Source organism: Methylocapsa aurea (assembly GCF_000746085.1).
Taxonomy (GTDB): domain Bacteria; phylum Pseudomonadota; class Alphaproteobacteria; order Rhizobiales; family Beijerinckiaceae; genus Methylocapsa; species Methylocapsa aurea.
This window is the reverse complement of the sequence record NZ_JQKO01000008.1, coordinates 113,882-169,988: the sequence shown is the minus strand read 5'-3', so window position 1 is coordinate 169,988 and position 56,107 is coordinate 113,882. Positions and strand designations below refer to the sequence as shown.

The 56,107-nt window shown below is 61.6% G+C and carries 55 protein-coding genes and 1 tRNA gene (1 of these 56 only partly in view); 21 read left to right on the top strand and 35 right to left on the bottom strand.

What is annotated here, in order from left to right; genetic code table 11:
• Window positions 1-335: 335 nt before the first annotated feature.
• Window positions 336-1,466 carry a trypsin-like serine peptidase gene (locus tag DL86_RS06405; RefSeq protein ID WP_051952862.1) on the bottom strand — a complete coding sequence of 377 codons (1,131 nt, stop codon included), beginning with the start codon at window positions 1,464-1,466 and terminating at the stop codon, window positions 336-338.
• Window positions 1,467-1,843: 377 nt separating this feature from the next.
• Here DL86_RS06405 and rimO point away from each other — a divergent pair, with 377 nt between their 5' ends.
• On the top strand, window positions 1,844-3,208 hold the full coding sequence (gene rimO, locus DL86_RS06400; RefSeq protein ID WP_036259614.1) for a 30S ribosomal protein S12 methylthiotransferase RimO: 1,365 nt from the start codon (window positions 1,844-1,846) through the stop codon (window positions 3,206-3,208).
• An 89-nt stretch (window positions 3,209-3,297) separates the two neighbouring features.
• Here rimO and mltG read toward each other — a convergent pair whose 3' ends face one another.
• From mltG to DL86_RS06370, 6 genes are all read right to left on the bottom strand, one after another.
• A complete protein-coding gene (gene mltG, locus DL86_RS06395) occupies window positions 3,298-5,121 on the bottom strand; it encodes an endolytic transglycosylase MltG (RefSeq protein ID WP_245276273.1) in 1,824 nt (607 codons plus the stop codon).
• 167 nt (window positions 5,122-5,288) lie between these two features.
• On the bottom strand, window positions 5,289-6,551 hold the full coding sequence (gene fabF, locus DL86_RS06390; protein ID WP_036259439.1) for a beta-ketoacyl-ACP synthase II: 1,263 nt from the start codon (window positions 6,549-6,551) through the stop codon (window positions 5,289-5,291).
• 119 nt (window positions 6,552-6,670) lie between these two features.
• Window positions 6,671-6,910 (bottom strand): acyl carrier protein, encoded by a 240-nt coding sequence (locus DL86_RS19165; protein ID WP_036259436.1) that lies wholly within the window; start codon window positions 6,908-6,910, stop codon window positions 6,671-6,673.
• 258 nt (window positions 6,911-7,168) lie between these two features.
• Complete coding sequence (gene fabG / locus DL86_RS06380) at window positions 7,169-7,906, bottom strand: 3-oxoacyl-[acyl-carrier-protein] reductase (RefSeq protein ID WP_036259611.1); 738 nt, start codon at window positions 7,904-7,906, stop codon at window positions 7,169-7,171.
• Between the two features lie 129 nt (window positions 7,907-8,035).
• The gene (gene fabD / locus DL86_RS06375; RefSeq protein ID WP_036259431.1) at window positions 8,036-9,010 is read right to left on the bottom strand and encodes an ACP S-malonyltransferase; all 975 of its coding nucleotides are present in this window, start codon (window positions 9,008-9,010) and stop codon (window positions 8,036-8,038) included.
• Between the two features lie 205 nt (window positions 9,011-9,215).
• The gene (locus tag DL86_RS06370; RefSeq protein WP_156964502.1) at window positions 9,216-9,479 is read right to left on the bottom strand and encodes a hypothetical protein; all 264 of its coding nucleotides are present in this window, start codon (window positions 9,477-9,479) and stop codon (window positions 9,216-9,218) included.
• Between DL86_RS06370 and DL86_RS06365 the strand changes: the two genes are divergently transcribed.
• From DL86_RS06365 to rplI, 6 genes are all read left to right on the top strand, one after another.
• Window positions 9,467-10,237 carry an outer membrane protein gene (locus DL86_RS06365; RefSeq protein WP_036259425.1) on the top strand — a complete coding sequence of 257 codons (771 nt, stop codon included), beginning with the start codon at window positions 9,467-9,469 and terminating at the stop codon, window positions 10,235-10,237. The genes DL86_RS06370 and DL86_RS06365 overlap by 13 nt on opposite strands.
• Before the next feature lie 344 nt (window positions 10,238-10,581).
• A complete protein-coding gene (locus DL86_RS06360; RefSeq protein ID WP_036259609.1) occupies window positions 10,582-10,998 on the top strand; it encodes a hypothetical protein in 417 nt (138 codons plus the stop codon).
• 384 nt (window positions 10,999-11,382) lie between these two features.
• Window positions 11,383-11,832, top strand: a complete 450-nt coding sequence (rpsF, locus tag DL86_RS06355; RefSeq protein ID WP_036259422.1) for a 30S ribosomal protein S6 — start codon at window positions 11,383-11,385, stop codon at window positions 11,830-11,832.
• Complete coding sequence (gene rpsR / locus DL86_RS06350) at window positions 11,832-12,074, top strand: 30S ribosomal protein S18 (protein ID WP_036259419.1); 243 nt, start codon at window positions 11,832-11,834, stop codon at window positions 12,072-12,074. Before rpsF ends, rpsR begins: the two co-directional genes overlap by 1 nt.
• Before the next feature lie 296 nt (window positions 12,075-12,370).
• Complete coding sequence (locus DL86_RS18640; protein WP_051952823.1) at window positions 12,371-13,438, top strand: hypothetical protein; 1,068 nt, start codon at window positions 12,371-12,373, stop codon at window positions 13,436-13,438.
• Between the two features lie 24 nt (window positions 13,439-13,462).
• Window positions 13,463-14,032, top strand: coding sequence for a 50S ribosomal protein L9 (gene rplI / locus DL86_RS06335; RefSeq protein WP_036259412.1), 570 nt, complete (start codon window positions 13,463-13,465; stop codon window positions 14,030-14,032).
• A gap of 334 nt (window positions 14,033-14,366) precedes the next feature.
• Here rplI and DL86_RS06325 read toward each other — a convergent pair whose 3' ends face one another.
• Window positions 14,367-15,971 (bottom strand): porin, encoded by a 1,605-nt coding sequence (locus DL86_RS06325; RefSeq protein ID WP_036259406.1) that lies wholly within the window; start codon window positions 15,969-15,971, stop codon window positions 14,367-14,369.
• A 405-nt stretch (window positions 15,972-16,376) separates the two neighbouring features.
• Here DL86_RS06325 and DL86_RS06320 point away from each other — a divergent pair.
• Window positions 16,377-16,470: transfer RNA gene (locus DL86_RS06320), tRNA-Ser, on the top strand.
• Window positions 16,471-17,674: 1,204 nt separating this feature from the next.
• Here the strand turns inward: DL86_RS06320 and DL86_RS19155 are convergent.
• The 7 genes from DL86_RS19155 to DL86_RS06275 form a co-directional block, all read right to left on the bottom strand.
• Window positions 17,675-18,082 carry a hypothetical protein gene (locus DL86_RS19155; RefSeq protein WP_084572739.1) on the bottom strand — a complete coding sequence of 136 codons (408 nt, stop codon included), beginning with the start codon at window positions 18,080-18,082 and terminating at the stop codon, window positions 17,675-17,677.
• A gap of 640 nt (window positions 18,083-18,722) precedes the next feature.
• A complete protein-coding gene (gatB, locus tag DL86_RS06300; protein WP_036259399.1) occupies window positions 18,723-20,273 on the bottom strand; it encodes an Asp-tRNA(Asn)/Glu-tRNA(Gln) amidotransferase subunit GatB in 1,551 nt (516 codons plus the stop codon).
• Window positions 20,274-20,307: 34 nt separating this feature from the next.
• Window positions 20,308-21,798 (bottom strand): Asp-tRNA(Asn)/Glu-tRNA(Gln) amidotransferase subunit GatA, encoded by a 1,491-nt coding sequence (gene gatA / locus DL86_RS06295; protein WP_036259605.1) that lies wholly within the window; start codon window positions 21,796-21,798, stop codon window positions 20,308-20,310.
• Between the two features lie 117 nt (window positions 21,799-21,915).
• Window positions 21,916-22,203 (bottom strand): Asp-tRNA(Asn)/Glu-tRNA(Gln) amidotransferase subunit GatC, encoded by a 288-nt coding sequence (gene gatC / locus DL86_RS06290; RefSeq protein ID WP_036259397.1) that lies wholly within the window; start codon window positions 22,201-22,203, stop codon window positions 21,916-21,918.
• A gap of 155 nt (window positions 22,204-22,358) precedes the next feature.
• Window positions 22,359-22,787: a hypothetical protein gene (locus DL86_RS06285; RefSeq protein WP_036259396.1), complete on the bottom strand. Its 429-nt coding sequence runs from the start codon at window positions 22,785-22,787 to the stop codon at window positions 22,359-22,361.
• Between the two features lie 196 nt (window positions 22,788-22,983).
• Window positions 22,984-23,247, bottom strand: coding sequence for a hypothetical protein (locus DL86_RS06280; protein ID WP_036259394.1), 264 nt, complete (start codon window positions 23,245-23,247; stop codon window positions 22,984-22,986).
• A gap of 140 nt (window positions 23,248-23,387) precedes the next feature.
• Window positions 23,388-24,086 carry a metal-dependent hydrolase gene (locus DL86_RS06275; protein ID WP_036259603.1) on the bottom strand — a complete coding sequence of 233 codons (699 nt, stop codon included), beginning with the start codon at window positions 24,084-24,086 and terminating at the stop codon, window positions 23,388-23,390.
• Between the two features lie 129 nt (window positions 24,087-24,215).
• On the opposite strand from DL86_RS06275, the gene ruvX reads away from it, so the two are divergent.
• Together ruvX and DL86_RS06260 are read left to right on the top strand one after the other, a co-directional pair.
• Window positions 24,216-24,698 (top strand): Holliday junction resolvase RuvX, encoded by a 483-nt coding sequence (gene ruvX / locus DL86_RS06270; RefSeq protein WP_036259392.1) that lies wholly within the window; start codon window positions 24,216-24,218, stop codon window positions 24,696-24,698.
• A gap of 312 nt (window positions 24,699-25,010) precedes the next feature.
• Entirely contained in the window at window positions 25,011-25,745 is a 735-nt protein-coding gene (locus DL86_RS06260; RefSeq protein ID WP_036259386.1) for a hypothetical protein, read from the top strand.
• Window positions 25,746-25,934: 189 nt separating this feature from the next.
• Here the strand turns inward: DL86_RS06260 and DL86_RS06255 are convergent, their stop codons facing one another.
• Window positions 25,935-27,431 carry an amino acid permease gene (locus tag DL86_RS06255; protein ID WP_036259385.1) on the bottom strand — a complete coding sequence of 499 codons (1,497 nt, stop codon included), beginning with the start codon at window positions 27,429-27,431 and terminating at the stop codon, window positions 25,935-25,937.
• Window positions 27,432-27,664: 233 nt separating this feature from the next.
• On the opposite strand from DL86_RS06255, the gene DL86_RS06250 reads away from it, so the two are divergent.
• The 3 genes from DL86_RS06250 (at window position 27,665) to DL86_RS06240 (ending at window position 30,812) form a co-directional block, all read left to right on the top strand.
• Window positions 27,665-28,942: a flavin monoamine oxidase family protein gene (locus tag DL86_RS06250; RefSeq protein WP_036259382.1), complete on the top strand. Its 1,278-nt coding sequence runs from the start codon at window positions 27,665-27,667 to the stop codon at window positions 28,940-28,942.
• A 98-nt stretch (window positions 28,943-29,040) separates the two neighbouring features.
• On the top strand, window positions 29,041-30,327 hold the full coding sequence (locus DL86_RS06245) for a GNAT family N-acetyltransferase (protein ID WP_036259380.1): 1,287 nt from the start codon (window positions 29,041-29,043) through the stop codon (window positions 30,325-30,327).
• 53 nt (window positions 30,328-30,380) lie between these two features.
• A complete protein-coding gene (locus DL86_RS06240; protein ID WP_036259600.1) occupies window positions 30,381-30,812 on the top strand; it encodes an HIT family protein in 432 nt (143 codons plus the stop codon).
• Window positions 30,813-30,894: 82 nt separating this feature from the next.
• Here the strand turns inward: DL86_RS06240 and clpA are convergent, their stop codons facing one another.
• The 3 genes from clpA to DL86_RS06220 all read right to left on the bottom strand — a co-directional run bounded on the left by clpA (window position 30,895) and on the right by DL86_RS06220 (window position 34,619).
• On the bottom strand, window positions 30,895-33,384 hold the full coding sequence (gene clpA, locus DL86_RS06235; protein WP_036259378.1) for an ATP-dependent Clp protease ATP-binding subunit ClpA: 2,490 nt from the start codon (window positions 33,382-33,384) through the stop codon (window positions 30,895-30,897).
• A gap of 13 nt (window positions 33,385-33,397) precedes the next feature.
• The gene (gene clpS, locus DL86_RS06230) at window positions 33,398-33,751 is read right to left on the bottom strand and encodes an ATP-dependent Clp protease adapter ClpS (protein WP_036259598.1); all 354 of its coding nucleotides are present in this window, start codon (window positions 33,749-33,751) and stop codon (window positions 33,398-33,400) included.
• 523 nt (window positions 33,752-34,274) lie between these two features.
• Window positions 34,275-34,619: a phasin family protein gene (locus DL86_RS06220; protein ID WP_036259597.1), complete on the bottom strand. Its 345-nt coding sequence runs from the start codon at window positions 34,617-34,619 to the stop codon at window positions 34,275-34,277.
• A 254-nt stretch (window positions 34,620-34,873) separates the two neighbouring features.
• Here DL86_RS06220 and DL86_RS06215 point away from each other — a divergent pair, with 254 nt between their 5' ends.
• Entirely contained in the window at window positions 34,874-36,586 is a 1,713-nt protein-coding gene (locus tag DL86_RS06215) for a D-alanyl-D-alanine carboxypeptidase (protein ID WP_084572755.1), read from the top strand.
• A gap of 66 nt (window positions 36,587-36,652) precedes the next feature.
• Here DL86_RS06215 and DL86_RS06210 read toward each other — a convergent pair whose 3' ends face one another.
• The 14 genes from DL86_RS06210 to DL86_RS06145 all read right to left on the bottom strand — a co-directional run bounded on the left by DL86_RS06210 (window position 36,653) and on the right by DL86_RS06145 (window position 46,770).
• Window positions 36,653-37,369, bottom strand: coding sequence for a DnaJ domain-containing protein (locus DL86_RS06210; protein WP_202899170.1), 717 nt, complete (start codon window positions 37,367-37,369; stop codon window positions 36,653-36,655).
• A 10-nt stretch (window positions 37,370-37,379) separates the two neighbouring features.
• Window positions 37,380-38,099: a hypothetical protein gene (locus tag DL86_RS06205; RefSeq protein WP_036259370.1), complete on the bottom strand. Its 720-nt coding sequence runs from the start codon at window positions 38,097-38,099 to the stop codon at window positions 37,380-37,382.
• A gap of 252 nt (window positions 38,100-38,351) precedes the next feature.
• Window positions 38,352-39,005, bottom strand: coding sequence for a glutathione S-transferase family protein (locus DL86_RS06200; protein ID WP_036259368.1), 654 nt, complete (start codon window positions 39,003-39,005; stop codon window positions 38,352-38,354).
• Between the two features lie 66 nt (window positions 39,006-39,071).
• On the bottom strand, window positions 39,072-39,866 hold the full coding sequence (locus DL86_RS06195) for a YdcF family protein (RefSeq protein WP_036259366.1): 795 nt from the start codon (window positions 39,864-39,866) through the stop codon (window positions 39,072-39,074).
• Between the two features lie 76 nt (window positions 39,867-39,942).
• Entirely contained in the window at window positions 39,943-40,167 is a 225-nt protein-coding gene (gene yacG / locus DL86_RS06190; RefSeq protein ID WP_036259592.1) for a DNA gyrase inhibitor YacG, read from the bottom strand.
• A gap of 38 nt (window positions 40,168-40,205) precedes the next feature.
• Window positions 40,206-40,844, bottom strand: coding sequence for a Maf-like protein (locus tag DL86_RS06185; RefSeq protein WP_036259589.1), 639 nt, complete (start codon window positions 40,842-40,844; stop codon window positions 40,206-40,208).
• Window positions 40,845-40,871: 27 nt separating this feature from the next.
• Window positions 40,872-41,090: a translation initiation factor IF-1 gene (infA, locus tag DL86_RS06180; RefSeq protein ID WP_012384664.1), complete on the bottom strand. Its 219-nt coding sequence runs from the start codon at window positions 41,088-41,090 to the stop codon at window positions 40,872-40,874.
• Window positions 41,091-41,380: 290 nt separating this feature from the next.
• Complete coding sequence (pssA, locus tag DL86_RS06175; RefSeq protein ID WP_084572753.1) at window positions 41,381-42,304, bottom strand: CDP-diacylglycerol--serine O-phosphatidyltransferase; 924 nt, start codon at window positions 42,302-42,304, stop codon at window positions 41,381-41,383.
• A gap of 125 nt (window positions 42,305-42,429) precedes the next feature.
• Window positions 42,430-42,954 (bottom strand): hypothetical protein, encoded by a 525-nt coding sequence (locus DL86_RS06170; protein WP_036259362.1) that lies wholly within the window; start codon window positions 42,952-42,954, stop codon window positions 42,430-42,432.
• 87 nt (window positions 42,955-43,041) lie between these two features.
• A complete protein-coding gene (gene der / locus DL86_RS06165; RefSeq protein WP_202899172.1) occupies window positions 43,042-44,445 on the bottom strand; it encodes a ribosome biogenesis GTPase Der in 1,404 nt (467 codons plus the stop codon).
• Window positions 44,445-45,179 carry a tetratricopeptide repeat protein gene (locus DL86_RS06160; protein WP_036259359.1) on the bottom strand — a complete coding sequence of 245 codons (735 nt, stop codon included), beginning with the start codon at window positions 45,177-45,179 and terminating at the stop codon, window positions 44,445-44,447. The genes der and DL86_RS06160 overlap by 1 nt, the downstream gene beginning before the upstream one ends.
• A 178-nt stretch (window positions 45,180-45,357) precedes the next feature.
• Window positions 45,358-45,663, bottom strand: coding sequence for a hypothetical protein (locus DL86_RS06155; protein ID WP_036259357.1), 306 nt, complete (start codon window positions 45,661-45,663; stop codon window positions 45,358-45,360).
• A gap of 176 nt (window positions 45,664-45,839) precedes the next feature.
• Complete coding sequence (locus DL86_RS06150) at window positions 45,840-46,301, bottom strand: hypothetical protein (protein WP_036259354.1); 462 nt, start codon at window positions 46,299-46,301, stop codon at window positions 45,840-45,842.
• On the bottom strand, window positions 46,294-46,770 hold the full coding sequence (locus DL86_RS06145; protein ID WP_036259352.1) for a MarR family winged helix-turn-helix transcriptional regulator: 477 nt from the start codon (window positions 46,768-46,770) through the stop codon (window positions 46,294-46,296). The genes DL86_RS06150 and DL86_RS06145 overlap by 8 nt, the downstream gene beginning before the upstream one ends.
• Window positions 46,771-47,032: 262 nt before the next feature.
• Between DL86_RS06145 and DL86_RS06140 the strand changes: the two genes are divergently transcribed.
• From DL86_RS06140 to DL86_RS06125, 4 genes are all read left to right on the top strand, one after another.
• Window positions 47,033-47,386, top strand: a complete 354-nt coding sequence (locus DL86_RS06140) for a DUF1428 domain-containing protein (protein ID WP_036259584.1) — start codon at window positions 47,033-47,035, stop codon at window positions 47,384-47,386.
• A gap of 129 nt (window positions 47,387-47,515) precedes the next feature.
• A complete protein-coding gene (locus DL86_RS18630; RefSeq protein WP_162180398.1) occupies window positions 47,516-48,214 on the top strand; it encodes a pyroglutamyl-peptidase I in 699 nt (232 codons plus the stop codon).
• Between the two features lie 9 nt (window positions 48,215-48,223).
• Entirely contained in the window at window positions 48,224-48,904 is a 681-nt protein-coding gene (locus tag DL86_RS06130; RefSeq protein ID WP_036259350.1) for a TerC family protein, read from the top strand.
• Window positions 48,905-49,187: 283 nt separating this feature from the next.
• On the top strand, window positions 49,188-49,943 hold the full coding sequence (locus tag DL86_RS06125; RefSeq protein WP_036259580.1) for a carbonic anhydrase: 756 nt from the start codon (window positions 49,188-49,190) through the stop codon (window positions 49,941-49,943).
• A gap of 39 nt (window positions 49,944-49,982) precedes the next feature.
• On the opposite strand, the gene DL86_RS06120 is transcribed toward DL86_RS06125, so the two are convergent.
• Together DL86_RS06120 and DL86_RS06115 are read right to left on the bottom strand one after the other, a co-directional pair.
• Window positions 49,983-50,951: an NAD(P)H-dependent flavin oxidoreductase gene (locus tag DL86_RS06120; protein ID WP_036259348.1), complete on the bottom strand. Its 969-nt coding sequence runs from the start codon at window positions 50,949-50,951 to the stop codon at window positions 49,983-49,985.
• 190 nt (window positions 50,952-51,141) lie between these two features.
• On the bottom strand, window positions 51,142-51,705 hold the full coding sequence (locus DL86_RS06115; protein WP_051952858.1) for a methylated-DNA--[protein]-cysteine S-methyltransferase: 564 nt from the start codon (window positions 51,703-51,705) through the stop codon (window positions 51,142-51,144).
• Window positions 51,706-51,859: 154 nt separating this feature from the next.
• On the opposite strand from DL86_RS06115, the gene DL86_RS06110 reads away from it, so the two are divergent.
• The 3 genes in view from DL86_RS06110 to DL86_RS06100 are tightly spaced (each overlapping or abutting the next) and all read left to right on the top strand, a layout consistent with a single transcriptional unit that may run on beyond the window.
• Complete coding sequence (locus DL86_RS06110) at window positions 51,860-52,732, top strand: ImuA family protein (protein ID WP_051952816.1); 873 nt, start codon at window positions 51,860-51,862, stop codon at window positions 52,730-52,732.
• Entirely contained in the window at window positions 52,641-54,326 is a 1,686-nt protein-coding gene (locus DL86_RS06105; protein ID WP_245276271.1) for a Y-family DNA polymerase, read from the top strand. The genes DL86_RS06110 and DL86_RS06105 overlap by 92 nt, the downstream gene beginning before the upstream one ends.
• On the top strand, window positions 54,323-56,107 hold the 5' portion of the coding sequence (locus tag DL86_RS06100) for an error-prone DNA polymerase (protein ID WP_425348902.1). It continues 1,698 nt past the right edge of the window; the window shows 1,785 of its 3,483 coding nt (coding positions 1-1,785); the start codon lies at window positions 54,323-54,325; its stop codon lies beyond the right edge, outside the window. The genes DL86_RS06105 and DL86_RS06100 overlap by 4 nt, the downstream gene beginning before the upstream one ends.

Genomic DNA, 56,107 nt, shown 5'->3' with positions numbered 1-56,107 from the left:
CTGTGCGGCGGCCGTAAGCAGGTTGTCCAATCAGGATTAGACGCAAAGAAAAAGCTCCGGGTCTTGATCAAGACCCGGAGCTGAAACGCAAGTCCCGTCGAGGTTCGCGGCTGTGCCGACCCTTTCGTGAAAAGGAGGCTGACGGCGAAAAATGGCTGAGGTAGCAAAGATGGCGGGAGGAGATTAGGGGATAGGGAGAGGCCTCGGTTTCTAAGCTCTCTCAGAATCAAACCTGACGCTTGGGGCCAAGCGTCAGGTTGCAAGGTGAGTCAAATCAATGTTCGCGGATTGAGTTTGAAACCACTATGTGCGGCGCGCGACCAGCGCGCAGCAGCTTAGCACCATCCGGGATAGGCTGCGCATGCGGCGTTGACAAGAACCCCAATGTTTGTGAACAGGAATGGAGAAGCGCCCTGCTCCTTGATTGCGGTGTTGATATACCCCCAGCTGGTCACGCCGACGACGACGTTATGCACAGGGTCCGTTCCAAACCCAGTGCCATTGAGGACTGGCGGCAAGCCAAGATTGACCGCCCACGGCCCTCCGCTGGAGCCTCCGGTCTGAAGCGATCCGATGATGGTGTTGTTAGCATCGGCGACCGATACGAAGCCTTGCGAATCAGTTCGCTGCATCAGAGCGCCGGCGTCGAGAGCAACGGGATAGCCGAGCTGCGTTATCAGCGCTTGCCCTGCCGGATTGAAGCTATAGCCGCCGTATGCGTAGCTGAGCCACCCGGTTCTGGTTCCAGGCAGAGCGCCGCTCTTCTTGTTCAGCACGATGACCGCGACGTCATTCTGGCAAACGACGCCTGCAACGGCGCAAGTGTCCGTTCCATTCAGATAGCTCGCCAAGACAAAGGCCGTAAGGCCGGTCCACGTCCCATAGGGCGCTGAACCGTTGCTATAGGCGGGAACATATTCCCAGTTCGAATAAAAGCCGATCCCGAAGTTTGCGACGCAATGCGCCGCGGTGACGATGACGCCGGGCTTGATCAGGGACGCCGAACATACGGAAGTGCCCGCTCCAACTTTGAAGAACAGCTTGCCGGCGGCCCTATAGGGATAGAAGGACGCAGTCGTGTTAAAAAATGCGTCGGCCCGCGATGTCGTGAAAACGTGGTTGGAGGTGCCATATTCCTGCGAAGTTACGCCTCCCCCAAGCGCTGATCCTGCTGTCGGCAAAACGACCGACGGCACCAGCTGGATTGGGCTTAGCTTGCCATCGCCGGAATCCGATCCTGGAACGACGCCACGCGACGAAAATAGCTTCTGAATGGCGGTAGGACTCGCCGCCTGCTGCGAAGTGGGGGAGCGGTTCGACCTCGGCAGAGACATGGGCTTTGCATGGGCGTAATCAAGAACGGCCGGCGTCTGCGGAGGCGAACTCCGCACCGCTTGCGCTTGAACTCCCGTTACAAGGGCGCAACTAGTGACCGCCAAAGCCCCTATAAAAAGAATTTTATTCATATAGCCCTCCAATTTTGTGGATGTCTGTAGCATCGGCCCAGAATTTCAATAGTCTAAACATCAATTTTTTTGAAATCGAGCCGGGCGCAACCTCACCTATTAAAGACTCTAGGATGCATCCCAGAGCCTCAACTATGGGATGCATCTTTCAAGTCGGTGTTGATTGTTGTTCTGATTAAATAGCCTGTCAATAGCGTATCATCCCCCAACTTCCGCAACGGACAGATGAAAAAAAACTCTTGATGATGAAGATGGCCTCTCTCTTTTTGGCTGCTGAGACTTTGAAACGTCACGCGAGGCCGGGGGGCATCGCCCTCAATGAGGGGAGATTCGCTTTCGCTTGCATAGCGCCCCTCGCCCATGCCAAGCAACCTCGCATGAACTTCGATCAGACCCACGCAGATCCCGTTTCCAGCGCCGCCGAAGGCGCGCCGGCCCCGAAAATTTCATTTGTGTCGCTAGGCTGTCCAAAAGCGCTGGTCGACAGCGAGCAGATACTCAACCGCCTGCGGGCGGAGGGCTACGAACTGACCAGGACGCATGGCGGCGCCGCTGCGGTCATCGTCAACACCTGCGGCTTTCTCGACAGCGCCAAGGCCGAATCGCTCGCGGCGATCGGCGCGGCTGCGGCGGAAAATGGCAAAATCATTGTCACCGGCTGCATGGGCGCGGAAGCGGACGCGATTCTCGCCAAGTTTCCAGACCTATTTCGGATCACGGGTCCACAGGATTTCGAATCGGTCATGCAGGCGGTCCATGCCGCCATAGCCCCGCCGCACGATCCCTTTCTTGATCTGCTGCCGGCCCAAGGCGTCAAGCTCACGCCGCGCCATTACGCCTATTTGAAAATTTCCGAGGGCTGCAACAACCGCTGCTCGTTCTGCATCATTCCGAAACTTCGCGGCGACCTTGTGTCGCGGCCGGCCGGAGAAGTGTTGCGCGAGGCCGAAACGCTTGTCGCCGCCGGGGTCAAGGAGCTCCTCGTCATATCGCAGGACACCAGCGCCTATGGACTGGACCTCAGATATGCCGAAAGCACTTTTCACAACCGCGCCGTGCGGACGAAATTCATCGATCTTGCGCGAGAGCTCGGATCGCTCGGAATCTGGGTGCGGCTTCACTATGTCTATCCCTATCCCCATGTCGACGAGGTCATCGAACTGATGGCGGAGGGCAGGATTCTGCCTTATCTCGACATCCCTTTTCAGCACGCGAGCCCGACCGTCCTGCGGGCGATGAAGCGCCCCGGCGATCAGGAGAAGATGCTGGAGCGGATTCGCGAATGGCGCGCGCTCTGCCCCGATCTGACGATTCGCTCGACCTTCATCCTCGGCTTCCCCGGCGAGACGGAAGAAGACTTCAAATTCCTGCTGGATTGGCTTGGCCAAGCGCGGCTCGACCGAGTCGGCGCCTTCAAATATGAGCCAGTGAAAGGCGCCGCCGCCAATTCGCTCGGGTTGGAGCCTGTCGCGCCAGAGCTTCAGGAGAGCCGCTACCGGCGATTCATGGAGCATAGCCAGACCATCAGCGCGCGCAAACTGAACGAAAAGGTCGGCAAGCGCCTGCCTGTCATCATCGACCAGGCGACCCCGCGCTCCGCCGAGGGACGCACGAAAGGCGATGCGCCGGACATCGACGGCAAGGTTCACATCGCCTCGAAGCGACCATTGCGAGTCGGCGACATCGTCACCGTGAAAATTGAAAAGGCCAGCGCCTATGATCTGTACGGGACCGCGGTCTGACATAGGGCGGCATGGATGCGCCGCCTCTCGCGATTAGCCCCAGCGAAGCAGGCCTGCGCCAACGCGCCCGCGGATTTCGATCCGGAGGCTTATTTCAGCCCCGGCACGGTTTTCGGGTAGTTCAAATCATAGGTTTTGTCGCGAAGCGGATCGAGCGGCGTGCCTTCCGATGCGTCATAAATACGCACTGGCCCAGCGTGCTGAATGGCCGGCGGCCGCGCCTCGCCAATCATTCCGGGATCGTCGAACTCTTGCTGCGGATCGCCAGCCCCCTCCGCGAGGCCGAGCCGCGCCGCGCGCGCATTCTGTTCCGCGCGGCGCTTGGGCGACACCGCGAATGTCGCGGAGCCTGCGGACGCTTCGTCGTCCTCGGATTGGCCGATCGGCCCGTCGAGCATCGCGGCGGCGGACGCGGGAGGAAACCCCTGCACGGTGATGCCGAGCTCCTCGAGGCCCGGTCCCATCGTGAAAGCGCTAAGCGATGAGGTCGCTTTCTTTGCGCCCTCGCCCGCCTTGCCTTTGCCGCCTGAGGCCTGACCAGCGGCGGGGGTCAAGGGCGCCGCCTTCGCGATCGCAGAAACCGCCGTCTTATTTGAAAGGGAAGGCGGCGGAAGGTTCGGCGCGGCGGCTGGTCCAACCGACGCCGGAAGGGCGCCGTAGACGGAAGCCGGCGGCGCTTCGAGAGCGCCCCTCTGGTCGCGCGCCGGACCGGCTGGCGCTGCGGCCGGCGCAGGCTTGTCGACGTCGGACGCCGGTTTTTCTAGCTTCTCCTTGGCGTCCTTCTCGATCTGGCGCCACCTCTGCACATTGCGGCTGTGCTGATCCAGCGTTTCGGCAAAGACATGCCCCCCGGTTCCATCGGCGACGAAATAGAGGTCTTGCGTGCGAGAGGGATTGGCCACAGCGTCGAGCGCGGCGCGGCCCGGATTGGCGATTGGCCCCGGCGGCAGACCGTCGATCGCATAGGTATTGTAGGGCGTCGGCTTTTCGAGTTCAGCCCGCGAGATCCCTCGGCCCAGCGGGCCCTTGCCGCCAACAAGACCGTAAACGATGGTGGGGTCGGACTGAAGCCGCATCCGCTTGAGCAACCGGTTCATGAAAACGCTGGCGACGCGCGTTCGCTCGTCCGCTTTGCCGGTTTCCTTTTCGACGATCGAGGCCAAAGTCACAAGTTCATGCGGCGAATGCAGCGGGAGGTCGCTCGCCCGCCGCGACCAGATTTGATCGACGATTTTCTTTTGATCGTCCTGCATTTTCTTGATCAAATCCGCCCGCAAGGCGCCGCGGGCGACCTTATAGGTTTCCGGCAGCAAACTGCCTTCCTTCGGCACATCCTTGATGTCACCGAGAAGGACGTCGCTTTCGCGCAACCGCTCGACGATCTGCTCGCTGGTCAGCCCCTCGGGGATCGTAATCGCGTGGAGAATCTGCTTGCCATTGACCAGCGTATCCATCACGTCGCGCAAACTGGCGTTCTGCTTGAAGAGATATTCGCCAGCCTTGACCTTGGAGCGGCTGCCTTCGAGCACAAGGGCGACATTGAGCGCGAAGGGGCTATCGATGATTCCTTCTCGATCGAGCTCCGCGATAATGTCGGGCACCTCGGAGCCCGGCGCAATATAGAGCACCTTGTCGGCGGCCAGCGGCCCCGGCGCGCGCAGCCGCTGCTGGCTCCAGACGAGGCCGAACATGCCGGCAATCGCGGCGATCAGAAGAAACGACAAAAAGCCGCTAATGGCGGAGAGCACCGGCCGGCGCCGGCTCGGCGGAATCGAAGGCGGCGGAGGCGCAGCTTCCGGCTGCAGCGCCTCGTTCGGACTTTGCGGCGTCATTCTGTGGCCTGCAAAGCGGCCGCCCGCGCGGGAGCGATCGGATCCGTCCGCGCCATTGTTCCGGTCGGTTTCTGGAGGCATCCCGCCCATTGCCTAGAATTCCCCAAATCGCGGTTCGGCTTTTGCGCCAAACGCGCTGAAGAGGTAAGCCCTTTCCGGCTAATTATCCATCCGGCCGGAAAAATGTGGCGAATTCGGGATCGCGCGGAGATCTTATATGCGATCCGGCGCCAATTTTATCCCCGCGCTCATTCCGCGCGCTTGAAAATCAAACAGGCGTTGGTGCCGCCGAAACCGAAAGAGTTGGAGAGGACAAATTCCACATTCCGCTCGCGCGCCTTGTGCGGCACCAGATCGATCCTTGTCTCCACCGACACATTATCAAGATTAAGCGTTGGCGGCACGATCTGGTCCCTGATCGCCAGAATCGAAAAAATCGCCTCGACCGCGCCCGCGGCGCCGAGCAGATGCCCAATCGCCGATTTGGTGGAGGACATCGAGAGCGAATTCACCCCGTTGCCGACCAATCTTTGAACCGCCTGGAGTTCGATCTCGTCGCCGAGCGGCGTCGAGGTGCCATGGGCGTTGATATAATCGATGTCGGATGGAGAGATGCCGGCCCGCTTGACGGCGGAGGCCATGGCCCGGAAGGCGCCGTCGCCGCTGGGTTGCGGCGCGGTGATATGATAGGCGTCGCCGGACATGCCGTAGCCGACAAGCTCGGCATAGATCCTGGCGCCCCTCGCCTTGGCGTGATCGTAGGATTCAAGGACGACGCAACCGGCGCCCTCTCCCATCACGAACCCGTCGCGGTCTTTGTCGTAGGGCCGCGAGGCCTGGGTCGGCCGGTCGTTGAAATTGGTGGACAAGGCGCGGCAGGCGGCAAATCCGGCGATGCCGATCCGGTTGATCGCGGATTCTGCGCCGCCGGCGACCATGACATCGGCGTCATCGAGCGCGATCAGGCGGGCGGCGTCGCCAATCGCATGAGCGCCCGTCGAACATGCGGTGACAACCGCATGATTTGGACCGCGAAGACCATGCTGAATGGAGACATAGCCTCCCGCAAGATTGATGAGGCGGCCAGGGATGAAAAAGGGCGAGACCCTTCGGGGGCCCTTCTCATGCAAAGTGATCGATGTCTCGGCGATGCCGCCAAGACCGCCGATTCCTGAACCGATCAGAACGCCGGTCCTGATCTGGTCTTCGTAGGCGACCGGCTTCCAGCTCGCGTCGGCGAGAGCCTGAGTCGCCGCTGCGACAGCGTAAAGAATGAAATCGTCAATCTTACGCTGCTCTTTGGGCTCCATCCATTGGTCGGGATCAAAGGTCGCATCGCTGCCATCGCCGCGCGGGATCGGCGCGGCGATCTTGCAGGCGAGATCGGATGTGTCGAACCCATCGATGAGACGAGCGCCGCTGTGACCCGCGATCAGGCGGGTCCAGGTTGGCTCGACTCCACAAGCGAGCGGCGAAACCATGCCGAGACCGGTAACAACTACCCTTCGCATCTCAGGACCTGGTCAATATGTCGCCCAGCGCCGAAGCCGTCTTTGACGGCCCCGTTCGCGCTTACCGAAAGCATTGGCTTTGGAATGGATTTTTGCGTCGGACCGGCCGAGCCCAAAGCTCAAGCCGCTGTCGCCTTCTCGAGAAAGGTGACGGCATCGCCAACCGTCACGATGGTCTCGGCGGCGTCATCGGGAATTTCAACGCTGAATTCTTCCTCGAAAGCCATCACGAGTTCAACGGTGTCGAGGGAATCGGCGCCGAGATCCTCAATGAAATTGGCGTTATCGACGACTTTATCCGCATCCACACCGAGATGCTCTATGACAATCTTTTTTACGCGCGCGGCGACATCGCTCATGGTCGTTTAATCCTCGTCCTCACTATTTTGCCGACATAGGCCGACATCGATGCGCTGTGTTGGGTGGGCGCCGCGATGCACAAGACTTGAAGGACCTAGTCCGCAAGTCCGTATGAGCGCGGCGGGGAGCAAAGTCCAGGACCTTGCTCTTTCATCCCCGCAAAGATTGCTTCCCTACTGCTTTACGATGTCTGGTAACATACTTCAATCACGTTGGCGAGAGCCTCCGCGGAGCGCCGGAGCGCCGCCTTAATGCGCTCAAATCATTGCCATTCCCCCGTTAACATGCAAGGTCTGGCCGGTGACGTAAGCGGCCTCCGAACTAGCCAGATAGACCACGGCCGCGGCGACTTCGGCGCCGGTTCCAAGCCGTCCCATCGGCACCTGGGCCAGAATCCCGCTCTTCTGCTTCTCGTTCAGGACGTCGGTCATCGGACTTTCGATGAAGCCCGGCGCGACGCAATTGACGGTCACGCTGCGGCTCGCCACTTCGGCGGCGAGGCTCTTGAACATTCCGATCATGCCCGCCTTCGAGGCCGCGTAATTGCCTTGTCCCGCATTGCCGGTCACGCCGACGACCGAGCTGATCCCGATGATCCGTCCATAGCGCTTGCGCAGCATGCCTTTGAGGCAGGCGCGGGAAAGTCTGAAGACAGCCGTGAGATTGACGGAAAGAACGCTCTCCCACTCCTCGTCCTTCATGCGCATGAAGAGATTGTCCTTCGTCACGCCGGCGTTATTGACGAGAATGTCGACGCCGCCCATCGCGGCTTCGGCCGCCGGAATGAGCGCCTCCACCGCGGCCTTATCGGCAAGATCGCAGGGCAGAATATGGACATTCGTCGCGAGTTCGGCGGCGAGTTCATCGAGCGCGGCCCTGCGCGTCCCTGACAATCCAACGATCGCGCCGCGACGATGCAAGCCGCGGGCGATGGCCTGACCGAGGCCGCCGCTCGCGCCCGTGACGAGGGCGGTCTTGCCGGAAAGATCGAACATGAAGAGACTCCAGAAGGCCGCCGATGCGGCTTTGGCTTTGGCGCCGACGGCAACAAATAATCGCAGATAGCTCCACCCTCGCCCGCTCCAAATCCGAGATTTGGGCCGGGCCATGGCGCGTCCTTTCGATCAGGCCGCGTTCGAGGCCTGACCTTTATCCCGATCTTTATAAAGCGCGATATCGGCCGGCGTTCCGACCGGAAGGCCCACCGCCGTCTCGCTGATGCGCCTGATGAGGCCGGACAAGACTTTTCCGGCGCCGCATTCGACGAACAGCGAAACGCCCCTGCTTGCCATAAAGGCGACGCTCTCGCGCCAGCGCACGGCGCCCGTCACCTGGTCGACCAGCAGCCGGCGGATTTCTTCGGCGTCGGTCACCGGCGCGGCGATCACATTGGCGACCAGCGGAACGCAGGGAGGCTTGATGGGGACGCTCGCCAGCGCTTCCGCCATAGCCTCGGCGGCAGGCTGCATCAAGGCGCAATGAAACGGCGCCGACACCGGCAACAGAATCGAGCGGCGGGCGCCTTTCCCCTTAGCGATCTCAATCGCGCGTTGGACCGCCGCTTGGGTTCCAGAAACGACGATCTGGCCGCCGCCATTGTCATTGGCGACCTGACAGACCTCACCGCCGGCGTCCTCGGAGGCCTGCCGGGCGATCGCCAAGCCGGCCTCATAATCAATTCCGAGCAGCGCCGCCATCGCCCCCGCGCCTTGAGGCGCGGCATCCTGCATCGCCTTGCCGCGCACGCGCAGCAGCTTCGCAGCCGCCGCGACGCTCAAGGAGCCGGCCGCCGCCAGCGCCGAATATTCGCCAAGCGAATGGCCGGCGACAAACGCAGCATCCCTGGAAAGATCCAATCCAGCCTCGGCTTCGAGCACGCGGATGGCCGCCAAGCTCGCCGCCATCAACGCGGGCTGCGCATTGGCGGTCAGGGTGAGCTCCTCGAGCGGACCCGCGAACATCAGCCCTGACAGATTCTGCCCCAGCGCTTCGTCGACTTCCGCCAAAATCGCGCGGGCCTGCGGAAACGACTCCGCCAAAGCCTTGCCCATACCGACGGATTGAGACCCTTGTCCGGGAAAAATGAAAGCCTTGAGCATCCCATCCCACATTGTTGCTTTTTTTCAGAACCGTGCGACTCGCATTGCCGGAAACGCGAGTCAAGCGGCGCGCGCGCAAATTCATCCGACAGTCGAAGCGCCGGCGCCTGGCGCATGCGGTCAAAGGGCATCCAACCCCCTTTCCAAGCGAGAGAGAGATTCGACAAGGAGACAAGCCCAGCGGCGAAGGGAGACCTTGCGGCCATCAGGCGATGCGGCGGCGCATTCGGACAGGCAAGGGGCGACCTTCGGCCGCGCCCGGTCCTGCCCGGCGATGGCCCGACCCGTCGATTTCGCTACATAAATGCAACATGTCCCGGAATTGCACATCCAGAAGCGCCAAAAGCGCAGCATTTTCCTTGTCGTCAGCTTGTCGCGCCGCGTCGCGGTGATAAGACTGAACAGCAACGAACACTATCGCGACAGCAAACCAAACAATGACGGGGAGATAAGTCCATGAACCAAGCATTCTTGCGCCGCCTGATCGCATCACTGGCCGGGATTTGTCTTACGGCTGGAGCAACGGCATTGGCGGCGGACCTTCCGTTGCGCGCGCCGGAGCCGCTGCCGCCGCCGCCAGCATTCACCTGGACAGGCGCTTATTTCGGCGTGCAGGTTGGCGGCGGATGGGGCCAAACCACAATCAACACCGTTCCCTACGCCCCAGCCTTTTTTGCTCTTTCTGAAACGTTTCAGAGCAGCGGCGTCTTTGGCGGCATTCACCTTGGCTATAATATCCAGACTGGGCCGCTCGTCCTTGGCCTGCAGGCGGAGTATAATTTTTCCGGGATAACCGGAAATGACGCGCTTTATCCCTTCGCGAGCGCGACAAATTCAATTCGCCAATTCGGGTCCGTCGACGCTCGCGTCGGCTTCACCTTTGATCGCCTGCTGGTCTACGCCATCGGCGGCTTCGCTTATGCCGACATCCGTCACTCGCTTCAGACCGGAAGTCCCTCGCCGCGCTACTTCATTTCCAGCGCGCCTGGCTGGGATGTCGGCGCTGGACTCGAATATGCCCTGACCGACAATTGGACGGCCCGCGCCGAATATCGCTATTACAACTGGGGCACGAAGAGCTTCTATGACGCGGCCTATGGCCCTCTTCCGGTCCTCTTCGGCACGACCGTTCCAAATCACACGGCAAAGGAAACCTTGCAGACCGCGCGCATCGGCCTGACCTATAAGTTCGGCGGCCCGGCCGCTCCGGTCGTCGCGCGGTACTAAGCAGACTTCCAATCCCACTTGGCGGCGGCGAACTCCCAAACCGGGTTCGCCGCCGCTTCGCGTTCAAAGCCGCAGCCAGACGCGTCGCTCCAAGTCGCATGGCCAATGATCGCCCAAAGATTGCAGTCGGGGACCTCGGCTCCCTAATTTCGATTCCGCTTGCGCCGGCGCGTCGCCAGATCAACATATGATCCTCGAGCGCTTTCCGATCGAATGGAGTCATTCGATTGATCAGAAATCGCTCCAGCCCTAAAGAATCTGAGCATATTCTCGTCGAACAGATTGAACCAATCTGTTCGGAATATGCTCTAGCGAATCAAGGACGATCGCGAGGCGCGAATTCAATGCTGGCCATTCCCGGAAAAGCCTGCGGCGACTGTAGCTTCTGCTGCAAGGCGCTGGAGATCACGCAATTGGCGAAGCCTGCCGGCGCGTTGTGCGAACATTGCCGCGCGGGCGGCGGCTGCGGCGTCTATGCGACCCGTCCGGACATTTGCCGCGACTACGAATGTCTCTGGAAAGGCGACCGCGGCCTTGGCTCCCAATTACGGCCGGATCGGGTCGGCGCGATCTTGATGGAAGATCCCGACAGCGATGAATATCGCGCGGTTTGCGACCCGGCAAAGCCGCTAGCCTGGCGCACGCCGCTTGTCTTCAAGCATCTTGTCGCGATGGCGAAGACCGGCCGGATCGTCGTCGCCAAGGCCGGATTGAAATCCTGGCGCGTCTACGCCAGCGGCGAATGGGGCCCCTGCATCTGACCGCGGCAAGCCGCGTCAGCCAAGACGTCCTTTTTGCTTGGCGCAGGATTTCCGGAGGATCGGCGCCTGCGGCTCTTGAAGCGCCTGACGCAAGGCTCGCCGACCCGGCTGCGCCCTGCGGCGCCGAGCCGAAGCAAGCTAAACAGATGTATTAGCGGCAAATCGCTGCGTAGCGCTCGAACGCGCCTTGCTTATGAGCTAAATCCGGGTATAACGCGCGTTTCGCGGCTTCGGCCGGGGGCTAAACGGGAAGCTCGCCCAGGCGGGCAGGATCTTTTCGATCCGTTTTCCACTGTCTCCGCCTTCGTTTGTCTGCTCGAGCCTTTCCAGGGCTCGAAGGGCTCTGCGCCGAAGCAGCGCGATCATTTGGGAAAGGCAAGAACCATGGCTCTTTACGAGCATATCTATCTTGCTCGTCAGGATATTTCCGCCCAGCAGGTGGAAGCGCTGACCGAGCAAATGAAAACCGTCATTGAATCCTTCGGCGGCAAGATCGAGAAGGTGGAATATTGGGGCGTGAAGTCCCTCGCCTATCGGATCAAGAAGAACCGCAAGGCGCATTTCTCGCTGCTGAACATCGATGCTCCGGCCGCCGCGCTCACCGAGATGGAGCGGCAGATCAGCATCAATGAGGACGTTATCCGCTTTATCACGATCCGGGTTGAGACGCTCGAACAGGGCCAATCGGTGATGATGCGCAAGCGCGATGACGACGATCGCGGCGACCGTCCCGACCGCGGCGATCGCGGGCGCGGCCCGAGGCCGGACCGTGGCGATCGCGGCCCGAGACGCCCCCGCGACGAATCGATCTCGAACGAAGAAGGCGGCTTCTGATGGTCACTCCCGCAGCGCCCCGCCGGCCGTTCTTTCGCCGCCGCAAGACTTGCCCCTTCTCGGGTCCGAGCGCGCCGAAGATCGATTACAAGGACACCCGTCTCCTGTCGCGCTATATTTCCGAGCGCGGCAAGATCGTTCCCTCGCGCATCACGGCGGTTTCGGCCAAGAAGCAGCGCGAACTCGCGCAGGCGATCAAACGCGCCCGCTTTCTCGGATTGCTGCCTTATGTGATCCGCTGAACCTGGAAGCGCGCATTCTCTCTGATGCGCGCGTTAGGTTTCTGTTCGGATCTGCTTCGTTGTCGGGGGCGGCCCTCCTCGCTTGGCCGCCGCATGAATATTCTGCCTGATCGCCGCGCAAGCGGCGGCCGGTCCAGAGCATCTTTCTCCAAGACGGGAAATGCTCTAGGGTTTTGCCGTCCAATACCGGGCATATTCAATCGCCATCCGGGAGCGCCGGATGGTTTTGTTGGGACGAGCGGAGGCGCAGGTTTCCGACCCGCCCCTAACCGCCGTTACCAGCGGGACAGCAGGGCATGATGAGGACGCAGTTCTTCTTAACACGCGGCAAGCCTTACGCCGTCGCGGCCGGCGCCGGAATCGCCGCGGGGGTCTTATTCAGCCTCACGCATCAGGCGACCTTCCTCGCCACGGCGCTCGCCTATCTTTCGCCGCTTCCAATCATGATCGCGATGCTTGGGTTCGGACGCACTGCCGGCATCGGCGCCGCCATCGCCGCCTCCGTCACGGTCTTTGCGCTCGCGATCGCACAGATGCGGCATGGACCCTGGACCAGAGGCGTCGACGAAGCGGGCCTCGCGGCTTTGATCTTTGCCCTCAGCCTTGGATTGCCCGCTTTGTGGCTGAGCTTTCTCGCCGCATTGAGCCGGATAAAGGGCAACGCGCCCTGGACGATAAGTTCGGCGGCGGCAAGGTCTTTTGCGCGGGAGTATTTTCCGCTTGAGCGGATATTGACCTATGCAGTCGCCATATCCGCCACGATCGCCGTCGCCGCCGCGATCTACGTCACCTTCCGTCATGGCCCGCTTGAAGCAGTGATAGAGCGCGCCGTGAAGGAGGTGACGCCCGTCCTGGAGCGCATCGTCGGCGAAAATCCCAGTCTGCCGGCCGGGATCCATCTTCACGCGATTGCGCGGCTCATTGTGCTCGCGGCGGCGCCTGCGATGGCGGCGTCGAGCCTTGTGATGCTGATGGCCAACCTGTGGCTGGCGGGACGCGTTGCGGAGGTTTCGGGCCGGCTACCGCGTCCCTGGCCCGACATAGCGCGCGAATTGCAATTGCCTCGGATGTACGCCTTGGTCTTCGCCACCGCGGTCGGCGCTTCTTTCTTGGGCGCGTTGCCTGGCCTCATCAGCGCCATCGTCGCCGCCGCCCTCGGCATGGGCTTCGCCTTGCAAGGCCTCGCTGTCATGCATGACTTATCGCGCGGCGCGCGAATCCGGACGCCGCTGCTGATCGCAATCTATTTCGCGATCATCCTCTTGATGCCGTGGCCTCTCATCCTACTCACCTTGATCGGCCTTATCGAGGCCGCCTTCTCCCTGCGCCAGCGCAAGGCGAAGGCGGCCGCTTCAAAGCTTTGAAAACAACCCTGAAGGATATTTGCAATGGAAGTTATTTTGCTCGAACGCGTCGCCAAACTCGGGCAGATGGGCGATACGGTTCGCGTGAAGGATGGCTACGCGCGTAATTTTCTGCTGCCCGGCGGGAAGGCGTTGCGCGCCACCGAGGCGAATAAGAGTCGGTTCGAAGGGCAGCGCGCCCAGCTCGAGACGCGCAATCTCGAATCAAAGAACGAAGCCGCCGCCATCGCCGAAAAGCTCAACGGCCAGATCTTCGTCGTCATTCGCCAAGCGGGTGAAACGGGCCATCTTTACGGCTCGGTGTCCCCACGCGATATCGCCGATGCGATCAGCGCGGGCGGGTTCAGCGCCAATCGCAATCAGATCGTGCTTCGGACGCCGATCAAGTCGATTGGGCTGCATGAAGTTCCGGTGCATCTGCACCCGGAAATCGTCGCGTCGATCAGCGTCAATGTCGCCCGTTCGGCAGTCGAGGCCGAACGTCAGGCAAAGGGCGAAGAGATGAACGTCGTCGAGGAAACCACGATGGACGATCTCGGTCTTGAAGTCGGCGCCGCGCTGGCCGACGCCGGCGGCAGCCTCGGCGATCGCTGACGCGAAGCGCCGGGCGAGGCCTGGACGGACGTAGGGGAACTCCCAGCCTACGTTTACGCATTACAGGAAATAAATTCATGAAGCTCTTTTCTGGAAACAGGAATGAGCTTTTTTTATTTGATGCCGGTGCGCGCCGCGACCCTCGCGCGCCTTCGGATCCGGAAGAAATCAGAAAGCAGATTTAACGCCTTCTTCTATCGCATTTTCTTTAACGCGAACCCGCATCCACTTCACTCGAAAGCACCCTATTCAAAAAGAGCCCGGCGCTTGCGACGCCGGGCTCTCATCTAGAATATTGTTGTCAGGAAAAGATCCTGAGGATGCCCTTGGACGGTCAGAAAGAGCGCTGAACGCGCAGGCGCCCTTCATACTCGCTTTGAACCGGCCGGAAGGTCGGCAAGCCGGCGTTGCTCAGGCTGCCCACTCCATAATCCGGAGCGAGACCAACCGGGCGCGTCTGCTCCAGACGGATATACATGAACTCGGTGCCGATATTGAAGCCCTTGATCGGCGTCCACACGAGATTGGTGCCGACCCGCGACTCTTTGAGGTTGGCGACGCCCACCGCGCCGCCGAAACCGGCGAGGGCGTTGCCGGAATAATGGACTTCCTGATAGGAGCCGAACAGCGAGGAACTCAAAGTCGGGATCCAGTAGTGGCGGAATGCGCCGGTGACGTCCCAGCCCCATTGCTTTTCGCACGAGCCGCTGGCGGTGAAAACGCAGTCGGCATTGATCTGCGGATCCCATCCATAGCTATAGTCCATCGGCGTGAAGCCGGCGCCATAGAACCTGTTGGCGTTGACGGCGTTGTAATTGAAGCCGAGGTTATTGCCGGCGATATAGCCGTAGGCGCCTTTCTCATAGGCGGCCTGCAACCAGAGCTGATCTCCGGGCGCCAGGTAATCCATCTTCAAATTAATGCCGCCCTGCACCGCGAACCCGTAGGAATTGCTCGTCAAGGCCGGATAGGCATAGGTCGAAACGGCCGTCGGCGGGTTCGCCGTGGCAGTGTTCGCGAACAGGCTGGCGTTGACTTGATGCGCCGCCGCCGAGACTTGCACGGAGCCCCATTTGTCGTCATAGCGAAGATTGCCGACAATGTCCGGAACCCGCGCTCCCCCCGGATTGCCCTGGAAAGAGCTCGCGGTGATGCCCCCGATATTGAGCGGGTCCTGTCCCGGCAGGCTCGCGAGCGTGCTGAGGACCGCAGCCCGACGCGAGGCCTGGTCTTCGAAGGACAGCGTCGCCGAGAAGCCGCCGCCGAAGGTCGCCGTATAGGAGAGCAAGCCGACAGTGGCGTTGGAGCCGCGCAAGCCGGCGAAGTTATAGGCGTCCGCGTAGAAATCGAACATCGATTGGGCGCGGCCTGCGGTCAAGCCGGCAAATTGAATGAAGGCCTTGTTGATGATCGTCGTCTCGCGCGCCTGCCTGTTCGCCGCGGTCGTGTTGAAGGCGATGCCTCCGAGAGCGCCGGTCGATGAGTTGCCGCCCGATCCCCAGTAGGAGTCGACGCGCAGGAACGCGCGCAACGTGCCCCAAGGCGTCGCATTTCTGGCGTCGAGTTCGACGCGGCCCAAGGCGTTGAAATGCGTGGCGTCACGCTCGCGATGGTTGGTATATTGGCCCGCGGATGGTCCATAACCATTGAAGGCGAAGCCGTTTACCGTCTGCTGGCGCCGCGTGCCCTGGCCATAGAAGCTCGCGCCCGAGATTTGGTAGGACGGGTTGAACCCGCGGAATTCGCCGAGCACCATGCCGCCGATTTTCAGACAGGTGTCCGTGCCGGGAATATAGAAGAAACCGGCGCCGTAAGCGTCGCAAATGCGGACATATTCAACCGGCGCGGCTTTATGCGTCGGAAGGTCGGCAGCCTGGGCGCTTCCCACGCTCACCAGGGCCGCAGCCGATCCAAGTAAAAGGCCCTTGACGAGCTTCATCTCTAATCTCCGTTGTAAAGACCCAATCGGATGAGGTCTGCCGGCCGTCGCGGAAAAGGCGCATCCCAGGATGGCTTCACGGCGATGGTGTTTGGCAAGCATTCCCCGCATCCCCTCTTTGCCCCGGATTAAAACAAATTATAAACCAGACGGCCTTGGCCGCCAATGGGCGCTCTATCCGGGTCACGATCGGGTTGGCCCCCGTTCGCAAACGCACAATAGCTGCGCTTCGCGTTCGGTAAAACGTGTTTTAAGCGCCTCCTAGCACTCGCTTAACGGGTGTGACTTTGCTGCAACTGGAAGACTGACGCTGGCCGTCGCAGAGGGCCTTGCCTTCGGCTCGAGGCTCGGGCATATGTCGAACATCATCTGGGCGACGGCCAAAATAGCCGTTCCTGCATGTTCGGAGACGTGGCCGAGAGGCTGAAGGCGGCGGTTTGCTAAACCGTTATAGGGTTGTAAAGCCCTATCGAGGGTTCGAATCCCTCCGTCTCCGCCAGCCCTGCGCCGGCGCATTGAAAGCCGAATCGGCAATCGGCCAGCCAGCGCCTCTGATCCCAACTTCCTTGGAGGCCGTTTGCGACCGGAGCGGCCAAGCCTACGATTGGCGGGACAGCAAGGCTCTTGAGCGCTTTCCGATCCCTGAAACGCCGCTCGAACCTGCTCTCTTGGAAGCGCGAAATTCCGATTCGGGATCAATCGGACTTATGTAATGTGGACAGGATGCGTTCGAACACCATGAAAGGAATGCTCGTGCATTCGCGGTCTCGCGCTTGCGCGCTTTCAGATTCCTTAGAATCGGAAAGTAGCTCTGGCTCTCTATTTTGTCGCATTTTCTTAGCGCGAACCGGCGTCTGCTTCGTTCGAAAACGCTCGGGCGGTGGCTCTGCCTGTGCCCGCGTCATCGCAGCGTTCAGCCTCGCCGCGACCATGTCGGCGCCAACTCTCGCTCAAACCCCAGGCGACTCCAGCAAGACGAAGCTTCCCGTTACGGCGCCCCTGCCGCCGGCGCGCCCTCCAAACCTCGGCGCCGTCCCTTCAACCGCGAATCTCCCTGCTTTGGCGCCGTCAGTTCCGACTACGCCATTAACGCCCCCGGCCACAGCGCCAGCGCCGAGTGCGCCGGCCTTGCCGCGAAACTTGCCGGCCGCGTCAAGGGAGCGGATGCATGCTTGCGGCCTCGAATGGCAGGAAATGAAAGCGTCGGGAGCCGCGACAGACAGGAATTGGCGCGATTTCGCACAAGTCTGTCTTGCCCGGTAGAGCATGATTTCAAACGCTACGGCGCTGTTGGATGCGATTATGCCTCAAATGAAAAAATTTTAGAGAGCACGTTGACTCCGCTTGAAGGCGCTTGCTCCTGGGCCGTTAAGAGGCGGCGCTAAATCGCAAGCGCAGAGTCACGCAGACTCCCGCCCGCTAGGCGCCAAGGCCCTTTTCATCGTCTGCTCAAGATGAACATTGCCTCGCATCTTCGGCCGACGCCGCAAAGGGCGAAACGCGGTCGCGAATGCCGCCTTCTCATCCCCGCGGGAACGCCTCATCCACTCCCGGAGAGAACTGCGCGACCTGGAAGAAAGCGGGAGACAGCCGGCGGCGCGAGGCCGTGTTCACGCATGAACGCAAGGCGGGAGCGTCATTGCCGGCCATCTCCATTGTCGTGGCGCAAGTCACCATCTCGTCCGACGCGTGGTTGTCCGTCGTCAAGCAGACTCCGGAGCTACTGGCGGCGGCGCCTTGGGTTTGCGCGGAGCAACCTTGCGGACCACTTTTTTGACGCTCACTTTCTTGACCGCGGCCTTAGTGACGCTGGCCTTCTTGGCGGGCGCCTTGCGCACCGCCGGCTTGGCGGCCTTTGTCGCGACGGTCCTGCTGGCTGTCTTCTTGACTGGCGCCTTTTTCACGGCTGTCTTTTTTGCGGCTGTCTTTTTTACGGCCGCTTTCTTCACGGCGACTTTCTTAGTCACGGTCTTTTTCGTCACCGCTTTGCGGGCGGCCTTCGGGACAGCAGCTTTCTTTGTCGCCGCCTTTTTCGGCGCGGCCTTTTTCACCGCGGTCTTTTTCGCCGCGGCTTTTTTCGCGGGCGCTTTCTTGGTGGTTGCCTTCACCATGCTCGGACTCCCCTCTGCTATTTTGTCAGCCGGTTTGTTGCGCCGACTAGAGGCTTGCATAGCGTAGCGTTGTTAATCAGCCGTGCAAGAGGCGTTGCTTCAACAAGCTCGCAAAGGCGCGCGAACAAAGCATCGCAAGCGCGTTGCGCAATGGCGCGCGCGTCCTTCAGCTGCGCCAAGAACATTTCTCTTTGTCCGGCGCATTCGATGCGCGGCATGCATCGGTCTCGATCGAAACCAAGATGCTCGCGAGCGCCGCGCGATCACATGCGCACGGATCACGGTTGGCTTTTCTCAAACCCATTGCTTGATTTGAAAGTCTTTGTTTTTTAAAGGCTCTGTTAGATTTTTCGAGGGCGGCGCAAGTTGTGCGGCTTGCCTCTAAACGCGGTCGCGTTGCGATCGTTTGGGATATCTTCGCGACGCTTCATGTGCGTCCGCGCGAATGAGATCGAAGCAGAATGGCGGCGGCTCTACGGACTGCGCAGAGAGATCGCGCGGCGCCAATCAGCGACCCTGTTCAACGACAAAAAAAAATTCGTGCGAAGAGAAAAAAAGCGCGGCGCGGCGGCATGGCCAGCGCTCGAATTGACGCGCGGCTCGCGAATCACTCACGTGATTCGCGATTTGCTTTTGCATGCTAGATGCCGAGCTTACTTTTCAAGAGCTCGTTGACGGCTTGCGGATTGGCTTTGCCGCCGGTCTCTTTCATCACCTGGCCGACAAACCAGCCAAGCATCGAAGGCTTGGCCTGCGCCTGCGCGACCTTGTCGGGATTGGCCGCGATGATCGCATCGACGGCGGCGGCAATCGCGCCTGTGTCGGTGACCTGCTTCATTCCGCGCGCTTCAACAATGGCGCGCGGGTCGCTGACACTGCCGGACATGGCAGCCGTATCCGAGCCCTCAATCGCGGAAAGCGAACCACTGACGCGATCCTTATCCTCGGCGATAATGATCGCCAGAACGTCCTTGGCGATCTTGCCGGAGATCGTGCCGTCGGCGATGAGGTCGACGATCCCCGCGATCTGCCCTGGCCTAATATGCGTCTGCGCAACCGAAAGCCCCTGCGTATTCGCATAGGCCGCGACATCGCCGCTGATCCAGTTGGCGACCAGCTTGGCGTCGCGGCTTGCGCCGCCGAATTTGACTGCGGCTTCGTAATAGTCGGCGGTTTCCTTGTCGGCGACGAGGACGCCGGCGTCATAGGCCGGCAGGCCATAGTCCTTGATGAAGCGGGCCTTCTTGGCGTCCGGCAGTTCCGGCAATTCGGCCTTGAGCGCGTCGACATAGTCCTGGTCGAATTCGAGCGGCAGGAGATCGGGATCGGGGAAATAGCGGTAGTCATGCGCTTCTTCCTTGGAGCGCATCGAGCGGGTCTCGCCGCGGACCGGATCGAACAGCCGCGTTTCCTGATCGATCTTGCCGCCATCCTCGATGATGCCGATCTGGCGGCGCGCCTCGACCTCGATCGCCTGAGCGATGAAGCGGATCGAATTGACGTTCTTGATCTCGCAGCGCGTGCCCAAGGGCTCGCCCGGCCGGCGCACCGACACATTGACGTCGGCGCGCAGCGATCCCTGCTCCATATTGCCGTCGCAGGAGCCGATATAGCGCAGGATGGTGCGCAGCTTGGTGACATAGGCCCGCGCCTCGTCGGAGGAGCGCATATCGGGCTTCGAGACGATCTCCATCAGCGCGACGCCAGACCGGTTGAGATCGACGAAGGACTCCGTCGCCGACTGGTCGTGCAGCGACTTGCCAGCGTCCTGCTCGAGATGCAACCGCTCGATCCCGACCTCGATCTGCTCGGTCGGCGAGACATCGACGATGACGACGCCCTCGCCGACGATAGGGCTCTTGTACTGCGAAATCTGATAGCCCTGAGGCAGATCGGGATAGAAGTAATTCTTGCGATCGAAGACCGAGCGAAGGTTGATCTGCGCTTCAAGACCGAGCCCGGTGCGGATCGCCTGCGCCACGCATTCCTCGTTGATGACCGGGAGCATTCCCGGCATGGCGGCGTCGACCAGCGAGACATTGGCGTTGGGCTCGTTGCCGAAGACCGTCGAGGCGCCGGAGAAGAGTTTCGAGCGCGACGTGACCTGGGCATGGATCTCCATCCCGATCACGACTTCGAAATCGCCGGTCGCGCCCTTGATGAGTTTGGAGGGTTTTGCATGCGTGTTCATGATCTTGCTCTCTCTCGCAATCCCAATCGCTTCCCTATTCCCCAACCGCCCACCATTTCGGCGGCGGCGCGACCTTCGGCGCGGCCTGCTCGATCGCGCCGGCGACCGCGAAAAGGGTCTCCTCGTCAAAGGCGCGGCCGATGACTTGCAGCCCAAGCGGCAGGCCCTCGCTCGACGTCCCCGCCGGCACGGCGATGCCGGGCAGGCCCGCCATGTTCACGGTGACGGTAAAGATGTCGTTCAGATACATTTCCACTGGATCGGTCGAGCCTTTTTCGCCAAGGCCGAAGGCCGCCGAAGGCGTCGCCGGGGTCAGGATCGCATCGACCCCATCGGCGAAGGCAAGCTCGAAATCGCGCTTGATCAAGGTGCGGATCTTTTGCGCCCGCACATAATAAGCGTCGTAATAGCCGGCGGACAGCACATAGGTGCCGATCATGATGCGGCGGCGCACTTCCTTGCCGAAGCCCGCCGCGCGGGTGCTCTCATACATGTCGGCAATGTCCTTGCCGGGAACCCGCAGACCGTAGCGCACGCCATCATAGCGCGCGAGATTCGAGGAGGCCTCGGCCGGCGCCACAATATAATATGCCGGCAAGGCGTAGCGCGTATGCGGCAGCGAAATTTCGACGATCGAGGCGCCCGCCTCTTTCATCCAGGCGATCCCCTGATCCCAGAGCTTCTCGATTTCCGGCGACATGCCGTCGAGCCGGTATTCCTTCGGAATGCCGATCTTCATGCCCTTGATCGACCGTCCGACTGCGGCCTCGTAATCGGGCACGGGAACATTGACCGAAGTCGTATCCTTGGGATCGTGGCCGGCCATCGAGCGCAAAAGGATCGCCGCGTCGCGAACCGTCCGCGCGATCGGCCCGGCCTGATCGAGCGACGAGGCGAAGGCGACGATGCCCCAGCGCGAGCAGCGCCCATAGGTCGGCTTGATGCCGACGGTTCCGGTGAAGGCCGCCGGCTGCCGGATCGAGCCGCCAGTATCCGTCGCTGTGGCGCCAAAGCATAGATGCGCCGCGACCGCCGCGGAGGAGCCGCCCGACGAGCCGCCGGGAACAAGCGCAGCATTCGCCCCCTGCCGCCGCCAGGGCGAAATCACCGGGCCGAAATAGGAAGTCTCGTTCGACGAGCCCATTGCGAATTCGTCGAGATTGAGCTTGCCGAGCATGACCGCGCCATCGCGCCAGAGGTTGGCGCTGACCGTCGATTCATAGGCCGGCGTGAAGCCTTCGAGAATATGGCTGCCCGCCGTCGTCTGCACGCCGGCCGTGCAATAGAGGTCCTTGATCCCCAGCGGCATGCCCTCAAGCGGGCCCGCCTCTCCCCTGGCGATCCGCGCATCGGACTCGATGGCCATGGCGCGCGCGACGTCGGGCGTCTCGGTGACGAAAGCATTGAGCGCCCGCGCCCGTTCGATTTGCGCGATCTGCGCATTGGCGAGATCGAGCGCGGAGATTTTCTTTTTCGCCAAGGCGTCGCGGGCTTCGGCGAGGGTGAGATCGGTAAGGTCGGTCAAATTCACATCCGTTCTGGGATATGCACTTTATGATTAGCGCATGATCTTATCGAAAAGTCCGCAGCGTTCCGGACTCAGGCTCCGCAGCCGCGCGGACAAGGCGCAGCGGCGCTGCGCCTATTCAACAACCTTGGGCACAACAAAGAAATGATCCTCGGAGGCCGGCGCATTGGCGACGATGTCCTTGGCGATGGAGCCCTCAGTCACTTCATCCCGGCGCTTCTTCATCGGCATCGGCATGACCGAGGTCATCGGCTCGACGCCGTCGACATCGACGCTGGCCAGTTCCTCGACGAAGTTTAGAATCGCGTTCAGCTCCTCTTGCAGATGCGGAACGTCTTCGTCGCTGACCTTGATCCGCGCAAGATGGGCGATGCGCCGCACGGTCGCCTGATCGACGGACATGGGGTCTCCTTTGTAAGAGCGCTAAGCGAAGAGCGTGCCTATAGCATTGGCGGCGTCGGCGCGGCAATGCGGCGCTCTCCGCTCTCATGCCGAAGAGCCGGCGAAGCCTGCGCCCCATGCTCACGCGCCCTCATGCTGATCTCGAAGCGCCGCGCTCACTTGCGCTTCGCGGCGAAGATCTCCTCCTGAAGGCGATTGGCCTTCTCTATATAGGTGGGCGCCTTGGCTTTGCGGTAGCCGTTCAGAGCTGCGGAGATCGCCGCGAGAGCGTTATCGAAATGGGCGGGCTCGCCGGTTTTGTTGAAGAGCGCGAGATAGGCCAAAGCGAGATTTTCCTGCGTCTGGGCCCATTGGAGCGGCGCGCGGGCAAGAGCGCGCCCCTTCAACGCAAGGCGAAAAGCGGCGACGGCCTCCTTGAGCTTTTCCGGGCTGCTCTCCCGTACCGCGAGAATCGCCAGCGCGCCGTCCAGATTGCTCTGCGTCGTCGGGCGGGGGCGCGGCTCGGGTTCGCAGATCTCGGCGGCGACGCGGCGGTCATCCGCCCCTCGGGGCTTGCGCAACCATCTGCGGAGCCAATCGCGCATCGTCGGCCCTAGCCTTCGGGAGTTTCAAGGGAGGCGGCGTTGATGGTCGAGCCCGCAACATTGCCGCCGACAGCGACGGCTCCGGAGACCTTGAGAAATTGCCAAGCGGCTTGCATGACGCTCTCCGCAATGATCGAGAGAAAGCTGCTGTCGCGGCGCCGGCGCCCTCGTTTGTCCCGCAGCGCCGCAGCCGCCTTTATCCCTTCGGCGGCTCCTGGTCCTCTCTGGCTTTTCTCTCGGCTTCCTTGGCGTCAAATTCGGCGTTGAATTGCGCGAGCCGCCGCCCGATCAAGCCTCGGGCGACCAAGATCCATGCGCCGACGACCAGCATCGCGGCGAGCACAAGAAGAACCGCTCGGACCATTTCATCGCTAAGGATGATCTCGATGCTTTTCCAGAGCGCGCCAAACATGGAGCCGACGAAGCCTTCATTTGAAATTTGCCAGATGCCGCCCAGCATGACGCTCTCCCGCCCAAGACTTGCCTACCCAAGACTTGCCTACCCAAGACCCGGTCATTCTGACCATTTCCGGGACCGGCGCAACGCATTGCCAATGCTTCAACGGCGCCCGCATCTTGCCGCCGGCCTCGGCGGCGCGATCAGAAAGCCAAGGCCTCGCCAATGCGCGGAACCATGATCTTGGTCGATTCTCCGGCCATCGCGGCGACGAACTCGGCGGGGTCGGGGCTCAGCAGACCGAACGTTCCGTAATGGCAGGGCACGACGGCGTCGAATTTGAAGAAGCGCTTCACCGCTAAGGCCGCCGTCTTGCCGCTCATGGTGAATCTATCGCCGACCGGAACGAGGCCGATCTTGGGCTGATGGATTTCCGCGATCAGCGCCATATCGGAAAAAACATCGGTGTCGCCCATATGGTAGAGGCTCGGCCCGGCCTTGGGCTTGATGACGATGCCGTTCGGACTGCCAAGGTAAATCGATTGGCCGTTCAGCACGGTTCCCGACGAATGCAAGGCCTGGGTGAAACTCAAGGTGAAATCGTCAAAGGCGATCGCGCCGCCGGTATTGCCGGGGTTGATGTCGGCGGCGCCTTGTCCTTGGAGAAACATGCAGATCTCGAAATTCGCCACGATCTGCGCCCCGGTCGCCTTGGCGATGTCCACAGCGTCGCCGATATGATCGTCATGGCCATGCGTCAGGACGATATGGGTCGCCCCCTCGCTCGCCGCCGCGACGTCGCCGGTGAATTTCGGATTGCCGCTCAAGAAGGGGTCGATCAGGATGACCGCCGCGCCAAGCTCGATGCGGAAGGCCGAATGGCCGAGCCAGATCAGTTTCATGTTCAAGATCTCCACGAATGCGCTTGAAAAAGTTTAAGACCGAGCCGGCGCCTCGCAAAGCGACTTTCGCGCGCCGCCATGACAGGCATGCGAGGCAGGGGCGAACAGGCATGCAATGCAAGGGCTTTGATGACATTTGAAATTCTGGATCTCGCCGAATTGGCGCCCCGCATCGGCGCCAAGCAGCGCCTCATCGGCGTCGACCTCGGCACGAAAACAATCGGCCTCGCCCTCTCCGATGTGGAGCGCTCCATCGCCACCCCGCTGGAGACGATCCGGCGCACGAAATTCACCAAGGACGCGGAGCGACTCAACGAGCTGACCGAGAAATTCGACGTCGCGGCGCTGGTCATCGGTCTGCCGCTCAACATGGATGGATCGGAAGGCCCGCGCGTGCAAGCCACTCGCGCCTTCGTGCGCAATTTCGGCGCGCTGACGGCGCGGCCTTGCGTGTTTTGGGACGAGCGCCTGTCGACCGCCGCGGTGACGCGCTCTCTGATTCTCCAGGACGCCTCGCGCGCCAAACGCGCCGAAGTCATCGATAGAATGGCCGCGGCCTATATCCTGCAAGGCGCACTCGACCGGCTGCGATGGCTCAAAGCCTCCGCGTGAAGGGCAAAGACCAAAAGCATTTTCAGGCGGGGTGAAGGCCGCTTCGTTGTTCGAAAATGCAGCAAAATGGACAAATGGAGAGCTTTCATGAGTTCGCTGAATTGGAATGCGCTCTGGATCTTGGCAAGCGCCGCACTCATCTGCGGCCTGCCATTTGTTTCCGCTCTGCTGTTCCGGCCCCGCGCCGTCCCGCTCCTTGTGCGATCAGCGACGCGGCGGCGGCGCCCTGGCGGCAACGCGCGATAGGGCGGCCGAACCCTAAAATCCCTTAAATTCCAGCCATGTCCCATTGATGGCGCCGAGGATCGATCGATGAATGAAGTATTGCGCCGAAAAGCGCCGATGAACCTTGCAATCGTAGAGGTTGATCCCTCGCTTTTTTCCGAGAGCCTGACCGGGTGGCTCGAGGTGACCGCCCATGTCATGGCCCAGCGGGCCGGCACGGCCAAGCCCAACCCCGACGGTTCGATCCCCGCGCTGTCCAAGGGCGAGCTGAACAATTCCGGCGTTCAGACCATCGCCAATGACTCCGTCTTCGCCTTTGGCATCGCGGCAGCCTTGAAAGGCGACAAAGCCGCCTTCTCTAAAATTGAGAAGGACCTGACCGCGCTCTATGGCGAGAATTATCCCGGCTCCTTCGCCGTGTGGCATTTCAAACAGGAGCCCGACGCCAAGCCCGAAACCATCGACGATCACGTCGGCATGATTGGCCGGACCTTGATGGAGGATGGGCATTTCGAGCCCAAGGACATTTGGAACGCCGGCGTCCGCATGTTGGAGAAGGCGCGGAAATCGAATTTTGTCGTCGAGCTGACGGCGCCCCTGGCGCAATGGCATCGCGACCAATGGACCACGATAACGACGCAGCTCAAGACGCAACTCGTCGATCCCGACGTGAATGTTCCGCCGATCAAGGAAGCCCTAGCCGAAACCCGCAACGACCAATCCTTCATCGCGGCCCTGCTTCTATCGGCGGTGGCGGCCGTCGACCAGGAACTCACCGAAGATTATCAGGGCCTGTTGAAGTCGGTCTCGCGCCGGGTCTGACCCGGCGCCGCACGCGAACGCGCGGGATCGCAAACCGCGCCCGAACCCGGCTAGAGCGCTTTCCGATCGATTGGAGTCCTTCGGTCGATCAGAAATCGCTCCAGCGCTAAAAAATCTGAGCATATTCCGAACAGATTGAACCAATCTGTTCGGAATATGCTCTAGGCTTCGCCGTCTTGCGCCGGGTTTTTATTGGCCTGAGCCATGCCGCGCCAGATGGCTGTGCTGGCGGCCATAGAAAAAATAAATGGCGAGGCCGATCACCAGCCATATGCCCAGCCGCAGCCAGGTGTCGCTGGGCAAGCCGAACATCAGAAAGATCGCCGAAGCGGCGCCCAGCGGCGCGACGACAAAGACGAAAGGCGTCTTGAACGGGCGGCGGATCTCGGGATGGGTGATCCGCAAGACCAGGACGCCGAGGCAGACCACGGTAAAGGCGAACAAGGTTCCAATGCTGACCAATTCGCCGACAAGTCCGATCGGCAGCAGGCCGGATAGAATCGCGACGATGGCGCCAGTCAGAATCGTCGTGACATAGGGCGTTCGAAATCGTGGATGCACCATCGCGGCGAAGGGCGGCAGCAGGCCGTCGCGGGCCATCGAATAGAAGATGCGCGGCTGGCCGAGCAGAAGCACCAGTATGACCGAACTTAGTCCGAGGATTGCGCCGAACTTGATGAGGAACGAGAGCCAGCCGAGCCCGATCGCGTCAACGCCGAGCGCGATCGGATCCGGCACGTTCAATTTATCGAAAGGCACGACGCCAGTGATGACGACGCCGACCAGTACGTAGAGAACCGTGCAGATCGCGAGCGAGCCTAGAATGCCGAGCGGCATGTCGCGCTGCGGGTTTTTGGCTTCCTGCGCCGCCGTCGAAACGGCGTCGAAGCCGATATAGGCGAAAAACACCACCGCCGCGCCGCGAATGATCCCGCTCCAACCATATTGGCCGGGTCCGAGATTGGGTGGAATGAAGGCTCCCGATGGATTGGTCGAGGTGACCCAATTGGCTGCGCTGATCGATGAGACGCCCGCCACGATAAAGAGGAGGATAATCGCCAACTTGATGAGGACGATCGCATTGTTCACCCGCGCCGATTCCCTGATGCCGACGACGAGCAGGACGGTGAGGAGGACGATGATGAACGCGGCAGGGATGTTGAACAGCGCGCCGGTGCTGGTCCAGTCGCCATTGGCCGGGTCATAGGCAAGCGGCGCGCTGGCCAAGGCAGCCGGGATAGTGATGTCGAAATCCTTGAGAAAGCTCGTGACATAGCCGGACCAGCCGATCGCCACGGTCGTCGCGCCGAAGGCATATTCGAGAATGAGGTCCCAGCCGATGATCCAGGCGATAAATTCGCCCATTGTCGCATAGGCATAGGTATAGGCGCTGCCGGCGACAGGCACTGTCGAGGCCATTTCGGCGTAGCAGAGGCCGGCGAAGGCGCAGACGATTCCGGCCAGAACGAAGGACAGGCTGACAGCCGGTCCAGCGTAGGAGGCGGCGGCATGTCCAGTCAAAACGAAGATGCCCGCGCCGATGATGCAGCCGATGCCAAGCGCGATGACGCTCGCCAGCGAAAGGGTCCGGTGCAGCCCCGCCGTCTCGGAGCCAGCTCCAAATTCAGCGTCGTTGGCCTCCGCCTCAAGAACCGCCATCGATTTGCGCGCCCAGATATTCGTCATGCTATTACCTTACGAAATGGCGTTATGGACTTGGCGTCGGGCCGAAGGTTGGTGACGGCGCCGATCATGTCGCATGTTAAACGCAAGCGAAAGCCTTCAAACAAAGCATGTTCTTAATAAGGTCGCGCAGCCTCTTCTGTTCCGACGCGCTCCGACTTGTGATTCTCAGCGATTTCTTTTTTGCTCGCCTCAGTCCATCTGATCGACAGGCCCTTTCGACAATAGGAGATCGAATGTCCGGCGCCGCCCTCAACGGCATCGAGGTCATCGTCATCGGCGCTGGCGCCGCGGGATTGGGCGCGGCCGCGCGGCTCGCGTTGGCGGGCGTTGGCGTGCGCATTGTTGAAGCGCGCGACCGGGTGGGCGGGCGCGCCCACACGCTTCTTGACGCGCCCTATCCGCTCGATCTCGGCTGCGGCTGGCTGCATTCGGCCGATCGCAATCCCTGGACCCAGATCGCCGCGGCGGCCGGATTGACGATCGACAAGACCGTTCCGCCATGGACGCGGCAGAGCATGGATCTCGGCTTCAGCCGCGCAGACCAAGATGCTTTCGAAAGGGCTTCTGCGGCGTTTCATGCGCGTCTCGAGGCCATCGATCCCAGCGCGAGCGACGTCGCGGCGGCGAGCCTGTTGGAGCCCGGCGGCCGGTGGAATCCCCTGCTCGATGCGGAAAGCAGCTTCATGAACGGGGCCGAACTCGATTGCGTCTCGGCACAGGATCTTTGCCGCTATTCCGACAGCGGCGTGAACTGGCGGGTGCGCGAAGGCTATGGCGCCTTGATCGCCGCGCAAGCCGCCGGCCTGCCTCTTTCCCTCGGCTGCGCGGTCACCCTGATCGACTGGCGGGACCGGCGTCCGCGCGTCGAAACAACGCAAGGGTCATTGCGCGCGGACGCCGTCATCGTGACCGCGCCCTCATCGCTCATCGCCGCCGAAGCAATCCGATTCCGGCCTGAACTTCCTGACAAGGTCGCCGCCGCCTCGATGCTGCCGCTCGGCCTCGCCGACAAGCTGGTGATGACGATCGCGGCGCCGGAGTCGCTCCCCGCCGATGGCCATCTCTTCGGCGACCCGAACCGAACCGCGACCGCCAGCTATCACTTGCGTCCCTTCGGCCGGCCTCTGATCGAAGCTTTTTTTGGCGGCCGTCTTGCCCACGATCTTGAAGCCGCCGGACCCGGCGCGTTCTTCGACTTCGCGAGCGCCGAACTCGCCGGCCTGTTCGGCGCCTGCATTCGCGCCCGCCTGCGCCCGCTCATCGAGACCCGCTGGGCGAGCGATGCCTTCGCGCGAGGCTCTTATTCCTACGCTCTCCCCGGCCATGCCGATGCGCGCGCAAGGCTCGCGGCGCCAGTGGGCGGCCGGTTGTTTTTCGCCGGGGAAGCCTGTTCGCAGCGCGCCTTCACGACGGCTCACGGCGCCTATTTGACCGGCCTTGAGGCGGCCGAACAAGTGATCTTGCAGCACGGCGCCGGATCAGGATCCTCGCAAGAATCCATCACGTCCTAAATGAACAGCCTTGCCGCCTCAAACGGAGCCATGGAGTCTTTATTGCAGGCGGCAAGATCGATATCGTTGCAATCGCCTCCGCTTTGGGACGCCGCGCCATGGCCTCAAGCTACACGGTCCATATAGCTCCATCGATCAACGAGATTGCCGCGGCCGAATGGGACGCCTGCGCCAATCCGGAGGAGCAACCAGCAACCCCGCAAATGCAAGACGTCATCGCGGAGGCGTCCTATCTGGTGGCGGAGGCCGGTCAAAGCCTCGCAGCCGACAGCCCAAATCCATGCGAGCCGGATCGCGCAATGCATGAAAGGGAAAGGTTCAACCCCTTTATCACCCATGCGTTCTTGAGCGCCCTTGAAACCTCCAAATCGGTCGCGCCGCGCGCCGGCTGGACCGCCACGCATATTCTCGTCAGGGATCCCGACGGACGTCTGGCGGCCGCCGCGCCGGCCTATTTGAAAATGGATTCCATGGGCGAGTTTGTTTTCGATTATGGCTGGGCCGACGCCTATCATCGCGCCGGGCTTAAATATTATCCAAAACTTCAAGTCGCGGTTCCATTCACCCCGGCGACCGGCCGGCGGCTGCTGGTCGCGCCGGGCCATGGCGAGGCCGCGCGGCAAAAACTCATCGCCGGGCTTCGCGCCTGGCGTGAAAAAATAGGCGCCTCCTCGATTCACATCACCTTTCCCACGCGCTCGGAATGGGAGAGCCTCGGCGCCTCCGGATTCTTGCAGCGCACCGGGCAGCAATTCCACTTCATCAATAAAGGCTATGCCGATTTCGAAGCCTTTCTGGCCGATCTCGCGTCGCGCAAGCGCAAGATGATCCGCCGCGAACGCAAGGAGGCGCTCACCGGCGGCATCGAGATCGAGCTTTTGACCGGCTCCGCGATCACGGAGAGCCATTGGGACAGTTTCTTTTTGTTTTACACCGACACGGGCGCCCGCAAGTGGGGGACGCCCTATCTCACCCGGGCGTTTTTCTCCAGCGTCGGGGCGTCGATGGCCGATCACATCCTGCTGGTCATGGCCAAGCGCGATGGCCGCTATATCGCGGGGGCGATCAATTTCATCGGCAAGGATGCGCTCTATGGACGCAATTGGGGCGCGATCGAGGAGCATCCCTTTCTCCATTTCGAGGTCTGCTATTATCAGGCGATTGAATTTGCAATTGCTCGCGGCCTCGCCCGAGTCGAGGCGGGCGCCCAGGGCGAACACAAGCTCGCGCGCGGCTATGGCCCGGTAGCGACTTTTTCCGCCCATGACATAGCCGACAAGCGGTTCGCCCGCGCGATCGACGAATATCTGCAGAAGGAGCGCGTTCATGTCGATGAAGCGCTTGAGCAATATGGCGAGTTGACGCCTTTCAAAAAGGGGCCTTGACCCTTAGCGCTGTCCTTGCGAAATCGAACCTGATCATGCGAGGGAGCGCGACAATGCCGCCGGCCTATGACGAGACGAATGTTTTCGCGAGGATTCTTCGCGGCGAGCTGCCCTGTCACAAAATCTATGAGGACGACATCGCCTTGGCGCTGATGGACATCATGCCGCGCGCGGACGGCCATGTCCTGGTGATCCCGAAAATCCCCGCGCGCACGATCCTCGACATAGACGCGACGTCTCTCGGCAAGCTGATGGGGCCGGTGCAGAAAATCGCCCGCGCAGTCAAGACGGCGCTCAATGCGGACGGAATCACGATCCAGCAATTCAATGAGCCGGCCGGCGGGCAAATCGTGCCGCATCTGCATTTCCACATCCTGCCGCGCTGGACCGATGTCGCCTTGCGGCCTCATACCGGCGCCATGGAAAAGCCAGAGGTGCTTGAGGCCTTGGCGACAAAAATCGCCGCCGCGCTCCAAACAGCTTAGTCCGCGCTCCTGCTCCAACGCATCCACAAAAAAGGGCCGCGGCATCCGCCGCGGCCCTTTTTGCTTTCAAACTGACGCCGAACTAGTGTTTCGCGTCCGGCTCCTCGCCGCCGGCGACCGTCTCGGCCTCGCCGTCGGGACGTGGGGACTCGCTCGCCCCGCCATCTTCGCCCTTCAACCGGCGAGATTTGGCGCGGCGCACTTCCGGCTCCGCCCGGATCCTTTTCTTGCCCGCCTCGACGATGTCGCGCTCTGGGCGCGGCAGAACCGGACCTTCGGGGAAGACGAAGCTCAGTTTCTTGACCCCGTCCTCCTCCGCCGTCACCACGACCTTGACCGTTCCGCCGTTCTTCAGGCGGCCAAATAGAACCTCGTCGGCGAGCGGGGTTTTGATCGTCTGCTGGATGACGCGGGCCATCGGCCTTGCGCCCATCTGCTCGTCATAGCCATTCTCGACCAGCCAATTGCGCGCCTCGTCGGTCAGCTCGATCGTGACATTGCGGTCGGCGAGCTGCGCCTCGAGCTGCATGATGAACTTGTCGACGACCTTGACGATGACTTCCGCCGGCAAATGGCCGAAGGTCACGACGGCGTCGAGCCGGTTGCGGAATTCGGGCGCGAACATCCGGTTGATCGCCTCGACATCCTCGCCTTCCCGCTTCGACCGGGTGAAGCCATAGGCCGCGCGCTGCATGTCGGCCGCGCCGGCATTCGTCGTCATGATCAAGATGACATTGCGGAAATCGACCTGCTTGCCGCTATGGTCGGTCAGCTTGCCGTGATCCATCACCTGCAACAGGATATTGTAGAGATCTGGATGGGCTTTTTCGATTTCGTCGAGCAGCAGAACGCAATGGGGATGCTGATCGATCGAGTCGGTCAAAAGGCCGCCCTGGTCGAAGCCGACGTAACCGGGAGGGGCGCCGATGAGGCGGGAGACCGTGTGGCGCTCCATATATTCCGACATGTCGAAGCGCACGAGCTCAACGCCAAGGCTCACCGCGAGCTGGCGAGCGACCTCGGTCTTGCCGACGCCGGTTGGCCCGGAGAAGAGATAGCTGCCGATCGGCTTTTCGCCGTCGCGCAATCCGGCCCGGGCCAGCTTGATCGCCGCGGTCAAAGCCGTGATCGCGCTGTTCTGGCCATAGACGACGCGCCCGAGCGTCTCGGTCAGATGTTCGAGGACTTCGGCGTCATCCTTGGAGACCGTCTTGGGAGGAATCCGCGCCATTGTCGCGATGGTCGCCTCGACCTCCTTGATGCCGATGGTCTTCTTGCGCTTGCCTTCGGGCAGCAGCATCTGGCTCGCGCCGGTTTCGTCGATCACGTCGATCGCCTTGTCCGGAAGCTTGCGGTCGTGAATATAGCGCGCCGACAGCTCCACCGCGGCTTTGACCGCCTCGTTGGTGTAGCGGATCTTGTGGAATTCCTCGAAATAGGGCTTGAGCCCCTTCATGATCTCGATCGCATCGGGGATCGAGGGCTCATTGACGTCGATTTTCTGGAACCGCCGCACGAGAGCGCGGTCCTTCTCGAAATATTGGCGATATTCCTTATAGGTCGTCGAGCCGATGCAGCGCAGCGTGCCTTGGGCCAACGCGGGCTTCAAAAGATTCGAGGCGTCCATGGCGCCGCCGGAGGTGGCGCCGGCGCCGATCACAGTGTGAATCTCATCGATGAAGAGAATCGCCTTCTTATGGTTCTCGATTTCCTTCATCACCTGCTTCAGGCGCTCTTCGAAATCGCCGCGATAGCGGGTGCCGGCGAGCAGCGTGCCCATATCGAGGGCAAAGACGGTCGCTTCGGCAAGGACTTCAGGCACTTCGCTCTTGACGATTTTGCGCGCGAGCCCTTCGGCGATGGCGGTCTTGCCGACGCCGGGATCGCCGACCAGCAAGGGATTGTTCTTGTGCCGACGGCACAGGACCTGGATGGTGCGCTGCACTTCCGCCTCGCGGCCGATCAGCGGATCGATGCGGCCGTCGCGCGCCTTCTTGTTGAGATTGACGCAATAGGCGTCGAGGGCTCCCTCTTTCTTCTTGGAGTCGCCGCCTTCCTTGCCTTCCTTTGCCTCGCGTCCTTCGCCGTCGTCGTCAACGCCGCGCGGCGGCTTCGAGGCGTCCGTCAAGCCAGGCCGTTTGGCGATGCCGTGGCTGATGTAATTGACCGCGTCGTAACGGGTCATATCCTGCTCCTGCAGGAAATAGGCGGCATGGCTCTCGCGTTCGGCGAAGATCGCGACAAGCACGTTCGAGCCAAGGACTTCTTCCCGGCCGGAGGACTGAACGTGAATGACCGCGCGCTGAATGACGCGCTGGAATCCCGCCGTCGGCTTGGCGTCCTCACGCCCGTCGCTAACCAGATTGTCGAGCTCTTGATCGATGTATTCGCGAAGATTTTTCTTCAAGAGATCGAGATCGACCGAGCAAGCGCGCAAGACCGCCGCCGCATCGGTGTCGTCCGTCAGACTGAGCAGAAGATGCTCCAGCGTGGCGTATTCGTGATGGCGCTCGTTGGCGACGGCGAGGGCGCGATGCAGCGACTGTTCGAGATTGCGGGAGAACGACGGCATAGGCTCCAACCTCTCATTTTTTTTCCATGATGCACTGCAGGGGGTGCTGATGCTTGCGGGCGTAATCCATGACCTGCGTTACCTTGGTCTCGGCGACTTCGTAGGTGAAGACGCCGCATTCTCCGACCCCATGCTGATGAACATGAAGCATAATTCGCGTCGCCTCTTCGGGACCCTTGTTGAAATATTTCTTCAAGACGGCCACCACGAATTCCATCGGCGTGTAGTCATCATTCAAGAGCAGGACGCGATACATGCTCGGACGGCGGGTCTGCGTTTTCGGCCGCGTGATGACCGCGGTCCCAGAACCAGGACCGCCCTCGCCGCCCCTTTGCGGGTCCTTGGCGCCGCGGTTCCGACCCGCCAAAAAAGCGGGGCCGGCGCCGGCCGGCGCACGCAATTCGGCGCGCCCCGCCTGGTCAATCCTGAAATGAGAACGCCGAAGAAGTCCGTCCGTCACACCGAAGTCCTCGCCCTCATCAATAGATATCTCGCCGCATGCTTTTGGCTAGTGGCGAAACCTTAGTGAACAACGCGCGCGCCTTGCCGGCAAGAGGGAATTGACCGGCAAGAGGGAAACGCCACACGCGGGCGCCGCGCCTTGGTCGACTTCCAAATCTTAGCCCTGGCTCGCGGGTTGAGCCATATTCGATTTTGAGCAAAAAACGCGCCATCGCTTAGAGGTCATGGCAACGCCATGCTATGCGGTTATGCTGCGGTGCCAAGAAACTAGGCAGCATTTCGATTCGGAATTTCGGCAAAAAAAAGCTCGGCAAAAGCCGAGCCCTTCAGGATGCAAACCAATCGAATCGCGATCTTGTTTTCGCGATCATGTCGACCGCGCCCTATGATGAAGGCTTCGCTCAGCGTTTCGCGCCGAGCGAATCAGCTTATCCCTTGACGGAGCTCTGAACCTTGGTGATCGCCGCTTCGATCGGCTTGAAAGCCTCCTTGGCGAGGTTGGAATAGAGTTCGCCAAGTCTGGTCGCCTGAGCGATGAAGCCGGCATAGGACGTCTTGGCATATTCCGATTGGATCTGAATGGCGGTATCGAATGACTTCGCGCCAAGCAGCTTTTCAAGGAAGGCCGAGTTCGTCTCCAGAGACTTCTTGGAAAATTCGGTCGCCTCTGCTGCGATCGTCTGCCAGCTCTTGGCCAGCGAGGCGGTCGTCGTCGTCACCGCTTCGAGCTGCTCTTTGCCAACCTGTTGGAAATCATCATACTGATAGGCCATTTTCTCTTCCTTCATAGAGCATGCGCCGACTCTTCCGAGATCGGAGGCGGCTAATCCCGCAAGCCTGTTGTCCAGCCTGCAGAACCTTCTTATAGTGCAGCGCACAAATCACGTCAAGTTGATATCGCAGTGCAACATAGAGTCGAACAGAAACCGCCGATAAAGCTGCAATTTGGTCTCTTAACCCGCCGGTAACCCAGCGGAATTAGCGTTGCAGCGAAGGCCATTCCAAGGTGAAGTCGAGGATGCTGGACATGTCGAAGCTGGGCGCGACCGTTCGTCGCAGAAAGATTGCCGTCGCCCTATTTGGTTTCACGATCGCCTTGGCGCTGGAGGGGCTTCCAGCGGCGCCCGCGCAGGCGCGTCACCACCACCAGCGCCATCACGCCCCCCGCCCGCATTTCGCGCATCGCGCGCACCATGGGCATCACGCGCACTTCTTCCGCCCCACCCGCGGCCAGCCTGGAACCTCTCACGCCAATATCGCGGCGATCGTCGTCGACGGCAACTCCGGCCGCACGCTTTACGCGCGCAACGAAAACGATCTCCGCCATCCAGCGTCGATCACCAAGGTCATGACGCTCTATCTTTTGTTCGAGCAGCTCGAACAAGGCCGCCTGCGCCTCGACAGCGACATTCGGGTTTCCCACCGCGCGGCGGCGCAGGCGCCGACCAAGCTCGGCCTCAGACCGGGCCAAACCATCAGCGTCGACGATGCGATCAAGGCCATCGTCACCCGTTCGGCCAATGACATAGCGGTCGCGATCGCCGAAACGGTTGGCGGCGATGAAGAAGGTTTCGCTGAACTGATGACCCGCAAGGCGCATGCGCTGGGAATGAGCCGCACGCATTTCGAGAACGCCTCCGGCCTCCCGAACAATGCGCAGGTGACGAGCGCGCATGACCTGGCGATTCTGGGTCGCGCCGTCCAGGAGCGCTTCCCGCGCTATTATCGCTATTTCGCGACCCATGCCTTCTACTATGGCGGCGCGACGATCATGAACCACAACCATCTCCTCGGCCGCGTCGAGGGAATGGACGGCATCAAGACCGGCTATACGCGCGCGTCCGGCTTCAATCTTCTGACCTCGGTCAAGCGCGATGGACATTATATCGTCGCGGTGGTTCTGGGCGGCGCAAGCGCTCCCTCCCGCGACCGGATCATGGCGGACTTGATCGAAGACCAGATCGAAAATGGCGCTACCGTTCGAACCGCCGCCGCGATTTCTGAGACCGGCGCCGGGAGCGCCGACGCCGAGGCCGTAAAGCTCCCGCAGCCCAGCGCAAATCGTCCATTCGGCTCGCTCCGGCAAGACGCCGAGACCAAGCCTGAACAGAATGCCGGACAGAAGCTGGCTCTGCCATCCACCCCGCCCAAGCCAACGCCAGCGGTCGATCCGATTCAGGTTGCCTCCATCAGCCCCGACGTCTCTTTCGATAAGCCCCGGCCCGCCTTTGTCTCGGGAGGCAAACCTTTCTCCGCCGATCCGCATTCTGCGACGAAAGAGAACAATTCCAAGACCCCGGCGCTCGACGGTTCGACTGCGCGCCCTGGACGAGCTTCTGGAGCCTCGGCGACCGCCACGCCTGCGGCGACCCGCTCCGGCGCCGCGCCGGCGACCGTCAAGGATCGGGGGCAGGAGAAAACATCGGCAGCCAGGCCGGAGTCCGATCGCAGCGACAGCATAAAGGTCGCCGAGGCTCACCGGCCGGCGGCCGCCCGCAGCGGCTGGATGATCCAGATCGGCGCCACGGACGATGTGATAAAGGCGAACGCGCTCCTCGCCCGGGCCAAAACCGAAGGCCCCAAAGCGCTGACCGCCGCGCAGCCCTTTACCGAGAAAGTGCAGAAGGGTTCGGAAACGCTCTACAGGGCCCGTTTTGCCGGCCTCCAGGCCGAAAGTGCGGAACTGGCCTGCAAGGCGCTGAAGCGCTCCGGATTTTCCTGTTTCCCGACCAAAGACTGAAGCTCCCGCCGCGGCCGCGGCTCACCTCTATCCGATTCGCCTAAGATGCTCTCAAGAACCCTGGACCTACTGATGACGCCGCATCAGGACATCTTTCGCTTCGTTGACCCGCGCCGCGAGATCCGTCGTCCCGCCGCGATCTGGATGCAGCTTTTTCATCAGCGACCGGTGCGAACGAACGACTTCCTCGCGCGAAGCGCCTTTTTGAAGTCCCAGAACTTCATACGCTTCATCCTTGGACATGGCTCCCGAACCGCGCCGCGCGCCAGCGGGCCCCGAGTCGCCCTGGTCTTGACCTGTCGGACGCCATCCGGAAAACCGGCGGTCGAGATAGGCCTCCAGAAGCCGGGCGCCCTCGGGATCGTCCCTGCAACACAGGCAATAGAGGGATTCGCATTGCGGCCGGGTCAGCGAGTCTAACAGTTTGCCTTCGTCCGGACCGGCCAGGATCGTCCCGCGCATCTTGCCCGTTTCATGATCGAGTTCCATCTCGATCATCGCCGACCTGACGCAGGAAACCCGGCCGGCCGCCCCGCCAACCGGCTTGAACATTCGCCATGGCGATCCGCTGCCGAGCTTCAGCAGCCAGGCGCCAAGACCGCCAAGACCAATCGCCATGTCGAAGCGCCCGCGCAATAGGAGGAACAGAGCCGCGAGCAGCGTCGCCGCTCCGGCGCCGGCCCTGATGAGCCGCGCAAGCGCGGCGGGATTGGCCCGCGTGAAAGCCTTGAGCGCGGAGAGCCCGAGCCAGAACGCCGCCAACCCGGCAAGAAGATAAATCATCCCGCGCCACTCAACGCAATTGCGCTAATAGAAGGTCCGCCGCGGCCGCGCCGCGCGCCCGCGCCTCGAATTCAAGCGCGCGCCGTCCCCCGGCGGCATAGGCCGCGACCGCCGACAAAAGCGCGACGAGCCGTTCGGGCGCCGATGAATCGAAGGTTGCATAGGCCCCCCCGGTCAGCAAGGCGATGTGGCGAAACGCCTGTTCGGCGGTCCTGTCGCGACCTTCCTGGAACAAGAACGCCTTCACGCCCAAAAGTCCAAGGTCTCCGGCGACCGCGGCCAGAGCATCGAATTGCTCCTCCATGGCGTCGCCGACGAAGACAAGCGCGCGAACCGGATTCTTCCGCGTTTCGTCGAGGACATGACGCAAAACTTTTTCGATCTGCGTCTGGCCGGCCCGCACGGCGATTTGAGTCATGAGCCCGGCAAGGCCCTGCCCGCCGGTCATGAAACGCGAGGCCTTGCACTCGCCAAATCCCCGATAATAGACAAGCTGCACCTCGAGGCCGCCATGCGCCGCCGCGGTCGCGAACATTTTGGTTTGAAGCGTTTGCGCAAGATCCCAGGTGGATTGCCGGCTCATCGTCGCATCCAAGGCAAAAATGAGCTTTCCGCGCGCCGTGGCGGCCGGCGCGGGCAGCTTCGCCGCGGCGCCTAGAAACAAATCGATGTCGGATTTCGTGCTGGACTTCGGCGCGAGGGCCCCGCCTTTGTCCTCTGAACGGCTCACTTGGATCCTCGCGCGCTTAAAGTTAGGAGATGCTTGACGCTCTTATAAATCGTGCTTGTAGGGCGTAAGGGCAAGAATATTGAGCGGCGGGCGAAGAATTTCTCGGCTCGCCGGCAAGGCCAAAGGCTGGGGACAGGCGCTTTTCCTCGACGAGGCGGCTTGGCGACGGGCGCGTCCCGGACGGATGCCCCCTTTTTGATGGTCTTCCTCTTCCGGCCTTGGGCCTTGCCCTGACGCCGCTTCGACCCAGGCCTAAGCGCGTTCGTATTTTTCGATAATCCACTCCTCCGCGGCGGCATCCGCGCTCCACGCCAGCCAGGCCGGCAGCGCCATCATCGCATCCATATAGGCGCGGGTCGGCGGCGTCACCGCCACATCATAGACATGCAGACGGTTGACCACCGGGGCGAACATCGCATCCGCGGCGCAGAAATCGCCAAAGAGAAAGGTCCCGCCATCGCCGAATTCCTTGCGCGCCTGCGCGAAAGCCTGTTCAAGGCGCGCGACATCGGCCGCCGCCTCCGGCGTCAGCTCGAATCGGCGGACCGGCCTGCGCATGTTCATCGGCAAATGCGCGCGCAGCCCGACAAAGCCTGAATGCATCTCGGCGGCCAGCGAACGCGCTTGCGCCCGCGCTGCTTTCTCCCTCGGCCAGATCGCACAATCCGGATGCCGCTCGGCGAGATATTCGATGATCGCCAAAGACTCCCACACGCTGACGCCGCCATCGCGCAAGGCCGGGCACTTTCCGCTCGGGGAATGGAGCAAGATCTCCGCTCTGCTCTCCTCGCGCCCGAGAGGAATGACGATCTCGTCGAAGGCGATGTTGAAATGGCGCATCAGGATCCACGGCCGGAGCGACCACGACGAATAGGCCTTGTTGGCGATGACGAGGGTCATAGGCATGGCGGGCCTCAACTATATTCGGTCCAAGTCGGATAAATAATGGTGGATTCAATCAGGCGCGTTCGGTCATGGCGCGGGAAACAGCGCGTCTATCTTTCCGGTCAAGCGATAAGCTAATAGGCCGATCCATTCGCGGATGGCGAACTCAAACATGAACAGTCTTTCCCCGAGCTTCGCACTCGACAGAAAGTCTCGCGAGTCGCCAAAGGTGCGATAGGCGACCGGATAAGGGATCACGTTAAAACCCAGGCGCCGGAATATGCCTACAGAGCGCGGCATGTGCCAGGCCGACGTCACAAGAAGCCAGGTCTCGTCGGGTCGCGGCTTGAGGAGGTCGCGCGTGAAGAGCGCATTTTCCCAAGTATTGCGGGACCTTGTTTCAAAGCTCATGCGCTCTTCCGGCACGCCGAGCGCCAGCCAGAAATTCCGCACGCCATCAGCTTCGGGCGCGCCCACGTCGATAAGTTTCCCCGACCCGCCGGTAAAGACGAGCCGCGCCGTCGGAAATCGCCGCGCCAATTCGACGCCGCTGGTGAGCCGATTGGCGTCTCCGGTCAGGATCGCCTGTCCGCGCGCCTCCGATTTGTTTTGCAGGAGCGCGCCCCCAAGAACAATGATTCCGGCGGGCGCCGGCCCCTGGAGGCTTGCGGCTGGAAACCGATCCTCCAGGGGCCGGATGAGCGCCGCGGAAAGCGGCGTGAATGAGATGATCGCAAGCGCGATAAGCGCGCCGGCCATGATCGCCCGCCCCGTCCGCGCGAAGCGGGTGAAGCCGAGGAGAGCGCCGAGGACGCCCAAAATAATGAGCAGAGAGACCGGCTCGGCAAGGAGCCAGAAGATCTTGGAAAGGGCAAAAAACATGTTCGCGCGTCACGCCGTCATTGGAGCAAGGGCGCCAACCCGCCAAGCCAGCGGCGAGGCCGCCAAACATATCTCGTCATTCCTCGTTCGGCTCGGCCGGATCGGAGGGCGCGCCGCCGGCGGGCTCGGCGGGAACCGCGTAGACGCCGCCAAGCCAGCGATGCAAATCAATGTCCGCGCATCGCTTCGAACAAAATGGACGCATTTCGAGAACGGAGGGTTTGCCGCAGATCGGGCAGGGCCGCGCAGGCGCTTTGGAAGGGTCGCCGCTGGCATGAGGGTCTGGCTTTCCGGGATGCATCGGCGACGTCCGAAACGGCAAGACATGAGGGGATGTCATCAAACCCGGTTCAGCCAGGAAAGATGAGCCGGATAACCCTCGCCGGTCAGCAAGGACATGGTTTCGTAAAGCGGCAGCCCGACAACCGAAGAATAGGAGCCAATGAGCTTCAAGGCAAATGCGCCGGCAAGGCCCTGGATCGCATAGCCCCCCGCCTTGCCGCGCCACTCGCCTGAGCCGAGATAGGCTTCGATTTCGCTCGACGAGAGGCGCTTGAAGCGCAGCCGCGTCTCGACGATCTTGTGGCGCTCCTGGCCCTTCGGCGTGATCAGGCACACGCCGGTGTGAACCCGGTGCGCCCGCCCGGACAGAAGACGCAGACATTGCGCCGCCTCCGCCACCACTTCGCATTTGGGAAGAATGCGGCGGCCAACGCTGACGACGGTGTCGGCGCCGATGACATAACCATTGGCGAGTTCAGGCGTCGCCGCCGCGATTCTTGCCGCCGCTCTCGCTTTCTCTTGCGCGAGACGCGCCGCCAGGGTCCGCGGCAATTCGTTCTTGCCGGGGGTCTCATCGATGTCTGCGGGGAGCAAGGCGTCTGGCTCGATCCCGATCTGCTGCAGCAATTCGAGCCGTCGCGGCGACGCGGAGGCCAGAACCAGCCTTGGCCGCCAAGCCTTGTCTTCAGCGGTCACGGCGGCGGTCCATTGCAAAATCCCCGATCACTTGAACCGATAGGTAATGCGACCTTTGGTCAGGTCATAGGGGGTCATTTCAACGAGAACTTTATCGCCGGTCAGAACGCGGATGCGATTCTTGCGCATTTTTCCGGCGGTGTGGGCAATAATCTCGTGTTCATTCTCAAGCTTGACGCGAAAAGTCGCATTCGGGAGCAGTTCGACGACAACGCCTGGAAATTCAAGCAATTCTTCTTTCGACATTTCTTTCCTTGTACTTAAGCCGTCCTCTTGGTTCCGCGGCTCGGCCCTGGCGCGGGAGGCGTATCGACAGCTGCAAACACCGTAAGCAAACCAAGAGGTTGAAGATCAAGCGGAGATTGGCGCCCAGCTTCGACGACTCGGGCGCGAACATCCGGCAAGATCCTGCAAGATCCGACAAGAATCCGGCGCGGCAATTGGCCGGGACCCTAATCGAGAACAAAGCCTTTGTGAACCGGCGCCGCGTATTTGCCAAGTCCCGCGCGCGAAGGGCGCAAACGGACTCCCCCCTTTTAGGGCGAGTTCTCATGCGACGGCGCAGCGGAGGAAGCCACGGGCGAATTCTTCGCCAACTCGGCGAGTTTGAGGTCGGCCAATTCGTAGGCCTTGAACCGGCGGACCGCGAAGGGAATTGTCGCGAGATAGATCAAGGCCAGGCAGACGAGCATTTCCATTGGAAAGGTCGCGAGCAGGAGAATGCAGGCGACCACCGCGAAAAGGACGACAATCACATATTCGCGCGGCACGCGGCCGGTCTTCTTGCCGGAAAAATGCGGGATGCGGCTCGCCATCAGGAAGGCGATGATCAGAACGTAAACGATCTCAAAGGGGACGAGGCCGCGCACATTCGGAACCTCGAGAACCGAGAGATGAAGGTAGAGCGGCAACAGGCTGACGATGGCGCCGGCGGGCGCCGGCATGCCGGTGAAAAAACGCGCCTGCCAGACCGGCCGACCGGGATCGTCGATCATGACGTTGAAACGCGCCAACCGCAGCGCCGCCGCGATCGCGAAGACAAGCGCCGCGAACCAGCCAAGGCTCTTGATTTCGTGCAGACTCCAGAAATAGAGGATGAGCGCCGGAGCGACGCCGAAATCGACGAAATCGGCCAGCGAATCCAGTTCAGCGCCAAAACGCGACGTGCCGCGCAGCGCGCGGGCGATGCGGCCATCCAATCCATCGAGAATGGCGGCGATGACAATGGCGATGACCGCTGTTTCGAACTTTCCCTCGACCGCGAAACGAATGGCGGTGAGGCCCATGCACAGCGCCAGCAAAGTCACCAGATTGGGCAGGATGATCCGGACCGGGACAGGGCGGAACCTGCGCCGGCGCGGAGGCGACGGTTCAAAAGCGTCGAATTCGCTGGCGTCGTCAAACCGCGCCTTCGCGCCGGCCTCCGATTGATAGGGAGGGCCGGAAGAATTGTTTTTCATGTCAGCGCCAGTCATCATTCTAGCATAGGCGCGCCGCATCAGGGCCACAAGAGTTCGACCGGACCAGGTTGGCGCCGCGCTGGACCTTTGGCCTCAGGACCGAGGTTCGGTCCAAGACGGAGACCTCAGTCGACGCGAAGACGCAGCCGGACCCGCGCGATCATGCCGCGGGCCCTTTGTTTGACCCTCGCCGCGAAAGCCCAGGCCTGCGTCGACCTGACCCAGGCAATGAGGCTGTCGCGAAAGCCGACGAGCCAATCCATGAGCTTGGCGAACCAGACGATGGTTCTGAGTTTTTCCCGGCCTGCGTCATAAATTCTCTCCATCACGACTAGGCTGAGAAGATAGGCCAAAACGAAAATGCCAAGTCCAATGGCAAGATGCCCCGTGGCGACCAGAACCAAGGCGTAGACTTTGGCCGGTTCGGCGATCGCGAAAGGAACCGCAAGCAGACCGAGAATCCCATAAGGGGGCAGACGCTCGACGATCGCCTGCAACCGGATGATGAGGCGAAGCTTCGCCGTCCATCGAATGATAGGGAGAAACAGCGGGGTAAAAATGCTGTCGAGAGCGACATAGAGAATAACGAGCGCTTCGACTGGCCAAAGCAGATAGCGGCCCCATCCTGGATTTTCGCGTCCCTCGGGCAATGCGGTCCGTCCTTCCCTACGACAATCGAAAAGCAAGCGAACCCGAGCGCCCTGCCTCACGCCCACTTAACCTAAATCGCCCGAGCCCTACCTCTGCCGCGATTTCCGGTGCCCGTACGGGTTCTCGCTGGTTTTCTTCGACATGCGGATCGGGACTCCCGGCAGATCGAATGCCTGGCGCAGGCCGTTGACGAGGAAGCGTTCGTAGCTGGTCGGCAAAGCGTCGAGCTGATTGCCGAACAGGATAAAATAGGGCGGGCGCGCCCGCAATTGGGTCATATAGCGGATCTTGATCCGGCGGCCCGAGACGGCGGGAGGCGGCGACTGTTCAAGCGCCCCCGCGAGCCAGCGATTGAGCCGCGCGGTGGAGATGCGCTTGTTCCAGATCTCATGGACGCGCACGATCGCCTCCATCAGCTTTTCGACGCCCTCGCCGGTCGCGCCGGAAACCGGGACGACAGGCGCGCCCTTGACCTGCGGCAGCAGTTTTGAAGCCGCCTCGCGCAGTTCGGACAGTTTCGAGCCCTTGGCCTCGATCAGATCCCATTTGTTCAGGCCAATGACCAGCGCCCTGCCCTCGCGTTCGACGAGATCGGCGAGGGTCAGGTCCTGATTCTCGAAAGGGATCGTCGCATCGAGTAGGAGCACCACGACTTCGGCGAATTTCGCCGCGCGCAGGGCGTCGGCTCCGGCGAGTTTTTCGAGCTTGTCCTCGATCCGCGCCCGCCGGCGCAAGCCGGCGGTGTCGAACATCTTGATCTTGCGATTGCGCCATTCGAAATCGATGCCGATCGTATCGCGCGTGAGGCCGGGTTCCGGTCCGGTCAACAGCCGGTCCTGCCCCAGGATGCGATTGAGCAAAGTTGATTTGCCGGCATTCGGGCGGCCGATGATGGCGATCCGCAGAGGCTTCGTGATGTCGAGTTCCGAGCCGTCCTCGTCTTCGCCGAGAACGAGCCGCGCCTCGCTTTCTCCCCGCTCGGCGGGCAGTTCGGTCTCCTCCGGGAGCGCCTCGCGCAAGGCGGCGTAAAGCTCGGCGAACCCATCGCCATGCTCGGCCGAAAGCGGCACGGGTTCGCCGAGGCCCAGATCGTAGCCCTCGATCGCGCCCGCCTGCCCGGCCCGGCCTTCGGCCTTATTGGCGATGAGGATCAAGGGTTTGTCGGCGCGACGAACAAGATTGGCGAAAAAGCGGTCGTCCGGGGTCAGGCCAATGCGCGAATCGAATACGAAGAAAATCGCGTCGGCGAGTTCGATCGCCATTTCCGTCTGCGCCCGCATCCGGCCGGGCAAGGAAGCGCTGTCGCCTTCCTCGAGGCCAGCGGTGTCGATGATTTTGAAGACAAGGTCGCCGAGCTTGGCCTCGCCCTCGCGGCGGTCGCGGGTCACGCCGGGGCGGTCGTCGACCAGAGCAAGCTTCTTGCCGACAAGCCGGTTGAACAGGGTCGATTTGCCGACATTCGGGCGGCCGATGATCGCGATTGTAAACATCACTTCGAGGGCGCCGCCCCCGCCGGCGCCGCTTGCGGCGGCGCTGTTTCTGGAGACGATTTTTCAGGCGGTGATTTTTCAATCAAAAGCGGTCCCGCCTGGACCAAACCGAGGAAGGCTTCCGCCCGCTGGCGTAGCGCCGGAGACGCTTGCTGATCGGAGAGGATCGCCTCGAACCAGCGGCCGGCGGCCTCGAAATCGCTCCGCTTCAGCGCCGACAAGCCCAGCAATTCGCGGATCGTATTGTGATAGGGGAAAGACTGAGCGGACAGCAGGCTGAGCCTTGGCTCGACGTCTCTCGGCTCGCTCCTATCCACCGCCAGCATCGCCGCGCGCAACCGCGCCACGTCCCGGAACGCTTGGTCATAGGCTGGATCGGCGGCCAGCGCGTCATAGGCCTTGATCGCGAGATCGGGATCGCGGGAGGCGATTTCATCGGCCGCCCGCAGCCGCGCGAGGCTGGCGTATCCTTTGGGAGCGGTCTTGGCGATCGCCTCGAATGCAGCCTCCGCCTCCACCGATTTTTTCTCGTGGGACAATTGCAGCGCGGCCTCGTATTGCGATCCCGCAGCCTCGGCCGCCGCTTCGCGAAAATTCACATTGGCGCGCCACGCCGCCGTCCCCGCGACAATCAGCAAAGCCAAGGCGATGAGCCAATATTGGTATTTGGTCCAGATGCGAATAACGCGGTCGCGGCGAACATCCTCTGAGACTTCGCGGAAAAAATCGGTCATTTGCGTCTCTTGCGCTGACGGACCCTCAAGTCCTCGGAACTCGTCAGCTAGCATGCGCCGGCCGCAAAGGCGACCCCGCCTTTTAGCGCTTTACCTAGCGTTCAAGCGCTCCCTGGCCGCCGCAAGCCCGTCTTGTCAGGCTTCTCCACCAAAGTTGAGGCGGGCGTCATGGCCACGCTCAGACAAACTCGTAAGCGAAGAGGAGCGAAACAACCGCCATGACCGTCAAGCCGATCATAAAAAAGACATCGGCGATCTGTTCCAGCTTAAGGACGGACGGCTTTTGCTCGTCGGCCCTGATGGATGCATAAGAGCAGATGCAGCTGACCAGAAAGACCAGACTGTTCAAAGCCAGATATTCATCGACATGGGTCGGGCCCAAATCCGCTTCGGCAACTTTGACAAGGCCGATTCCGGTCAGGCAGACGCCGAGCATCGTCGATGCGCTGGGAAGAATGTGATGAGAGCGCTGGTATTGGGTCAATTCCTCTCCTTGAGCATTTTCGAGCGAAGTGGATGCCGGTTCGCGTTAAGAAAATGCGATAATATGAAGATCTACAGCTGCTTTTTGATACTTGCGGATCTGAAAGCGCTCTTGAACGCATCCCGATCAGATGGAGCCATCCGATCGAAAAAGTCGATCACCTTATTGGAACATGCTTAGTCCGTCGCCGCCTGACGCCTCAGATCGGAAAGCCTGCCGGTGAGCCGAAAGCCATCGCGAATGTTGAGCGACATAAGCGAGAGATTGACAGCGCCTGCGATCAATTCGATTGCCTGAACGCCGTAAAAAAGCGGCCCTAACTCGCCGCGGGAGGCAAGTGCGGCGAGATAAAGCGCGCTCGGAATCAGAATGAATAGTCCATTGCCGGCAATGAACGGCATCCGGCGTTTCTTTCCGATGACCCGAGGGTCGCTCGAGGCGCCCGCCAGTTTGAAGCCAGAAGCTCCGGCGATGGCCAGCGCTGGGACAAGGATCAGCAGCCCCCAGGGGATCGCCCGTTTTACGGCGACGACCGTCTCAAGAGAGCCGAACAGCTCCGATGCGACGGTGGAGGTCCAGAAAGTGAGAATCGTCAGAAAGCCAATGATTCCTGCAATTGGATGGATGATTTTAAGCATTGTCGTCGCCTTTTTCCGGGTGTTCGAGACGTTCGCGAACGGCGCGCAAGGTCTCCGTCGCAGCTTCGATCCGTTCGGCGCTCATCCCGCCCATGAGATTGGCCGCCCACGGCCCCTGACGCTGCATCGCCGCGTCATAGGCCGCCTGCCCGCGAGACGTCAGAAGCACCAGCTTGGCCCGACGGTGATGCGGATTGGGCTCGAAGCGCAAAAGCCCGTCGGCCGCCATCTCATTCACAAGCCGCTGCACCGCCTGACGCGTCAGCCCCATGTTCCGCGCGATATGGGCCACGGAGATCGGGACCGGAGACAACGCGATTGCGCCGAGCACCTGCCATCGCGCGCTGGTCAGACCGAGATCGGCCACCAGCGCGTCCCCCTCCGCCAGCAGCCGGCCGTTGAGTCGAAAGGTCTCCAGGACAAGATCGGTGACAAGATCCGTCAAGGCGGCGGTTACGGCGGTAGACATGTTTATATATTGTCATTTAGACAATAGGCTGTCAATTATCTTCCGAGCCTGGCGCAGCGCCGCGCGCCGCGTTTCGCGCCTTTGACATTAAGCGGTTGGAGCCTAGTTATTCGGGCGGCGTTGAAGGCTTGTTTGCGCCGCGGCGCCATCGTCGAGGCGTTCTAAGCGCCCGAGCCAGGGATGCGAAGACGAAATCGAGGGAATGCTGTCGGCTTCGCCCTGCTCGATCGTTCTTTGGTCAATTCAAACAAAGGAGGGCTTGATGGCCTATGTCGACGGTTTCGTGCTCGCGGCGCCAAAGCAAAACATTGAGGCCTACAAGGCGATGGCGCGGAAGGCTGGGGAGGTCTGGAAGGAATGCGGCGCGCTCGCCTATGTGGAATGCATCGGCGACGATGTGCCCTATGGCGAACTCACCTCTTTCCCACGCGCCGTGCAAGCGAAGGAGGACGAAGTCGTCATCTTCTCCTGGATCGTCTATGAATCGCGCCAGCAGCGCGACGCAATCAACGCGAAGGTGATGGTGGATCCCCGATTGAAGGACTTCATGTCGAACATGCCGTTCGACGGCAAGCGCATGATCTACGGCGGGTTCGAGACGTTCTTGGAACTTTAGAGGCTGCGCTCGACGGTTGCCCCGCTTACCGGCGATGGATGCTGATAGGCCTTATCGATTAGTCAATTTTGTCTTCTGTTAGTGCGCCAGCCCCAACACGGATTCTGGACGGTCCGAGGCGAAACCAGCGTGACAATAGGACCTGTTCGCATTCTTGTTACTGGTTTTGGCGGATTTCCAGGCGTCGCGAACAATCCCACAGAGCGGATGGTCGCGGCGCTCCGTAAGCATAGGCCAAGACTGGCGCGGCTTGGCGTCACGCTCGAACTCGATGTCCTGCCCGTCGTCTATGCCGAGATCGCGCCTCGGCTTCAGACTTTGGCCGAAACGATTAAGCCGGATGCGGCATTGCATTTTGGCCTCGCGGCGCGCCGAAAAGCTTTTTGCGTCGAAACGCGCGCCCTGAACCGCGTCAGCCTGCTTCGTCCCGACGCCGCCGGCGCGAGAGCGAGATCTCGCGCCATCGTTCCGGGCGCGCCATTCACGGCGAAATCCACTTTTCCTTCTGCTCTCATCGCGGCCGCGATGAGCAGCGCCGGGATCAAGGCCCGCTTGTCGATCAACGCCGGCGATTATGTCTGCAATCAGACGCTGTATCTCTCCCTCGCCCTGATGAAGGCCGGGTCCGTCGGGTTCATCCACATTCCGCGACTTGCGCGGCGCCGGCGGACCCCAGACGCGGCGAAAACGCAGCGGCCAACTCTCGACGCGGCGGTGCGCGCCGCCGTCATCGCGATCCTGGTCATGGCGGTGAAGCTGCGCGGCGGCCTTGCGCGCAACAAGGCCAAGCTTGACCCGGAGCTTGACCCCGCTCCATTCCTGACCTAGCTCCAGCCGATGAACCCCGAGGCGACAGCTTTCCTTATTCCACTGCTCCAGATCATCTGGATCGATATCCTGTTGTCCGGCGATAACGCCGTAGTCATTGCGCTCGCCTGTCGCTCGCTGCCGCGCCGGCAACGCCAGGTCGCGATCCTGCTCGGCGCCGGCGCGGCGGTGATGTTGCGCGTCATCTTCACGTCGCTCGTCGTGGAAGCGCTGGCTGTTCCCTACCTCAAGATTGTCGGCGGCGCGCTTTTGCTTTGGATCGCGATCCAACTCGTCGCCGAGCAAAGGCCCGGCAAAGAGGTCACTCCAGCTGAGACGATTTGGGCGTCGATCCGAATTATTGTCGTCGCCGACGCGGTGATGTCGCTCGATAATGTCGTGGCGATCGCAAGCGCCGCGAAAGGATCGAAATGGCTGATCCTTTTCGGCCTCGCCTTATCAATTCCGCTGATCGTCTTCGGCTCGACTCTGGTCCTCTCGCTTCTCACCCGCTTTCCGGCTCTGGTCTGGTTTGGCGCCGCCTTGCTCGGCTGGATCGCGGGCGACGTCATCGGCTCCGATCCCGATGTCGAAGCATGGCTGCGCCGCTACGCGCCAAGCATAAAGGACTGGGGCGCGCCAGCCGGCGCATTTTTTGTTCTTGCTATCGCCGGGCTGCGCGCCAACAGGGCCTCGGGCAGACGAGCTTAGAGCATTTTCGGTCGAGACCGCCCTAGAGCCGGATGACTTTGGACGGAATCGCAACGCGATCTCGTCCAAAGTCTGAATCCGCCTCTTCTCAAAGAGTTAGAGCATGATGTCGTCCGAAAACCGGTTTCCACTTTTCGGCATCATGCTCTAAGCGACGCGTCCGAAAAAGCGGACAATTGATTCAAAAGAAAATCATCTAAAATCAAACAACTCGAGCAAGAAAGCATTGCTTGCCAAGCATGTCCTGCTTAAGATCGCTTATGTTCTCATTGGGGATTTGGACATGCATCGTCGTGACCTGTTGAAAGCGCTTACAGGGCTCGCCCTCTGCCCGCTTTGCGCCCGCGCCGCATCTTCATCCGAGGGGCCGCATTGGAGCTATGAAGGCGCACATGGTCCCGACCATTGGGGCGATCTCGATCCGGCCGACCGCGTCTGTTCGGTCGGAAGCCAGCAATCGCCGATCGCCATCGACGCCTCGATCGAGGCGCGACTGCCCCCGCTCGAAATCGCCTGGGCTGAGCGGCCGGACACGATCGTCAACAATGGCCACACGATTCAGCTCAATTTCGGCGACGGCGGCGCGCTGAATGTAGGCTCGCAAACCTATAAATTGGCGCAGTTTCACTTCCACCACCCGAGCGAGCATCTCATCGACGACAAGCACTCGGCGATGGAAGCGCATTTCGTCCATCGCAACGCCACAGGGTCTCTCGGCGTGATCGGCGTCCTGATGACGGCCGGCAAAACGAACCCTGCTTTCGCGAAAATCGCGGCGACCATGCCGCAGACCGCAGGCGAGCCCGTCAAAGCCGACCCCGGCATCGATCCAAAAGGCTTGCTGCCCGCGAAACTCGGCTATTACGCCTACTCTGGATCGCTCACGACGCCGCCCTGCAGCGAAACCGTCGAATGGATGCTGCTGGCCGAGCCGATCGAGGTCGCAGCGGCGGACATTGCGGCTTTCGCCAAGCTTTACCCGATGAATGCGCGGCCAGCCCAAAAGCTCGATCGCCGCTTTGTGCTGCATTCGGTCTAAGCACCTACGTCCTAACGCTCGGAAGCTCGAGCGTTAGGTTCAAAACCCCTTCGCGAGATCCTGTTTCGCGGCAAGATATTCCCGGCGCATCCGAGCGATGACCTCCGCCGCCGGCAACACGTCGTCGATGGCGCCAACGCCCTGCCCGGCGCCATAAATATCGCGCCAGGCTTTGACCGCCTCGGTGGCTTTGGCCGATTCAAAGCTCATCGCCGTTTTGTCGCGCTCCGGCAAATCATCCGGATCGAGGCCAGCGTCGACGACGCTCTGGCGCAGATAATTGCCCGATACGCCGGTAAAATAGGCCGAAGTCAGGATCCCCGCGGCGTCGCTCTCAACAATCATCTGTTTGTAACGCGCATCGGCGTTGGCTTCCTCCGTCGCGATGAATCTGGTGCCGACATAGGCGAAGTCGGCGCCAAGCGCGCGGGCGGCGAGAACCGCGCGTCCGGTCGCGATCGCTCCGGACAGGGCAATCGGACCCTGCCAGAATTTGCGGATCTCCTCGACGAAAGCGAAAGGCGAAAGAGTCCCGGCATGTCCCCCCGCTCCGGCGCAGACAAGGACAAGCCCATCGACGCCGGCCTCAATGGCTTTCTTCGCATGGCGGACGCTGATGACGTCATGAAAGACGAGCCCGCCCCAGGCGTGGACATGGGGCGTAATCGCGCTCGGCGCGGCCAGACTCGTGATGACGATGGGCGCTTTATATTTGGCGCAAAGCGCGAGGTCATGCATGAGCCTGTCGTTCGAGGCGTGAATGATCTGATTGACCGCGAAGGGGGCGACTTCGGCTTCTGAATGCGCGGCTTTGAAAGCCGCGAGTTCGGAAGTGATCGCAGCAAGCCAATCGTCGAGCTTCTCCTTTGGGCGCGCGTTGAGCGCGGGAAAGGCGCCGATCACGCCATTCTTGCATTGCGCGATGACGAGATCGGGATTTGAAATGATGAAAAGCGGCGCGCCGATGACCGGCAGCGACAGTGGGCGCAGGGTTTGCGGCCAAGCCATTTCGTCCTCTTGCTTTCAATTTCAATGCGCGGCGGCCAGTCGCTGATCGCGACAGAGGATTTCTTCCGATTGATCCATTGTATTGCGCCTCCGCTGAAGTTTTACGAAAGCGCGAAGCCCCCGCGCTGGCGAGGCGTGAACCGAGCGAGGCTACACCTGTCCGCATTGCTAATCTCAGTGAAGAGATTCGTCACAAAAGACGGGCGGTTTCCTTTTGTGTCCGGGCGTGCGCGGCTCGCATCTGTGTGCCTTCAATCGCAAGGAGCCGGAGCTTCGTCGCGAGGCCGCCATGCGCGGAAAAGCCGCCGAGTTTGCCATTGGCCGCAAGCACGCGATGGCACGGCACGATGAGCGCAAAAGGATTGCGTCCGAGCGCCTGCCCCACAGCCCGCGCCGCGCCGGCGGCGCCGATTTTTTGCGCGATGGCGCCATAGGTCTGCGTCTCTCCCGGCAAGATAGCGCGGGTCGCCTCATAGACGCGGCGGCGGAACGGCGGCGCGGCATCCATGTCGAGCGCAACGGTCGAAAGATCGCTCGTCTCGCCGCGAAGAAGCGCCGCTATCCCTTCCTTCGCGCGCGCCGCATTGGGCGGCGGCACCGCTTCCCGCGCATCCGGAAATCGATCGAGCAGACGCCGGCGCGTCTCGGTCTCGCAAGCTTCCGGGAGTTGTGCGCCGACGATGCCCCGCCCGCCCCAGACGATGGCGCATCGGCCGATCGCCGTCTCGAAGAACGTGAAGCAATGAGCTGTCATTTGATTAAATTTTAATATCCCGCCCGCGTATTTCATATTCAAAAAATCTTGCGAAAAATCCTGCGGGCAAAGCCCTTGACTCTTCCGCCCGAAACGGGAATCAATAAGAACAAATAGAGAACTTAAATCCAGATCAATGAATTGGAGCGAACCGATGTCGCAACGCGGCAGTTCGGCGCGAGTGGATTTTTTGCGCCAAAGGATCGCCAGGATCGAGGCTGGGGGCTCGGCTGAGTCTACGCTTCCTCACCAGGATGCGCCCGTGAGCCTTGGCGAAAATTTCAGCCTCGACCGGATGCTGCATGGCGGCCTTCGCCGCGGCGCCTTGCATGAGATCGCGCCGGGCCGCGCTGGCGACGGCGCGGCAGCCTCGGGCTTCGCCCTCGCCCTGTCGGCCCGGTTCGCCGCGAAGGCCGCGGAAAGCCGATCCAGCATCATCTGGATCGTCGAGGATTACGCGCGCTTGGAAAATGGCGCGCCTTATGGGCCAGGGCTCGCGCTCCATGGCGTCGATCCCACCCGCCTCGTCCTCGTCCATACGCTCAATGCGAAAGAGAGCCTATGGGCCATGGAAGAGGCCTTGAAATGCCGCGCCGCGGCCGCCGTCATCGGCGAAATATGGAGCCTCGAAAAAGCCTATGGCCTCGCCGCCTCCCGCCGCTTGGTTCTGGCCGCGCAAAAAAGCGGAACGCCGGGCCTGATGCTCGCCTCCGGGATGGCTCGAGGCGCACACAAGCTTTCATCGAGCGCGCAAACCCGGTTCGAGATTTTTTCATGCGTTGGGCCTCGTTTGGCGGCGGCGAGGGGCTTGCCGCTGCCGGGCCTCGCCTGCTGGTCCCTCCGCATCGTCAAGGCGCGCGCCGGTCCCGATCGGTTCGGCTTCGATCGAGACAAGCTCCTTTCCATTCTCTGGGATCACGAAGAGGCATGTTTCCGTGACGCGTTTCCTCTCCCTCTGTCTTCCCACGCTCGCAACCGATCGGATCATCCGGCTGATGCGCGCGCAAGGCGCGCGGAAGTCGCCTGACGCGCCGCTGGCGACGGTCGCCAAGATCGACAACGCGCAAAGGCTCTCCGCCGTCGATGTGCGGGCGAAGGTTTTAGGCCTCAAACCCGGCATGAGCCTGCCCGATGCGCGCGCCATGCATCCTGCCCTTGTCTGCGTCGACGCCGATGCAAGAGCCGAAGCGCAAACGCTGGAGGATATCGCCGATTGGTGCCGCCGCTTCACCCCGCTTGCGGCCCTCGACGCGCCAGATGGCGTCATGCTCGATGTGAGCGGCGCCGCGCATCTTTTTGGCGGCGAGGCGAAACTTCTCATGGAGGTCGAAGCGCGGCTCGAAGCCCAAGGCTTTTGCGCGCGCGCGGCCCTGGCCTCGACGCCGGAAGCGGCCTGGGCTTTGGCGCGGTATGGAACCCTGCGCCTGCTGCCTCCCGATCTTGACGAAACAGAACGCGCGCGCCGCCTCGCCGATCTGCCGCTCGCCGCCTTGCGTCTCGACGCAGCGACCATTTCCGATCTCGCCCAAGCGGGCTTGCGCCGGATCGGCGACATCATGCTGCGCCCGCGCGCGCCGATCGCCGCCCGTTGCGGCGGCTTTATTCATGCCCGGCTCGATGGGCTCCTCGGCCGCGTCAAAACGCCGATATCGCCGCGTTTCGAGGCGCCTCCCTATCTGGCGGAGCGGCGCTTCCTCGACGGCGTCACCCATCGTGAAGACATCGCGGCCACGATCTTGTCGCTCGCGCATGATCTGGCGGAGCTTCTTGTCCGTCATAGCGAAGGCGCGCGGCGACTTAAGGTCAGCCTGTTTCGCGTCGATGGCTTGGTGAAGCATTTCGAGGTCGGCGCCAGCCGGCCCTTGCGCGAGCCCAAGCTCATTGCAAGGCTGTTTGACGAACGCATCGACGCCGCCTGCGCATCGAACGGCGACGATGCTCTCGATGCCGGTTATGGTTTCGACGTCATTCGTCTCGCCGCTCTGACGGCGGAGCGCAAGGATCCTGAGCAAACCGGCTGGAACGACCCGAACGACGCCGCCGACCTCGCCGACCTCATCGACAGGCTCGGGGCAAGACTGGGATTGCGGCGGGTGAGCCGGCTTGCTTTTAATCCTGTGCATGCGCCCGAATTCGCCGTCATCGCCTCGCCTGCCGCCGATCTGCAAAAATTAAATTCGCGCGAATCCAATTCGAGACAGCCGCAAAATCCGCGGGCGAAGCTCCCGAGGAAAGCGGACGCAGGATCGGGACGGCGGAGGTCCGCGCCCGTTTCCTTTGCGCCGCCGCCCAGGCCGGATTTTGGCGATGAGGACGCCGGCAAATATCTCCCCTCCCGTCCGATCCGGCTTTTGCAACGGCCGGAGCCGATAGACGCCATCGCCTGCGTGCCGGATGGGCCGCCGCTGCGATTTCGCTGGCGCAGAGTCATGCACGAGGTCGCCGCGCTCGAAGGACCGGAGCGGATCGCGCCCGAATGGTGGAAAAGCAAGACCGCCCTCACTCGCGATTATTTCCGCGCCGAGGATACCGAGGGGCAAAGATTCTGGCTCTTTCGCGAAGGCCTCTTCAATAGCGAAACAGCGCGGCCGCGCTGGTTCATGCATGGGCTTTTTGCATGAAGCGAGATCTTGGCATGATGCAAGATCGCGCGCCGGCGCGCTATGCCGAACTCGCCGTCACGACGAATTTCTCGTTTTTGCGCGGCGCCTCGCATCCTGAGGAACTGGTCTCCAAAGCCATGGATTTTGGCCTTGCCGGAATCGGCATAGCCGATCGCAATTCGCTGGCCGGCATCGTCCGCGCGCATGTATTCGCCCGCGAGAACGGAGCCCCCGCAAAAGGCTTTCGCGTGATCTGCGGCGCAAGGCTCGTCTTTTGCGACGGCGCGCCCGACATCTTGAGCTTTCCGCGCGATCGCGCCGCCTATGGCCGTCTGGCGCGGCTGCTTACGCGCGGCAATGCCCGCGCGCAAAAAGGCGTCTGCCTGCTCCGCCTCGAGGATCTCGTCGAGGCGGCGCAAGATCAGCAGCTCATCGTCATGCAGCGCAGTTCCTGGGACGCCAAGGACGACGCCAGGCGCGCGGCAAAAATCCACGCCGATTTCGCCGATGCGCAGCCAAAGCCGACGCCCCATCCTCCAGAGTCCTCGACAGCGGACGCTCTGCCTTTGCTCGCGCGTCTTCGCGAAGCCGCGGCCGGCCGCGTCTGGCTTGCCGCCTCCATGACCTATGGTCCCGCCATGCGGCGCGATTTCGCCCGCCGCGGCGCTCTCGCGCACAAGGCGAGGCTCCCTCTTCTCGCCACCAACGATGTTCTCATGCATGCGCCGGAGCGGCGCGCCTTGCAGGATGTGCTGACCTGCATTCGCGAAGGCGCAACGCTCGATGCGGCCGGATTGCGGCTCGAAGCCAATGCAGAGCGCCACATCAAGGACGGCGCCGAGATGGCGCGCCTTTTCGCCGACGCGCCGGAGGCGATCGCGCAGACCTTATGTTTTCTCGACGGCGTCAGTTTCAGCCTCGATGAACTTTCCGGCGATTATCCGGAGGAATTGCGCGAGGGCTTCGCCAGCCCGCAAGAGGCTTTGGCGTTTTTTGCGCGCGAGGGAGCCAAACGCCGCTATCCTTCCGGCCCCCCGGCGCATGTCGAAAAGGCGATCGCGCATGAATTGCAACTTGTCGCGGAGCTCGATTACGCGCCCTATTTCCTCACCGTCCACGATATCGTGCGCTTCGCCCAGTCGCGCGGCATTTTGTGCCAAGGCCGCGGCTCGGCCGCCAATTCGACGCTGTGCTTTTGCCTTGGCGTCACCGAAGTCGATCCCGCGATTCATGATCTGCTGTTTGAACGATTCATCTCGGTTGAACGCAAGGAGCCGCCCGATATCGACGTCGATTTCGAACATGAGCGGCGCGAAGAGGTCATGCAATATATCTATGCGCGCTATGGCCGCGCCAGGGCCGGCCTGACGGCGAGCGTCATCACCTATCGCGCGCGCTCGGCCATTCGCGAGGTCGGCAAGGCTTTCGGTCTCTCGGAAGACGTCGTTGCGGCCTTATCCAGCACGATTTGGGGCAGGTCCTCGGCTGGCGTCGACGCTGACGAGACGCGCAAGGCCGGTCTTGATCCAACCGAGGCGCGGCTCGCCCAGGCGATCCGCCTCGCCGAAGAACTCACCGGCTTCCCGCGCCATCTCTCGCAACATTCCGGCGGCTTCGTCATCACCCGCTCGCGCCTCGACGAAACCGTTCCAATCATCAATGCCGCGATGGAGGATCGCACCACCATCGAATGGGACAAGGACGATCTCGACGCGCTTGGCATTTTGAAGGTCGACATTCTCGCGCTCGGCATGCTGAGCTGCCTGCGCAAGGGCTTCGACCTTATCGAGAAACATTAC

Excerpts from the sequence above, each read along its gene's own strand:
- DL86_RS06405 (WP_051952862.1), bottom strand. The coding sequence starts at position 1,466 with ATGAATAAAATTCTTTTTATAGGGGCTTTGGCGGTCACTAGTTGCGCC.
- rimO (WP_036259614.1), top strand. The coding sequence starts at position 1,844 with ATGAACTTCGATCAGACCCACGCAGATCCCGTTTCCAGCGCCGCCGAA.
- mltG (WP_245276273.1), bottom strand. The coding sequence starts at position 5,121 with ATGCCTCCAGAAACCGACCGGAACAATGGCGCGGACGGATCCGATCGC.
- fabF (WP_036259439.1), bottom strand. The coding sequence starts at position 6,551 with ATGCGAAGGGTAGTTGTTACCGGTCTCGGCATGGTTTCGCCGCTCGCT.
- DL86_RS19165 (WP_036259436.1), bottom strand. The coding sequence starts at position 6,910 with ATGAGCGATGTCGCCGCGCGCGTAAAAAAGATTGTCATAGAGCATCTC.
- fabG (WP_036259611.1), bottom strand. The coding sequence starts at position 7,906 with ATGTTCGATCTTTCCGGCAAGACCGCCCTCGTCACGGGCGCGAGCGGC.
- fabD (WP_036259431.1), bottom strand. The coding sequence starts at position 9,010 with ATGCTCAAGGCTTTCATTTTTCCCGGACAAGGGTCTCAATCCGTCGGT.
- DL86_RS06365 (WP_036259425.1), top strand. The coding sequence starts at position 9,467 with ATGAACCAAGCATTCTTGCGCCGCCTGATCGCATCACTGGCCGGGATT.
- DL86_RS06370 (WP_156964502.1), bottom strand. The coding sequence starts at position 9,479 with ATGCTTGGTTCATGGACTTATCTCCCCGTCATTGTTTGGTTTGCTGTC.
- DL86_RS06360 (WP_036259609.1), top strand. The coding sequence starts at position 10,582 with ATGCTGGCCATTCCCGGAAAAGCCTGCGGCGACTGTAGCTTCTGCTGC.
- rpsF (WP_036259422.1), top strand. The coding sequence starts at position 11,383 with ATGGCTCTTTACGAGCATATCTATCTTGCTCGTCAGGATATTTCCGCC.
- rpsR (WP_036259419.1), top strand. The coding sequence starts at position 11,832 with ATGGTCACTCCCGCAGCGCCCCGCCGGCCGTTCTTTCGCCGCCGCAAG.
- DL86_RS18640 (WP_051952823.1), top strand. The coding sequence starts at position 12,371 with ATGATGAGGACGCAGTTCTTCTTAACACGCGGCAAGCCTTACGCCGTC.
- rplI (WP_036259412.1), top strand. The coding sequence starts at position 13,463 with ATGGAAGTTATTTTGCTCGAACGCGTCGCCAAACTCGGGCAGATGGGC.
- DL86_RS06325 (WP_036259406.1), bottom strand. The coding sequence starts at position 15,971 with ATGAAGCTCGTCAAGGGCCTTTTACTTGGATCGGCTGCGGCCCTGGTG.
- DL86_RS19155 (WP_084572739.1), bottom strand. The coding sequence starts at position 18,082 with ATGGTGAAGGCAACCACCAAGAAAGCGCCCGCGAAAAAAGCCGCGGCG.
- gatB (WP_036259399.1), bottom strand. The coding sequence starts at position 20,273 with ATGAACACGCATGCAAAACCCTCCAAACTCATCAAGGGCGCGACCGGC.
- gatC (WP_036259397.1), bottom strand. The coding sequence starts at position 22,203 with ATGTCCGTCGATCAGGCGACCGTGCGGCGCATCGCCCATCTTGCGCGG.
- DL86_RS06285 (WP_036259396.1), bottom strand. The coding sequence starts at position 22,787 with ATGCGCGATTGGCTCCGCAGATGGTTGCGCAAGCCCCGAGGGGCGGAT.
- DL86_RS06280 (WP_036259394.1), bottom strand. The coding sequence starts at position 23,247 with ATGCTGGGCGGCATCTGGCAAATTTCAAATGAAGGCTTCGTCGGCTCC.
- DL86_RS06275 (WP_036259603.1), bottom strand. The coding sequence starts at position 24,086 with ATGAAACTGATCTGGCTCGGCCATTCGGCCTTCCGCATCGAGCTTGGC.
- ruvX (WP_036259392.1), top strand. The coding sequence starts at position 24,216 with ATGACATTTGAAATTCTGGATCTCGCCGAATTGGCGCCCCGCATCGGC.
- DL86_RS06260 (WP_036259386.1), top strand. The coding sequence starts at position 25,011 with ATGAATGAAGTATTGCGCCGAAAAGCGCCGATGAACCTTGCAATCGTA.
- DL86_RS06255 (WP_036259385.1), bottom strand. The coding sequence starts at position 27,431 with ATGACGAATATCTGGGCGCGCAAATCGATGGCGGTTCTTGAGGCGGAG.
- DL86_RS06250 (WP_036259382.1), top strand. The coding sequence starts at position 27,665 with ATGTCCGGCGCCGCCCTCAACGGCATCGAGGTCATCGTCATCGGCGCT.
- DL86_RS06245 (WP_036259380.1), top strand. The coding sequence starts at position 29,041 with ATGGCCTCAAGCTACACGGTCCATATAGCTCCATCGATCAACGAGATT.
- DL86_RS06240 (WP_036259600.1), top strand. The coding sequence starts at position 30,381 with ATGCCGCCGGCCTATGACGAGACGAATGTTTTCGCGAGGATTCTTCGC.
- clpA (WP_036259378.1), bottom strand. The coding sequence starts at position 33,384 with ATGCCGTCGTTCTCCCGCAATCTCGAACAGTCGCTGCATCGCGCCCTC.
- DL86_RS06220 (WP_036259597.1), bottom strand. The coding sequence starts at position 34,619 with ATGGCCTATCAGTATGATGATTTCCAACAGGTTGGCAAAGAGCAGCTC.
- DL86_RS06215 (WP_084572755.1), top strand. The coding sequence starts at position 34,874 with ATGTCGAAGCTGGGCGCGACCGTTCGTCGCAGAAAGATTGCCGTCGCC.
- DL86_RS06210 (WP_202899170.1), bottom strand. The coding sequence starts at position 37,369 with ATGATTTATCTTCTTGCCGGGTTGGCGGCGTTCTGGCTCGGGCTCTCC.
- DL86_RS06200 (WP_036259368.1), bottom strand. The coding sequence starts at position 39,005 with ATGCCTATGACCCTCGTCATCGCCAACAAGGCCTATTCGTCGTGGTCG.
- DL86_RS06195 (WP_036259366.1), bottom strand. The coding sequence starts at position 39,866 with ATGTTTTTTGCCCTTTCCAAGATCTTCTGGCTCCTTGCCGAGCCGGTC.
- yacG (WP_036259592.1), bottom strand. The coding sequence starts at position 40,167 with ATGCATCCCGGAAAGCCAGACCCTCATGCCAGCGGCGACCCTTCCAAA.
- infA (WP_012384664.1), bottom strand. The coding sequence starts at position 41,090 with ATGTCGAAAGAAGAATTGCTTGAATTTCCAGGCGTTGTCGTCGAACTG.
- pssA (WP_084572753.1), bottom strand. The coding sequence starts at position 42,304 with ATGAAAAACAATTCTTCCGGCCCTCCCTATCAATCGGAGGCCGGCGCG.
- der (WP_202899172.1), bottom strand. The coding sequence starts at position 44,445 with ATGTTTACAATCGCGATCATCGGCCGCCCGAATGTCGGCAAATCGACC.
- DL86_RS06160 (WP_036259359.1), bottom strand. The coding sequence starts at position 45,179 with ATGACCGATTTTTTCCGCGAAGTCTCAGAGGATGTTCGCCGCGACCGC.
- DL86_RS06150 (WP_036259354.1), bottom strand. The coding sequence starts at position 46,301 with ATGCTTAAAATCATCCATCCAATTGCAGGAATCATTGGCTTTCTGACG.
- DL86_RS06145 (WP_036259352.1), bottom strand. The coding sequence starts at position 46,770 with ATGTCTACCGCCGTAACCGCCGCCTTGACGGATCTTGTCACCGATCTT.
- DL86_RS06140 (WP_036259584.1), top strand. The coding sequence starts at position 47,033 with ATGGCCTATGTCGACGGTTTCGTGCTCGCGGCGCCAAAGCAAAACATT.
- DL86_RS06130 (WP_036259350.1), top strand. The coding sequence starts at position 48,224 with ATGAACCCCGAGGCGACAGCTTTCCTTATTCCACTGCTCCAGATCATC.
- DL86_RS06125 (WP_036259580.1), top strand. The coding sequence starts at position 49,188 with ATGCATCGTCGTGACCTGTTGAAAGCGCTTACAGGGCTCGCCCTCTGC.
- DL86_RS06120 (WP_036259348.1), bottom strand. The coding sequence starts at position 50,951 with ATGGCTTGGCCGCAAACCCTGCGCCCACTGTCGCTGCCGGTCATCGGC.
- DL86_RS06115 (WP_051952858.1), bottom strand. The coding sequence starts at position 51,705 with ATGACAGCTCATTGCTTCACGTTCTTCGAGACGGCGATCGGCCGATGC.
- DL86_RS06110 (WP_051952816.1), top strand. The coding sequence starts at position 51,860 with ATGTCGCAACGCGGCAGTTCGGCGCGAGTGGATTTTTTGCGCCAAAGG.